The sequence below is a fragment of the Ensifer oleiphilus genome (assembly GCF_013371465.1).
Lineage (GTDB): Bacteria > Pseudomonadota > Alphaproteobacteria > Rhizobiales > Rhizobiaceae > Ensifer > Ensifer oleiphilus.
This window is the reverse complement of the sequence record NZ_JABWDU010000003.1, coordinates 690,050-746,740: the sequence shown is the minus strand read 5'-3', so window position 1 is coordinate 746,740 and position 56,691 is coordinate 690,050. Positions and strand designations below refer to the sequence as shown.

Below are 56,691 nucleotides of genomic sequence, written 5' to 3'. Positions count from 1 at the left end.
ACTTCACCAAGCCCGACGGCACGCTCGACGGCTATGAGATCGAGCTCAGCAAGTATCTCTGCGCCCACATGAAGGTGGAATGCGAGATCAATGTCCAGAACTTCGACGGCATGATCCCGGCGTTGAACGCCGGCAAGTTCGACGCGATCATTTCCGGCATGTCGGCAACGGCCAAGCGCGAGCAGGTCATCGACTTCAGCGACTCCTACGGCTCGACGGGCCAGGCTTTTGCGACCTCGAAATCAGGCCCGCTTGCATCGCTGCCCGAAGAGGGCGTGGTGTTTTCGCTTGCTTCGAACGAGGCAGGCGCTGTCGCCGAGATCGAGAAGCTGAAGCCGTTGCTTGAAGGCAAGACAATCGGCGTCCAGATCGCCTCGACCGGCGCCGCCTTCGTCGACAAGTATCTGAAGGGCGTCGTCGAGGTGCGCGAGTACAAGACCACCGAAGAACACGACCTCGATCTGGCTGCCGGCCGCGTCGACCTAGTCATGGCCTCGATGGCCTATCTGACCACGGCTTCCGAAAAGCCAGGCAACGAGGACATGACCACGACCGGGCCCCGCTTCCAGGGCGGCTTTCTCGGTCGCGGCAGTTCGGTTGGCCTGCGCAAGACGGATCCGGAGTTGAAGGCGCTGTTCAACGAGGCAATCGCAGCCGCCAAGGCGGATGGAACGATCAAGACGCTTTCGGAAAAGTGGTTCGGCTTCGACGTTACGCCGCGATAGGTCAATCGTCTCGATAAGATACGGTTGTTCGCTTTTTCACCGGACGTCGTCGCGCAAGATCGCGGCGGCGTCCAGCTTGCGTGGCGGGCGAACGACCGCGCCCCCCACGCACCGAGCGGAAGAACGCCCGGCTGGAAGCCGCGTCGATCAGGCCTGCATTTTTGCAATCGTGTTGGTCGCCAGTCCGAGCAGCGACGCGGGGCCGCCGAATGGCCAGCTTGGCAGGCCCACGGGAACCACACCCCCCGACACGACCACCGGAAGCATCGGCCACAGCGCGCTATTTTCCAGTTCTGCGGGCGCTTCTTCGGCAAGCAGGATAAGCTTGGATTTTCCATCGAGCGCAGCGAGGCCCTCGAGGCCGATGGTGCTAAAGCCGAACGGTTCAGCCGGCAGGTCGAGTGCCGCAGTAAAGCCGGCCCGGACGAATATCTGCATCACCGCCGAATTCGATGTGAAAATGCGCAGCCGCGGCACGCCCGGCAGTGGTTGGGCAACGATCACCGCCTGGCCGCCAAGCTTGCTACCGGCGATATCGGTCGCGATGTCGGCAAGCTTCGTGTCGAAATCCGCAAGCAGCGCGTCCGCTGCTTCGCTCCGGCCGAGCGCTTCGCCTGCGGCTTTCGTTGCGGTGTAGACCGCGGTCAGCAGGTCGCCGTCTTGCGGCTCGTCATCGAGGAGCTTCGTTGGGGCGACCTCCGAGAGCCGCTGTTCGAGAGCCCGGTGACGCAGCGTAGAAGACAGAATGAGGTCCGGCCGAAGACGGTTCAGAGCCTCCATGCTCGGTTGTTGGCGCCCGCCGACATCGACAGCACCGGCAAGCCCGTCATTGTCGACCGACACCCAGCGGCGATAGCCGTCGAGATCGGCAACGCCGACGGGATGTTCGCCTAGCAACAGGGCGATTTCGGTCGCCAGCCATTCGAGCGTGACGAGCCTGCGCGGCTCGCCGGCATGAAGACGCGGTGCGGCCAGAAGCGACAGGGCGCCGCAGAGGAAACCCCGTCGTGTCTGCCTGATCACCATTTGATGCTCGCTGTTGCGACGACGGACCGGCCCTGGCCGTAGTAGCACTGGGTGGTGGTGTTGCAGCCGGCGACATAGGTCCTGTCGCCGAGGTTGTAGCCATTGAATTGCAGCCGGTAGCGATCATGCTCGTAACGCACGAAGGCATCGACCAGCGTGTATCCGGGCACGAAGAACGAGTTGGCAGTATCGCCGGCTGTCTTGCCGATGTGGCGCACGCCGCCGCCGACCACCAGTTCGCCTTCCCATGCATCCGGCAGGGGCATGTCGTAGCTGACGAACAACGACTGCTGCTGCTTGGGAACGGTATAGGGCATCTTGCCCACCTGCGACGCGGTCTGGCTTTCCGTCACCTCCGGGTCCTGGAAGCTGGCGGCAGCCGTCAGGTTGAGGCCGTCCCAGAGGCTGGCATTGGCTTCGATCTCGACGCCGCGCACCCGGACTTCGTCGGTCTGGTAATAGATGGTGGCGATGCGGTTGACCACGTTCTGCTGCGTCGCCTCGAAGGCCGACAGAGTCACGTCGAAGTCGGCTCCGTCAGGCGCATATTTGACGCCCACTTCCTTCAGCGTGCCGGTGGTCGGCTTCAGCGGCGTACTGGCCAGTGTCAGTACCGGCAGGAACGAGGTCGAGTAAAGCGCGTAGGGCACGACGCCGTTGTCGAACACGTAGGCCGCGCCCACCCGGCCGGTAAACTGGCTGGGATCCTGCGCATAAGGCGTCGTCACGCCTGTTGCGAGCGCCTTGGACTGAGAGGAGATGTTGACGAAATCCTGGCGCCCGCTCGCGGTCAGACGCAGGCCCCCAAGTTCGATCTGGTCCTGGACATAGATGCCGACCTGCCGCTGGATCTGGTCCAGACGGGTCGTCACCGCCGCCGGCGTGAACGGCGTGTCATAAGTGGGATCGAACAGGTCCTGGGTGGGTCCAACCTTGGAGCCTGTGTTGTTGATCAGTCGCTGCCACTGAAAGTCGACGCCGGCCAGCATTGTGTGCTGCATCGGGCCGGTATCGAACTTGTATTCCAGATTGGTGTCGAGCGCGTAGGCGTCAAGCAGCGGCTGCGCATTGTAGACCGTGCGGGTGATCGTCCGGTTGTCGGGCAAAAGGCCGCTGGTGAAGAGGTTCTGGTAGTTGGCGTCGAGACGGGAGTAGCGGAAGTTCTGCCGCAGCGTCAGGTCGTCGCTGAGCGCATGCTCCAGGCGATAACCCACATAGGCGGTTTCCTTCTCATAGGTGTCGTAGCGCGGGTCGCCGTCGGTGAATTCCCGCGGGATCGTCAGCCCCAGGCCGTTGGGCAGCACACTGCCACGCGCGGGAATGATTGCGCCTGCCTGCCCGGCATCATCCTTCATGTAGGCGCCGTAGACGGTGAGGCTGGTATCCTCGTCCGGCGTCCAGGAGATCGTCGGGCTGATGGCGAAGCGATCGTTCTTGCCGAGCTGGATGCCCGTTTCGCTGTCGCGGTAGATGCCCGTCAGGCGATAGGCGAGATCGCCGTCCTTGCCGAGCGGGCCGGTAAGGTCGAAGCCGGTTTCCTTCTGGCTGAAGCTGCCGTAGCGCGCATAGACTTCGCCGCTTGCCGTATCGGACGGGTCCTTGCTGATCATGTTGACGACACCGCCGACATTGGTCTGGCCGAAGAGCGCCGAGCTCGGGCCGCGAAGGATTTCGACGCGGTTGAGGAAATAGGGCTCCACACGAAAGCCGGCATAACCGCCCGTCTGGTTGGCGATCTGCGGAATGCGCAGGCCGTCGAGATAAAGGTCTGCCGGGAAGCCGCGCACGGTGAAGTAGTCGGAGCGCGTGTCGTTGCCGTAGCGCTGTCCGTTGACGTTGGCACTGTAGACCAGGCTGTCGGCGACGGATTGCACTGCGCGGTCCGTCATGCTGGCCCGCGTGATGACCGATATGGATTGCGGCGTCTCGGCAATCGGTGTCGGCGTCTTGGTCGACGATGCGCTGTCCCTGGCGACATAACCTTCTCCGGCCGAGCGCGACGTCTTCGTCGTCGCACGGTTGCCCTCGACGGTAATCGTTTCGAGCGCCGTTGCGGGCTGGGCGTTTTGTGCATGGACTGGCGTCTGCGCCAGGATCGCCAAACCAGCGACGCTCGAGATCAGCAGGCCATAGGTCGTCGAGCGGGCTTTTTGCGTGGAACGCATCGGCAAGTCGCCGTTGGAAGAGCGCGCGGAACTCGAATGCCTATGTACCATTGCCAATTTCCTGACCTTGCATGTCCAGTGCGGCGAACCTGCCTGATGGTGCAGAAAGGTCGATGCCTGTCGTCTTCTTGCGGGTCTGTCGAACCGCTTTCGGCGACTAACTAGACTTTTGAAGTCAACATTGTCAGGTCAAAAATGAGCGTGATCGGGCCAATATATGGCCCGTTGAAGCGCAATGTTATTGAAGTGGGAAAATGGGCCAAATTTTGCTTTGAAAATACCTGGGGGCGTGTCTATTGCTCACCGAAATATCGGCAGGAAGTGCAATTCCGTGGGGCATGGGCGAGAGGCGCAACGCAAGGTCGCGCCCAGCGGATAGCAATCAATGAGGACGAAGTGAAGCGCCCGCAGCAAGCCATCGATCTTCAGACGGTTCCGCGGCCTGTCGCGGCGATGACGCGTCTCTACGAGACGAGTGTCGATTTCGGCTGGCACAGCCACCGGCGCGGGCAATTGCTACAGAGCGTCGAAGGGTTCATGACGGCGCGAACGCTCGATGCATCGTTCATCGTGCCGAGCGGGCATGGCCTGCTGATTGCGCCGAACCTGCCGCATGCGGTGACCAGCCATGGCCGGGTAAGGATGCAGTCGCTTTACATCGAGCCCGTCACCGATCCAGTTCTGGGTTGGGATCCGGTCCGTGTCATCCCGACATCGCCGTTGCTGTCGGCGACCGTTTCGGCCCTGCTCGAGGAGCCCGTGCTCTATGACGAGCATGGCCGGGGTGGGCATCTCGTTGCCTTGATCCTGCAGGAGATCACGCGCGCCAAGGAGGGCCCTTTCGCCCTGCCGATGCCGCAGGACAAGCGGTTGCAGAAACTCTGCATGGATCTCTCCGACAAGCCCTCCATCGACCTCGATATCGACAGTTGGTCGGACATGCTGGGTATGAGCCGCCGGACCATGACCCGCAAATTCAGGACGCAGACCGGCATGAGCTTTGCCGAGTGGCGGCGTCGCCTGCGCATCGCCCATGTCATGCGTCGTCGGGCCGAAGGCGCAAGGTTGGAGGAGGCGGCTGTCGACGTCGGATACCGCTCCGTTTCGGCCCTGCGCAATGCACTGCGCGAGGTGCTGTCGTGACCGTGGCCGCGATTGCGCCCGCTTCTGCCGCCGTCAAGCCGGCAATCATCGAGGCCAAGGCTGTCAGCGTCGTCTTCAATGGCTCGGCCGCCGTCGATCGGGCCTCCGTGGCAATCCATCCAGGTCGCATCACCGCGATTTGCGGTGCCAACGGCTCGGGCAAGAGCACGCTTCTGAAATGCCTTTCAGGGCTCGAAGCGCCGACCCGCGGCGCTATCCAGCTCGCCGGTCAGTCCCTCAGCGGCCTGAGCCGGCGCCAGATCGCAAGACAGGTTGCCGTGCTCGGGCAAAACCCGGAAACGCCTGCGGGATTGAACGTCGAGGAACTGGTCGAGCAGGGACGATATCCGCATCGGCCGTGGCTGACGCGCCTGAGGGGCAATGACCGGGACGCGATCGAGCGGGCGATCGCTGCCGTCGATCTGAAGGACATGCGCCAGCGCCAGCTCGCCTCGCTGTCCGGCGGCGAACGCCAGCGTGCCTGGGTGGCGATGGCGCTCGCCCAGGAGCCGCAGATCCTGTTTCTCGACGAGCCCACGAGCTTCCTCGACGTGCGCCATCAGGCGGAATTGCTGACGTTGTTGCGTCGGCTCAATCGCGAGGAGGGGCTGACGATCATTGCGGTGTTGCACGATCTCAATCAGGTGATCGAGTTTGCCGACGACGTCATCCTGATGAAGAAGGGGCAGGTGCTTTCGACCGGCGCGCCGGCCGATATCCTCACGCCGCGGAGCCTCAGCGATGCCTTCGGGTGTAAGGTCGATGTGATCCCGCACCCCCACACCGGCCGCCCCTTTTGCCTGATCGACTGGGTTGGACACGACGGCGGCAGCGACCGCGCCGGGGATCACTGACAGTGCGCAGCGCAAGGATGCAGGCATCGAGGGCGGTCTCGCTGAAGCTGCTGTTCTCGTCGGGCCTGGGGCTTTTGGTTCTGCTTTCGATCCTGGCGTTGATGCAGGGCGGCAGTCTCGTTGCCTGGAGTGATATCGTCGCCGCACCCTCGCGCCCCGAGACACTGGCGCAGGCCATTATCGAAACCATCCGGGCGCCCCGGCTTTCGGCGGCGATCCTCGTCGGCGTCTGTCTGGCGGTTGCCGGAGCCATCATGCAGACGGTCCTGCGCAATCCGCTTGCGGCACCCGATATCCTCGCGGTGACGACGGGCGCGCAGCTTGCGCTGGTTATCGCCACACTGCTTGTGCCGTTCTATGTGCCGAGCCTGGCGGCGACGGTTTTCGGCGGTGTGCTCGGTGGGCTCTCATGCCTGACGCTCGGGGGTGGGCTCCGTGCGCCGCCGGTTCGTCTGGCGCTGGCCGGCATTGCCCTTTCACTGTCGTTTGCGGCGATTTCGTCGGCGATCGTGCTGATGGCCGACGATCGAGCCTCCGGCATCGTCCTCTGGTCAGCCGGCATTCTCGACCAGACGGGCTGGACGAAGGTCGCAACCGTTGGGCCGGCCGTAGCCGTCGGGCTCTTCGTGGTCAGCCTGATGGCACCGTCTCTCGATCTGCTGGGGCTCGGCGAGGATTCGGCCAGGGGCCTTGGCATGACCCGGGCGGTGACGCTGCTTGCCCTTGGTGTCAGCGTGGTTCTGGCCGGATCGGCGGTGACGCTCGGCGGTCCCATCGGCTTTGTCGGTCTTGCCGTTCCCAATCTGCTCCGTGGAATCGGCATCACCCGACATCGCCAGGTCATTCCCCTCTCGGCAATCTGGGGCGCGGTGGCGGTTCTGATTGCCGATGTCGCTGCACAATGGCTGAGCGCCGAAGGCTCGTCGATCCCGACCGGCGCGATCGTTGCCTGCCTTGGAGCCCCGGCAATGCTGATCCTGCTCAGATTTGCCAGGATCGGCCAGGAACAGCGGCCGCGGGCGGTTTCCATATCCTCTCGGCTGCCGGCCGGCCTCCTCATTGCTGTTCTGCTGGTCGCATCGGCGGTTGCCGTCGCGTCGGCACTCGCCGTCGGCGACGGTATCGCCAAGACAGTGCCGGAGTTGGTCGCCGTTTTCGATTTGCGGGCGCCGCGTCTTCTGGTGGCAATGGGCGCCGGCATGCTTCTGGCGGGTGCCGGCGTCTTCCTTCAGGCGGCCACCCGCAATCCGCTGTGCGGGCCGGAAACGCTGGGTCTGGCGCAGGGGGCTGCACTTTTCAGTCTTGTGGCGCTTCTCGGCGGGTTGCCGCCGGGATCGCCCGGCTTCCAGCTGGTGGCGGCCGCAGGTTCCTTTGCCGCGCTGTTTTGCCTCTTTGCCTTCGGCGTTCACCGGACACCGGAAAGGCTGGTGCTTTACGGCATTGCCTTGGCGGCGAGCCTTGGCGCCTGCGGCACCATCATTGTTGTCGAGGCACGGCTGCAGACCATGCAGGCTTTGTCGTGGCTGGCGGGGTCCACGCATGCCCGCGGCATGGACGACGCAGCAACCCTCCTACCCTGGCTCCTGTTGCTCCTCGTCGCGGCCATGTCATTTTGCTCGCGGCTCGATGTGCTGGTCCTCGGTGACGACACTGCACGGTCGCTTGGGCTCTCGACCAGCGGAACTCGCCTTGCTGCGGCCGCATTCGCTGCCGCCTTCGTCGCCGGCGCGGTATCGTCCATCGGCGCTATCGGCTTCGTCGGTCTGCTCGCGCCGCATGCCGGAAGGCTTCTCGCCGGTCCGAAACATGCGCGCCTTCTGCCTGTTTCGCTGGTACTCGGCGCCATCCTCGTCGTCGTCGCCGATATGGTGGGACGCAGTGTCATTGCGCCACGCGAGTTGCCGGCGGGCATCGTGACCGCATTGGTCGGGGCGCCGGTGTTCGCTCTGCTGCTCAACCGTCGTCGTTCATGAGGAGGATCGTCCTGGCCGGCGGCGATAACCTTCGCCGTTGCTCACGCCTTCGCCTTGAAGCCTTTTCCAAGACGGCTCGGGATTTCGGTCCCCTGGGCGCCCGGTTCATCTGCGCAGCCGATCGCCGCTGTTAGTTGCGGAATATACCCTTGTAGTAGGCTCCGTTCCTCGGCGGAGGGTGGTTGACGACGACGGCAGGGCTCTTGCTCCTTGCGGGTGTGGCCGACGGCTTTCCCGCTTCTTCGGGATTGCGCGTTGAGCGGTCCTGCGGTTTGTTTTGGGATGCTGCGGGGTGCATGCCGCCGGTGCCGATCGCAAAGGCCAGGACTGCAATGACCGACAGTCCGCTGAGCATTCTGCGCATTGTTCCATCCTCCTGTTGCTGGGTCGCGGTAGACGATCGCATGAGCCTGCGTCGATGCTGTGACGCTTGCAGCGCGCTCCGCATCGGCCGGGGCCGCGCCAACCTGTCCGTCAGGCCCAATCCCCGCCCGGAAAGGCTGCGCTTTGCAACCCAGCATGCGGTTGCGGCGGGCCTTATTCTATCTGGGATCGGCTGAATGCGCGCCGATCAAGTGTTAAGATCGCGGCTCCAAGGCGACGAGGGCGAGTGACATGCTGAGCGCGGACCGCAGTGACCGAGGGCCGTTCTGGACACGGCCGATGCCAGTGGGGCAGGCGGAGCTCAGCCCGTGCGTTCTCGATGAGATTGACGCGAACGGCGGACGAACCGGTTTTCGAGGTTACATTCTGCAGATCTTTGATACGCCGGATGCCCGGCCTTCTGGCGTTCTCGAAATCGCGCTCAACCGAAAACAACACCGCGCCTGCGGCATTTACGAAAGCGAAGCATCGGGCCCTGCCGCCCGGCGGGATCGTGTCGTCCTGATGACCGATCCGGTCTGGTTTGCCGCCTCGACCCCGCAGGAGGCCGCAAACGTCCTGTACCAGACGCTCGTCGACCGAGCACCTGATCTTTAAGCGCACGCGAACCCGCCGCATGTGTTGCGGCGGCTATGCGGAAACGCATTCACGTCAAGATACCAGCCGGCGTCTTGTCGGCGGGCGTTATCGTCCCGCTGGGGAAAGCCAATCCGGCATCCGCGCAGGCACGCGGCCCGTCAGCGCCGCCGTCACGCAATCAGCAAGGTTGCCGAGGCGAACCGCACGGCCGGACAGGCCGGGGCCGTAGTGGGCATATTTGCCGGAATTGGTCATCAGTGCGCGGGTTTGTGTCGGGAACACCGGTTCCGAGATCGAGCACCAACAGAGGTCGGGCAGGACCTGCACGCCGCTCGCCTCAAGGGCGGAAAGAACGCCCTCGGCGCGCGCGGCGGCAATCACCTCGCGGCCGGCCGTTACGATCACGGCGACATCCCTGTGCCGTGTGCGGCCGGCAAGCGTCGTGGCCAGGGCCCGGCATTCGTTGAGCGACGCATGAGGGCTGCCGATGGCTACCAGTTCCACGTCCTCCGGGCCGTCGTTCAAAACTGTCCATGCGGCCGCCATTTCGGCGCGCGTGATCGTTACAGTGTCAGCGTCGCTCGTCGCGGCATCTTCGGCCTCCGGCGTGACGCCTTCGATGTGCAGCATTGGCGAAGCGGACGTGGTGCCGAAGGCGGCGCAGAGTGCCTTCAGGTCGTCGGGCGAGGGTTTTGCAGCGGCAAGGCCGCGCAGAAGCGGGATACGATCCGGCGCGGCGCGCCCGGCGAGATAGCCGATCAGTGGCCAGAACGCATCGTCCACGGCGTCGGGCAGATCCACGTCGATGACGCGGCTGGCCTTGCGGTGTTCGTCGAGATAGACGCCCGAGAGCGGCGCGCGGCCGGTCAGCGCAATGCACAGGTCGAGGAAGTCAGGGTGTTTTGCCGTCCGCGCGCCGAGCACGGTATTGGCGTATATAACGGCGTTGGATTCCGCCCATGCAATCGCTTCGCCGGCCTCAGGCGCGCTATCGAGCAGATAAGGCGAACAGGTAAAGGTCGGGCGGCATCCCATGCGGACATAGGCGTCGGCAAGGCGCGCGGCCGGGTCGCCGAAAGACGACGGCACGCCCTGCGCCTGCCAGTTGGCTCGGTCGACTGAGATGGCGTTCATCGTCGTCGGCAATCGGACCCGTGCACCCATGTCAGCCATTTTCTCGGCGAAGGTGAGGTTGGCGGGGCTCGCATAGATGCAGCCGTCGATATGCCCCTGGGTGACGCTGACAAGGCGTGTCGCGCCCTGCTGCGCCGCCATGGCGCAGATGATGCGCATGGCTGCCTCGACCGCCACGCCGTCGCGCCCGTCCAGCATGGCGCGGTCTGCGTCTTCAAGGTCGAGTTTTGCGGTCGCAGGCGGTGCAATCTCGATCGTCAGCCCCTCGGCCACGATCGCCTTTTCGGTGATGCGCGCAGACTTTGCCTTGGCGAGGGCAGCGAACGCATCGCGTGAGAGGCGCAGGACGGGCAACTGCTTGTCGAACATTTCGGCGGCAATCAGCGCGCCCAGCGTCAGCACGTCCTCGGCCTCGGAAAAGACGAGTGCTGCCGGCGCGCGGCCGGTCAACGCGAGATCGAGCAGCACGCCCGAGCCGGTGCAGGAGCCCCGGCTCGACGGCATCATCAAGATACTGCCGGTAAGACAGATCCCGTGCAGCGGATGGTGAACATCGATCACCGCTCCGGTCGCCGGATCGACGCCACCCCAGAAGCTCAGCGCTTCCGGTGCGGCAACGACGGGGCCTTCGGCGGTGCCGCCAAGGATGCTGTGAGCGGCGATCGAATGTGTCATTTGACGACGAAGCCGTGTGCGAAGGGGTCGCGATCGTCGATGAAGATCGTGTTGATGCCGGTCATGCGCGCCCATCCGGCGATGGAGGGGATGATCGCATCGCGGTCGGCAACCTTGGTCGCTGCTTCGACCCGACCCTTGAACAGCGAGCCGATGATCGATTCATGAACGAATTCGTCGCCGACCTTCAGCTTGCCCTTGGCCGCGAGCTGCGCCATGCGCGCCGAAGTGCCGGTGCCGCAGGGCGAGCGGTCGATCGCCTTTTCGCCGTAGAACACGGCGTTGCGGGCATGCGCTTCGGCCTGCGTCGGCTTGCCCGTCCACTGGATGTGGCTGAGCCCCTTGATCTCCGGATGCTCGGGATGGACGAACTCGTACTTCGCGTTCAAGGCGGCGCGCAGTTTCGGGCTCCAGCCAATCAGTTCGCCGGCCGTGTGATCGGCCATATCGCGAAAATTCTTCTGCGGCTCGACGATGGCGTAAAAATTGCCGCCATAGGCGACGTCGACGACGATCTCGCCGAGACCCTCGACTTCGGCAGTCAGTCCCTCGGCATAGAGGAAGCCAGGCACGTTGGTCAGGCGCACTTCCTCGACGAAGCGGCCCTCCTGGCGATAGCTGATGTCGACCTTGCCGGCCGGCGCATCGATCGACAGCTTGCCCGGTTCACGCGGCGTAATCAGTCCGTTCTCGATCGCCATGGTGATCGTGCCGATGGTGCCGTGGCCGCACATCGGCAGGCAGCCGGAGGTTTCGATGAACAGGACGGCGACGTCGCAGTCGGGGCGCGTCGGCGGATAGAGGATCGAGCCGGACATCATGTCGTGGCCGCGCGGCTCGAACATCAGGCCGGTGCGGATCCAGTCGAATTCCCGCAGGAAATGGGCGCGCTTTTCCAGCATGTTGGCGCCTTCGAGACGAGGGCCGCCGCCGGAAACGAGACGGACGGGATTGCCACAGGTGTGCCCGTCGATGCAGGAGAAAGTGTAGGTGGCCATGGTCGAAACCTCTGTCAGAACCGTTGCGGCGAGAAGGGAGCGATGTCAATCGTCGGGGACTGGCTGGTCAGCAGATCCGCGACCAGCCGGGCGGTGCCCGCCGATTGGGTTAGGCCGAGATGGCCGTGACCGAAAGCATAGACGACCCGCGCCGTGGCGCGGGCGCGGCCGATGGCCGGAAGGCTGTCGGGCAGCGACGGGCGGAAGCCCATCCACTGCACGCCGCCCGTCGACTTGAGGCCCGGCAGGAAGGTTTGGGCCTTCTGCAGCATGGCCTCGGATCGGCGATAATTCGGCGGCAGCGTCAATCCGCCGAGTTCGACCGCGCCGCCGACACGGATGCCGGTCGACAGGCGGGTGACGACGAAGCCATGGCCGCCGAAGGTGACCTGTGTGCGCAGGTCGAAGGCATCTGCCGGCAGCGTGGTGTTGTAGCCGCGCTCGGTTTCGAGCGGAATGCTCTCGCCCAAGGATTTGGCGATCCGGTGCGAGAAGGCGCCGGCCGCAAGCACGACCTGTGCCGCCCGCCGCGTGTTGCCGTTCGTCGTGCGGATTTCGACGCCGTCGTCGATCGTCGCAAGCGCCGTAACCTCGGCGCGCTCGATGGCGCCGCCTCTGGAGCGGAAATGCTCCGCGAGCGCCAGCGTATAGAGCTTGGGGTCGGCGATCGAGTACCATCCCGGCGTAAACGTGCCATGGGTGAAGCGGGGTGCGAGACCCGGCTGGATCCCGGCCATCTCGGCGGCACCCATATGGCGGAACTCGATGCCGTGCTTAGACCGCGCGTCCCACCCGGGCTGCGAAGCCTTGAGCTCGGCGTCGCTTTCATAGACCTGAAGATTGCCTTCCTTGCGCAGCATCGGCAGCGTGCCGGTGGCGGCAAGGAACGGTTCCAGCTCCGCCTTGGACAGATCCATCATCGCCGTCTGGGCGGCGGTCGAATGGGCCACCCGCTTCGGCGAGCAGGCGCGCCAGAAGCGGAACATCCACGGCGCTATCTGCGCGGCGTAGGCGGGCGGGACACTCAGCGGCCCCAGCGGGTCGAGCAGCCACTTCGGCGCCTTCTTCAAAATGCCGGGCGAGGCGAGCGGCAGGATGTCGGTGAAGGCAAAGGCTCCGGCATTACCAGCCGAAGCCCCGGCCGCGGGGCCCTCCCGGTCGAGCACGGTGACCGAAAGCCCCCGTGCCTGGGCCGCAATTGCGGCGGAAAGGCCGACAACGCCGGCGCCGATGACGATGACGTCAGGCTGAGCTGCATCCTTCATGATCGGCTCAGTGTGTCGCAGCCAGGAACTTTTGCAGTTCTGGATCCTTCGGCGCACCGAACAGCGCCTCCGGCGGGGCGATCTCGGCCATCACGCCCTTGTGGAAGAAGGCCACTCGGTCGGACACCTCGCGGGCGAACTTCATTTCGTGCGTGACGCAGATCATCGTCATGCCCTCGGAGGCAAGCATGCGCAGCGTGTCGAGCACTTCGCCGACGAGCTGTGGGTCGAGCGCCGAGGTCACTTCGTCGAACAGCATGTATTCCGGCGACATGGCAAGGGCGCGGGCAATCGCCATGCGCTGCTGCTGGCCGCCGGACATACGGTTCGGGTAGACCTGGAGCTTCTCACCGAGGCCGACATGGGTCAGCTGCTTGACGGCCATTTCCTCTGCCGCCTGCTTGGACTGGCCGAGCACCTTGCGCGGGGCGAGCATGACGTTTTCAAGCACGGTCAGGTGCGGAAATGCATTCCATTGCTGGAAGACGATGCCGATCTTGCTGCGTAGCTTGTTGAGATCCGTGCTCTTGGCATGAACTTCGGTGCCGTCGACCTTGATCCGACCGGCATCGATCGGCTCGAGGCCGTTGATGCAGGTGAGCAGGGTCGATTTTCCGGAGCCGGAACCACCGATGACCGTGACGACTTCACCCTTCTGGACGGTGAGGTCGATGCCCTTCAGAACTTCCAGCGTGCCGAAGGATTTGCGGACGTTTTCAATCTCAATCATTGGGGGACCACCGTTTTTCGAGATACCCACCAAGCCGGGCGATGGGGAAGCTGATGAGGAAGTAGATTGCACCGCAGATCAGAAGAATGAACAGCGGTTCCTGCAGGCGCGTAACGAGGATCTGCGAGGCGCGCAGAAGCTCGATCAGGCCGAGCCAGAGCACGAGCGCAGAGTCCTTCATGACGCCGAGCGTGAGACCGATCCAGGATGGCAGCGAAACGCGGGTGGCAAGCGGCGCCACGATGTAACGCATGTCCTGCCACCAGGTCATGCCGAGCGAGCGAGCCGCGCGGCGAGTGGTTGGCGGCACGGAGGAAATGCCGCCGCGCACGATCTCGGTGCAATAGGCGGCCGTATAGAGCGACAGCACCACGCAGGAGGTGGTGAACGGACCCCAGCCCAATTTGGCGATGGACTGGAAGGCATTGGCGAGCACCAGCTGGATCAGCAGCGGCACGGAGCGAAACACATCGAGCACGAAGGTCAGCGGCAAGGACCAGTATGGTCCGGCCTGAACGCGGATCACCCCGAACAAAATGCCGAGCAGCGTACCAGCGGTGACCGAGACGGCGGTGACGGCGAGCGTCATCGCCGCACCCTGTGCCAGGAAGGCGAGGTCACTCCAGGTGAGGGCGGTATTGAACATCTCTCACCTCTCTCAGTAGCGGAACATGCGCGAGGCAATTGCTCGGGCAGCGAGGGTAACGGCCTTGGCGATGACGTAGTAGATCACCGCCGCAAGCGCGAAAAATTCGAAGGTGCGGAACGACCGGGCGTTCAGTTCCTGGGTGACGCCGGCAAGGTCGGTGTTCATGCCGACGGTAACGCCGAGCGAGGTCATCAGGATCGCCCAAACCATCTGGTTCGTGGTCGGCAGGAAGGCGATGCGCAGCATTTGCGGCAGCACGATGTAGCGGAAGGCCTGTATCGCCGACATGCCGAGCGAACGGCCGGCCCGGGTCTGGGTATCCGGTATCGCTTTGAGGGCGCCGCGGAAGTTTTCCGCCAGATAACCCGCATTGTTGAAGGCGATGCCGACCAAAAGGGCCGTGTAGGGGCTTAGATGGATGCCGAAATTGCCGAGTCCGAAATGGGCCATGTAGATCTGGAACAGCGCGGGCGTGTTGCGCGCGATCTCGATCCAGGTTGTGGCAAAGCCGCTGAGGACGCGGTTGCCGGACAGGCGGAACCCCGTCAGCGCGAGCGCGCAGACCACGCCGATCAGCATCGACAGCAGCGCGATCTGCAGCGTGATCAGCGCGCCGTCAAGCATTTGCGGCAATGCTTTCAGCGCCTGGTTCCAGTGGAAGGTGTAATTGAACATCGCCGTCTCACCTTTTCGAAAAATGAGCGATACCAATATGCGCTGATATTGGCGGATTGCGCCGGAGGGCCCGGCTTTTCGGGGCGCCGCCTGAAGGCCCCACGCAATCGGTCAATATCAACGCATCTTGGCATGACGGCGCGAGGCGTTTGCCTCGCGCCGCCAGAGAAACGGACAGATTAGCGGTAGACGCCGTTTACTGCCAGCGAAGGCAGCTCGCCGCCGACCCACTTTTCGTAGAGTTCGGCATAGCGGCCGGTGCGGACCTGCTGGTTGATGAACAGGTTGAGATAGTTGATGAGGCCGTATTCTTCGCGGTTGGTGAAGAGAGCGACGTAGTCGGTATCGAACGGCGCCTTGCCGACGACGGCGATGCCCGGGAACTTGCCGGTCTTCACGTTGGCCTGCGCAACCGTCGAGGTCGACACGGTAGCGTCGATCTGGCCCTGGCTCAGCGCGAGGAAGACGTCAGCCTGGGTCTGGTAAGGACGGAATTCGCCTGCACCCCATTCCTTGACCTGCTTTTCGAGCGCGATGGCTTCGAAGGTGCCGGCGGTGGCGCCGACAACCTTGCCCTTCATGTCTTCGAAGGACTTGATGCCGGTCTTCTCATTGGCGGTGACGGCCATTTCGAAGGCGAAGTAGGGAACGGTCATGCCAACGGTCTTGGCGCGCTCGAGCGTGTCGGAGGTCGAAGCGACGCCGACGTCGACGCGTCCGGACATCAGCGCGGGAATGCGCTCGGGGAAGGGAGTTTCGACGATCTCGGCGGTGACGCCAAGCGCCTTTGCCAGGTCGTTGCAATAGTCGACGTCGAAGCCGATCGGGTTGTTGTTCTCGTCGCGAGAACCCATCGGCGGGAAGTCAAGCACCACTGCGCAACGCAGCGTACCCGAGCCGATGATGTCATCCAGCTTGTCGGCATGGGCCGGGCTGGTCAGAGCAGTGGCGGCAACGAGGCCGAAGGCTAGGACCGAGGTCTTCATTTTTCTCTCTCCCTGAATTGGTGTGCCGTTTGACGGCGACCGCAATATTCCGCTTTGGAGAGCGTAAATCAACCTAAAAATACAAACAGTATACAAAAAGTATATGATCCTAACGCCGGCCGCGTGCGGGGATCCCATTTATTTCGTAAAATGGGATCCCAACGCAGCGATCGGTCGCGTGTCAGTTGCCGAAGTCTTCGGGCAGCAAGGCCTCCGGCATGTTCTGGTAGGCGACGGGACGCAGGAACCGACGGATCGACATGGTCCCGACGCTGGTTGCCCCAAAGTTCGTCGAGGCCGGATAAGGCCCACCGTGTACCATGGAATCTACCACCTCGACCCCGGTCGGAAAACCGTTGACCAGGAGGCGGCCAGCTTTCCGCTCGAGAATGGGGCGCAGACGCAGAGCCGACTGCGTGTCGCCGGCATCCATGTGCACGGTGACCGTCAGCTGTCCCTGGAGACCGCGCGCGAGCTGCTCCATTTCATCCTCGGAATTCACGCGGACGACGAGGCCGAGCGGACCGAAGACTTCCTCGCCGAGGGCGTGGTCGGCCAGAAACTGCGCGCCCGTGGTCTCGAACAGATTGGGCGATGCGGCGCGGTCCGTCGAGCTGGTCACGAGCAGCGGCTTGACGCTGTTGCGGGTGGTGAAGCGCTCCTGCCCGTCGCGATAGGCCTTGGCGATCCCGTCGGTCAGCATCGTCTGCGGCGCCACCTTGCCGAGCGCTTCAGTCGCTGCCGCCGTGAAGCGGTCGGCGTCGGCGCCTTCGATCACCACCGCAATGCCCGGATTGGTGCAGAACTGGCCGGCGCCCATCGTCAGCGATCCTGCCCAGCCCTGTCCGAGTGCCTCGCCACGGGCCTTCAACGCCTCCGGCAGCAGGAACATCGGGTTGACCGAGCCGAGTTCGCCGAAGAACGGGATCGGCTCCGGCCGTGCGGCGCAGAGATTGAAGAGCGCACGGCCACCGGCGAGCGAACCGGTGAAGCCGACTGCCTTGATCAACGGATGCTGCACCAGTGCTTCGCCGACCTGTCGGTTACCGCCCTGGATCAGCGAGAAGACGCCCGGATGAACGCCGGTCTTGCGGATGGCGGCTTCGACAGCCTCGGCGACGATCTCGCCGGTGCCGGGATGAGCCGAATGGCCCTTGACCACAACAGGGCAGCCGGCGGCAAGTGCTGCTGCTGTGTCGCCGCCAGCGGTCGAGAAGGCGAGCGGGAAGTTGGAGGCACCGAAGACGGCGACAGGTCCGATCGGCCGCTGGATCAGCCGGATCTCCGGGCGGGGCGCCGGCTGGCGCTCGGGCAGGGCAGCATCGACGCGTCGGTCGAGGTAGGCACCCGCCTCTATGTGGTCGGCGAACAGCCGCAACTGTCCGGTGGTGCGGCCGCGTTCGCCCTGCAGCCGCGCTTCCGGCAGGCCGGTTTCCTGGCTGCCGATCGCGGTAATGGCCTCGGCGCGGGCCTCGATCTCGTCGGCGATGGCGCGCAGGAAGGTTGCACGCTCCGCCCGCGACGAATTGCCGTAAGTCCAGAACGCTTCCTCGGCAGCTTCGCATGCGCGGTTCACCAGCTCCACGGTGCCCACGGCGAAGTCGTGCGACGATCCATGGGCCGGCGTCGAGGCAAAGGTGCCTGCGCCGTCAAGCCACTCGCCGGCGACGAGATGTTTTCCTTTAGGGGTGAAGACCATCTGCGGATCCTTTCTTGAGAACACCGGTGTCTTTCGGCATGAATAGCTCGCAGCCGATTTGCACTTGTCGGATCTTTGTATACTCTATGTATGCAGAACTTCAACCGCCCGTAACAGGGTCATACGCAGCCAGAAAGGTACAAGATGAGTGAGACCACCACCCTGACGATCTCCGCAGTTCAGGAGCGGGTCGAGGCGATCTTCCGCAAAGGCGGGCTCAACGCCGTCCAGGCCGGAGCCCTTGCCCGGGTGATCGTGGCGGGCGAACGTGACGCCTGCAAGTCGCACGGCATCTACCGTATCGAAGGTGCGCTGCGCACCGTCAAGGCCGGCAAGGTGAAGCCGGACGCGGTCCCCGAACTGCTGGCGCAGGAAGGCTCGGCCATCGTCAAGGTCGATGCCAAAGGCGGATTTGCCAACCCGGCCTTCGAACTTGGCCTGCCAGTGCTCGCCGAACGTGCCCGGACGCTGGGCATCGCCGCACTCGTCATCAACGACTGCACCCATTTCTCGGCGCTCTGGCCTGAAGTGGAAGGCTTGACCGGGGAAGGGCTTGCCGGCCTCGTCATGTGCCCGAGCTATGCGACCGTCGCGCCGACCGGCGGCAACAAGCCGCTTTTGGGCACCAACCCCTTCGCCTTCGGTTGGCCGCGCCAGAACCAGCCGCCCTACGTCTTCGACTTTGCGACCTCGGTTGCCGCACGCGGCGAGATCGAGTTGCACCGCCGTGCGGGCAAGGCACTGCCGGAGGGCTGGGCGATCGATGCTGAAGGCAATCCGACGACCGACCCGGAAGCTGCTCTCGCCGGCGCCATGCTGCCCTTCGGCGGCCACAAGGGTTCGGCCATCGGCACGATGGTCGAGCTTCTCGCCGGCATCATGATTGGCGACCTCACGAGCCCTGAAGTGCTCGATTATCTCGGCACCACGACCTTGGCGCCGTTCCATGGCGAGCTGATCATCGCCTTCTCGCCGGAAAAATTCGCGGCGGGACGGCCGGGCAATCCGTTCGACCGCGCGGAAATGCTGTTCGAGGCGATCGTCGGCCAGGGCGCCCGTCTTCCTTCGCAGCGCCGCTTCGTTGCGCGCGCCAAGTCTGAAGCCGAAGGCATTGTCCTCAACAAGGCGGAGACGGAGCAGCTCGACCGACTGCTCGCACTCGGGCTCGACGCCGTCGCATAAGCGACGGCATACCCGCCGCAATCCCTGCGGCGCACAGTGGATCGGCAAACGAAAAAAGGCCCACCGATTGGCGGGCCTTTCTTCTGTGACGTGATGCGGACGATCAGGCCTTGTACTTCTGGACCGCGCCCGGGAGCTTGCTCCACTCGCCGTACCAGCTGTTGAACAGCTTGAACTGGGCTTCGACATAACCGCGCTGGCTGTCCGAGAGCGCATCGCTCTCGTTGAAGTGCAGCGTGTATTCCTTGTCGCCCTTCAGCACCATCATGTGCTTGAAGTATAGAACCAGGTCCGGGCCTTCGTCGAAGGAGGAGAGAACGGCGAGTGCCTGTTCCAGTTCCAGCGCGCGAAGGCGTGCATCGACGTCGCCTTTGGCGGCTGCCCGCGACAGGTTGCACATGTGGATGACTTCCTTCGGCAGCACGCAGCCGATGCCGGTGATCGCGCCGGTTGCGCCGCAGTTGACGAAGCCGTGGAAAACGGCCGTGTCGACGCCGATCATCAGCGAGACGCCATCGTCACGGCTGGTGATGTTTTCGGCCGCATAACGCATGTCGGCGGCGCCGCCGAATTCCTTGAAGCCGACAAGGTTCGGATGTTCGGCGCGCAATGCGAAGAACAGGTCGGCGCGGGTGGCAAAGCCGTAGTAGGGGCTGTTGTAGATGACCGCCGGCAGGTCCGGAGCGGCCGTAAGAATGGCCTTGAAGTGGTTCTTCTGGGCGGCGACGACCGAGCCGCGCGAAAGCACGCGCGGAATGACCATCAGGCCCTGGGCGCCGACCTTCTGGGCGTGGGCCGCATGGGCGACGGCAGACGCGGTGTTGACGGCGCCGGTGCCGACGATCACGGGGATGCCGGCCTTGACCAGGCGCTCGACGCCTTCCATGCGCTGCGCGTCGGTCAGAAGCGGCCAATCCCCCATCGAGCCGCAATAAACCACTGCGGACATGCCTTGGGCAATCAGGTCCTTGCCCTTGCGCACGAGTGCGTCGAAATCGGGGGTGCGGTCATCCTTGCAGGGGGTCATCAGCGCCGGAATGACGCCGGTGAAAATCTGTGCCTTCATCTGAAACTCCTCTCGGCTTTGTCACTTTGGGCAAGGACGTCGGCGCCATCCATGGCGCACGTCTTCGTGCCTCTGGTGATCAGATATATCTGTTTGTATTTTACTTGTCGACAAGAAAAATACAAAGCCGCTAAAGAGCGATGTCGAGCTGGTTTTTCCGGGCGAAAAGCTTTTGCACCTGCTGGACGATCTGCTCGGCATGTGCCTTGCCGAGACGGTCGGCCGCCTCGAGATCGCGGGCGGTGATCGCGGCAATGATTTCCGCATGCTCGTCGACGAAGCGCTGCGGGAATTGCTCCTCGTAGGACTGGTAGTAGAGGCGCAGCATCCGCCGTCCTTCATCCAGCAGTCGACGGAAGAGGCCGGTGAAATAGGGGTTGCGGCCGGCTTCTGCTATCGCCGCGTGGAAGGCGGCGTTGGTGGCGATCATCGCCAGCGCGTCGCCTGACTTAATGGCCGCGGCATAGTCTTCATGGAAACCCCGAATGATCGGCAGATCTTCCGGGCGATGGTTCTGCGCTGCCAGGCGCGTGGTGACGCGGTACATCAGCACGAGAGCGTCGAAGAAAGTGTGCATGTTGAGGAAGTCGATGCTCGAGACCATCGTCGATCGGTTCGGCAGCGTGTCGATCAGGCCTTCGCCCGCCAACCGCACCAGCGCTTCACGGATCGGCGTGCGCGACATCTTGAACCGTTCCGCAAGCTGCACCTCGTCGATCGGGCTGCCCGGCGCCAGCTCAAGATCGAGGATTTCGTCGCGCAACAGGTCGTAGACCATCTTCACGCCGGAGCCGCGCTTGCGCTCGAGTGTTGGGCTGGAATCGGTGTCGGTCATGTCAAGAATCCTTATGTCGACACGATAAATACTTCTCCCCGCCCTTCGGATCAACTCTGCGTGGTCACTCGATGTTCACTTGAGCAATCGGGTGCGATCCTGTTGCCGGCGCGCGTGATCGTCGCGGCATCGTCATGCCCCGCAAAAGCCGGTCAAAATCGAAACAGACGCGGCTGCCGCCAGGTCCGCGAAAATAACCCTGGCTCTGACGGCAATGATCAAGAGGTGCCGACCGTCACAGGGCCGGCATGTTCGTTCTCGAGAAGCTCGCAAACGCTGCCGCCGGAAGCGGACCTGCGGTCAGCAGGGTAAAATCGAAGGATGCGCGAACGTCTGGGCCGAGGACATACTGACGATGCACGCGCAGGAAAGTGCGTCTGATCTTACGGTAGCGGTCGGCCGACAGCATGTGCTTGACCTTGATATAGGCGATGGAGGGCTGCTTTTCCTGGGGGTGCCCGGTCAGAGTGGCGACACGCGTCTTGTAGAAGTTGACCACATCCGTCAGGCACTGCACCTCGAACCAGAAGACTTCCTTGGCGCGGGCGATGGCCCCGACGCGAGCGCGAAGGGCCTCTGCCGGTCGCATCAGCGCGCATTGCAGGATGGCGCCGCCAAGCGTTGCGAACACCACCCGCTTGCCTGCCAGAATATCCGGGTGCCGCTCGATCAACATGCCGATGACATGCGCGGCGACGCTTGCACCCATGCTGTGCGCGCTGATCAGATACTCGTCGGCCCCTTCGCTGAACGCTTCGCGGGCGCCGTCCACGCAGGTTTCGAGCCATCGATTGAAATCGGGCCGATCCAATCTCGCCAAGGCAACGGCCATTTCCCAGTCGGCAAACAGGTGCAGCGTGTGGAACTTCGCCGCGACCGGCAGCAGGACCTGCCGGACCAGAAGCGCTGCCAGCGGCACGCTCCAAAGGAGATTCCAGGAGGAGAGGTCCAACGCGCGCGGTAAGAATGCGACGACAAGGGCGGCGACCGTCATCAGGCCGGCCAGCAGGAAGGGGAACAGGAAGAACAGGCCGAAGCGCCAGGCATGACGAAAGTAACTGCAAAGCCCGCCGCTGAACGCCACATGCAGCGCGCTGGCAAATCCCCCTGCCAGCCGGCGCACCAACGGTCGACGGTTCAAGGCGCCGACGAGCACATCGTGATCGAAAACATGGATACGGCTCGACGTCTGCCAGTCCGACCCGGCGCAATCGACATCGAAATGCGCCGCCTGCCTCGTTCTGACCAAGGGTCCCACATCGGATTTGAACTCCCACGCCGTGGCGCTTTGTCGTGCCGAACGCTGATAGCGCAGGCGGTGTGCTTCCGCATCGAAGGGCTCAAAGCCCGGAAAATGCAGGACGACCCTTTTCGTAACACGGGGCATGGGAGGCATCTGTGAACTTGGTTTCGAGAGGCGTCGCCGACCGCTGCGGCGGCGGTCCCGCTTGGGTAACCGCTGGCGATCTGGCGACGTGAGGCAAGGGAGGGCAGTGAGTGGAATCAGCTTGAAATTGACCGGCACCGTATCGACGCGAACTGCGGCGCAATCGTGATCGGTTAAACGGCCCGACCCTGGTTGATGAAATAAATACAAGGCGAGGTATGGGCCTCTCCCCGGCGCCTGACGGCGGTCGTCGCAGACCAGATATCGACCGTGGCAAGCGCAAAGCAACTTGGCCTTGGTCGCGCAACGGTCTATCGAGGGACGCGGTTCGGCCGGCTGGAGATTTCCGAGCGTTCGCCCCAAGATGGGTGGACGAGGCAAGATCATTCCGGTCGGAGAACTCGCGCTGCCATTGAACTCGTGCCGTGAAGAGTGAGCTTATGAACACCAATCCAGACACCGATTTCCCTGAACTCAATGCGATCGAAGCGCGCGTTCTTGGCTGTCTGATCGAGAAGAAGGAAACCACGCCTGACGTCTATCCGCTGACGCTCAACTCCCTCCATTCCGCCGCCAACCAGAAGACGGCGCGCGATCCGGTGATGGCGCTGGAACAGGCGGACGTGCATCGCGCGCTCAACTCGCTCTCCCAGAAGGGACTGGTCCGTCAGGCCTTCGCTTCGCGCGTCGAGCGCTACGAACATCTGGCCGCCAACCGGTTTTCGCTGACGTCGCCGCAAATCGTCGTGCTCGGGCTGTTGTTGCTGCGCGGTCCGCAGACGGCCTATGAGCTTTGGTCCCGCAGCGAGCGCATGGCACGCTTCCAGTCCGTTGAAGATCTCAAGGACAATCTCGATCTAATGATTGGGCGCCGGCCCCCGCTCATCGTGCAGCTGAACCGCGGCGCCGGCCAGCGTGAGGACCGGTTTGCACATCTCCTGTGCGGCGAGGTCGATCAGGCGGCCACCGCCGCGCCGGGCGCAACCTCGTTTGGCGGTACCGGTCTTTCCGAACTGGAGCAGCGCCTGCGGACTCTTGAAGAGACAGTTGCGATCCTCCAGGCGGAAGTTGCCGCTCTCAAGGGAAATTGATTGCAGGCAACACGCAATTGCTGCCTTGCTAAGGTCGGCGGTCAATGAAAATTCCGGGCGCCATGACGCCCGGAATTTTCATCACTTTCCGGCGGAAGCGGCCGACTGTCTTGCGGTTTCCGCTTCGCCGATGGCGGCGGCGCATTCCTCGCAACAGACTTCCACCGTCTTGCCACCAAGCTTGACCTTGATGCTGTTCTGGTCGAGTTCGCAGTCGCAGGCTGCACAGGTTTTCTGGGTCATCGTCTTCGTTTCCTCTTTTTGATTTCGACCACAGGAGAAAATCACTTGCGCTGCAGCGGCGCTGTTAGATTCTTTAGCGATCTGACGGGGCAAGGACGCTGGCAACGGGACAGGTCAGTTCCGGTAAACACAGGCCGCGCGGCCATGGGCAACGGAGAGATATTCGCCCAAGCGCGCGGCGCCCCCAGGCCGGTGACGGCCAGGGCGCAAATCCAGCGAACCGGTCCAGCGGACCAGCCGCCCATCGCGGACTATGAAAAATTACCCCATAAAAGTTGATTGATTTTCATCGGAGAGATCGCCACAGTAGCGAGGTAAAGCACAGCTCGTCCGCCTCAAGACTAAAATGAGCAAAGCGGCGAACGAGGCAGTATTTCGGTGCTTCAAAACGATATCAATTAAGAATTTTCCATACGAAAACAACAAACAAAAAATGGGCCCGGGCATATACAGCCAGGGCCATTTTTTTGTCGGGTGCATCGGCCAGAGTCGATGATCCCCCGTTCGATCACAAAAAGTTGACTGTGCGTCGAACGGGCTCGCGTCCCTCGATCACACGACGCACCTGTCGGCGGTCGCGTCGAAGAATGTCGAGGCAATCATTGCCGAACCATTCCAGCGATGCATCGACCTGTCCGTCCTCCTCGATCTCCAGGAGAAAATCGACATAGTTGAGCGTACCTTCGAACAATGGGGTCATGCCGTCGCGGCGGCCGGCAGCGGCGTAGACGTTGGCCGGCTCGAAAACCGGGAGGTCCGATCGGTCGCAAACGTTCTTCAGATGGTAGTGGCGGATATGCGGTTTCATCTGCCGATGGATGACGATGGGGTCGTCGCCGCCTTCCCAGACGTGGAGCGTATCGAAATTGATCGCGAAGGCGGGGTGATCGACCTCCTCGATGAGGCGTAATGTCGAGGCTGCAGTGTCAGCCAGCGTCTTCGGATGCGTCTCCGCCAGCAGTTGAATGCCGTAGCCGGCAGTGATCGCGCATATCTCTCTCAGCCGCTGCGCGATCAGCTGCCGCTCCTCACTGGAGACGCAGAGACTGCCGCGGCTGCCGGCGAAGGTGCGGATCTTGCGGGTCCGCCAGCGGCGGGCGAGCCTGCAGAGCTCAACGGTCTTGTGCCTGAGCGTTTCCGGGTCGGCGTCGAGCGGCAGATAGTCGCTGATCATCGGCACCTTCAGCCCGAAGGTGTCGAGCCAGTCGGCGTTGCGGTCGGGCTGTTGCGCCAGATTGCGCGCATGCGCCCCCCAGAGCTCGATGCCCTGGAAATCGTTGGATTGTGCCCAGGCGGCGATTTCGCCGAGCGACATCAGATGATGACGGAACGTGATCGTGCACAAGGAGATGTTCATCGCGCAACCCTCTTCAGCATGGACTTATTCAGCAGGGAGATATCGGCAGCAACGTTCTGGTCGCACCAGAGATCGAAGATTTCTGCCAGCTTGCCTTTCAGCTTCGTCTCGATCCGGTCTGCTTCCGCCAGCCGCTCGAAAACCGGAGCGGCCAATGCGCGCTCGCCGGTCTGGCTCAGCTTCATGCAGTCGTAGTGCAGCGTTTTCAGCGCCTGGACCAGGGCCTCGATCTCTTCGCACCAGCCTTCGAATTCACGCGCCGGCAGCTTCAAAGCCCGCCAGAAAAAGGCAAAGCCATGCTCGTAAGCGTATTTGCGGATGGTGATGATGGGCAGTTCGCGCACGGCCGCAGTCAGATCGGCGAGGGTAACGCCGCCGCGTCCCTCCAGATGCGCTGTGACGATCTCGCGCACCGCGTCGGCAAGCGGATTGCTGCTCTTGACGAAGCAAGCGTCGAAATAGGCCTTGAGGTCTTTGGCCGCTGGGGCTCGGGTCTCGGCATTGTCAAAGACATAGCCGCCGCCGACTGTTGGCTGCATGACCGCATGGATCACTTTGTCCCGGGCGATCTCGCCTTCCCAGCGGTAATCGGGATCGTGCACGAACCATGTGTCGGGATCGGCAGTTTCCTGCAGCATGAGGTAGTGCGGGAAGGGGTTCTGGTTGAACTTGTTCTCGCGCTCCGGCAGGTGGAACATGTCGAGCATGACCATGACTGACCCGGTGTATGTGCGCCGACGGACGAGATCGAGCATCACGGCGAGATTTTCGCTCTTGCTGATGTCAGGGTCGTACCATTCGCGGACGGCAACGCCGTAGAGCCGCTGAAACCACGCACGGAAGAATTCCTGGGTGATGTCGGGTGCGTGATAAAGCAACTGGAAGCGGTCGCTGAGCGCGAATTTCGCGTCCCAGACGCCGAAGTAGAACGGCCGGTGATCGAGGCCCTGCCGCTTCAGCCCGTCGCAGACGCAGCTGACGAAGCAATGCACCTTGATGTCGTAATAGGCCTCGCCATGCACGCCCTCGTCGGTCGTGCCGCCGGTCAGCGGAAACGACGGGACGACGGTCGCCACAGCCTTCGGCTGGTAGAGGGCGACGAGGTCGGCGACGGTCTGGACATCCTGGCGGGCGATCGCCGCTTCGGGAACGCTCAACCCGTATTCCAGCTCCAGATTGAGGAAGATCTGCAGGATCAGGACGGAATCCAGATAGAGGTCTTCGTTAAGCCGTGCCTCCGGGCCGAAGCCGTCGAGATGCGGATGCATCATCTGCTCGCTGAGGACCGTGTGGATTGCTTGCAGGGTTTCGTCGCTGGTCATAACGCTGCTCCGGAGATCGGTTTCACGAACTCGCCGGCGGCGTGGCGCGCTGCCACCTCGCGGCGGCTTATCTTGCCGTTCGCTTGCCGCGGGATGGCATCGACCTGGCGGATGTCCATCGGCAGTTGATGGCTGGCGAGGTGCTGGATGCACCATTCGCGGATCGCCCGCGGCGCAACCGTTTCGTCGCTGCTGAACAACAGCGCGACCCGCTCGCCGGCGAAACGGTCGCCCATGCGGAAGGCAACGGCATCGCTGACGCCTGGCATCGCCATCACCGCATCCTCGACGTCGCGGGGGTAGACGTTGAGGCCAGAGACATTGATCATGTCGTCCATGCGCGACACGAAGACCAGCATGCCGTCATCGCGGCGATAGCCGAGATCGCGGGTGTGGATGGCGATGCCATCGTCCTTCGTCACGACGATCTCACCGGCACGCTCGGCACTGCTGCCTGTCTGCGGCAGAAGATGCGGCAGCACGAAGCCTATCTCGCCGGCGGCGGTAACGTCAGGATTGATGGCGATGCATCCAGCTTCCGAGCAACCATATTGCTGGAACATGTGCCGGCTCTTCGCCCTGATCTGGGCGAACCAGGGGTCCGGCAGAAGGGTGCCTGATGTCATCGTCGCGTGGATCCGTTCGCCCTCCGGCAGAAGCCGGGCAAGCGTGTGAAGGATGGCTGGCGAGGAGTAGAGCAGTGGCCTCTCGGTTTCGCGCAGGATCTTCAGGAGGTATTTCGGATTGGCGGTGTTGACCACAACAGGTGTCTGGCCGCGCTTGAGCGCCACCAGGATACCGCAGATCAGACCGTAAGAATGGGTGGTCGGGCAGGCGACGACCGGCGTCATGTCCGCCGGCTCGCGGAAGGTGGCGATGTAGCTTCCGATCTCGGCGTCGATATCTTCCCAGCTTCGCGCCACACATTTTGGCGCGCCCGTCGTGCCGGAACTCATCTGCAGAAGTGTGCCGACGGGCGAGATATTCGCCGGCCGTTCCAGCGCTTCCGCCGTCAGGCTGTTATAGAACAGCCAGTCGCAGCCGGCGCCGATCGCAAGCTTGCGCGCTGCGGCATAGGGTGTAGCCGGGTGGATCGGCAACACACTCGCGCCTGCCTTGCGGATGGCGAAGAATAATGCCAGCCAGTCGACGGTTTCTGTAAAGCAGACCGCGTAGCGTCCGTCGTCGCGGTCTTTCAGGCCGATTCGCCCAGCCAGGCGGGCGGATGTCTCGTTGAAATAGGCGCGGTCATAGAGCCTGTCGTCGATGCGGATCATGGCTTTCTCTTTCGTTGAAGCTTGTCCGCGGCGAGCGCATTGAGCACCACGTGGTGGTACTCCGGCTTGCGCGCGAAAAGCTTCCTCGTCATCAGGGATTCGGTGAGGATTTCGGGCTTGTCGTGGCCGAGTTGTGCCTGCCTGCCAACCATGCCGTGCCTGTGCGGGTAGGATGCCAGCAGGCTGTCGACCCGCTGCCAGAACAGCGGTTCGCCAAGGGCGTAACAATGGGCGAGAAGGTGGCTGATTTCGCTCAAGTTGTACACGAACAGCGTGTCCATCACCAGTTCGCGCAGCTGATCCAGATTATCCGTCCAGTAGAACTGGTCCGGCTCGGCATCGCGGTAGGACGGATGCAGAGACAGAAAATCGGGCGCCTTCTCCGGTTCGCGCAGGAACGCGAGTGAGAACTCGATACTCTCGTGAAAATCTCGCAGGATCAACCGCACCGGCCAACCGTCGCGGTGGACGAGCAGCATGTTCTGGCCATGGGCCTCGACGGCGATGCCGTGATAAACGAGCAGATGCCAGACGGGCAGGACGACGACCTCGAGCAGCCGGTTAATCCACGGCATCAGGCCGAACCGCCTGATCCAGTGGTCGGCAAAGGGCCGCCCGTCCGTCTCCATCATCATCAACGCGGTGAAGGGAATGACGGCTTCTCCGGCCGAAAGCTTTGCCTCGGCACTCTCTCGCCATATCGCACCCACTTGTCCCGCCAGCGGCTCGTCGGCATCGGCGATGATGCCGGCATATTCCTGCAGGACGGTCAGGGGATAATCTTCGTCAAACACCGGGTCAGACACGACGATCTCGCCGATCCAGCGGGAGATGACCGGCGCCGTGCAGACCGAGTGCGGCTCGAGGATGCGCCGCGAGGACGTGTTGACGATGTTGAGTGGCAGCTTGATGCTGGCTGCCAGCGGTCGGTCCCGGTTGAGCAAGGAGCGCACCGATTGCGTGGCCGTGTAGTGGTCGCCGGCAGGGCCGAGGCAATGGACGTCACCGGCTGCGATCCAGCCGGAGGCGAGCGTCTCGCTCAGATTGCGCCATTGCCAGGGATGCATCGGCACCAGCCCGAAATCCTCAGTGGAGGCGCCGAGCTTTTCTCGCATGCGCTGAAGATGAGCCCAGGTTTCAGCGCCGATCTCGGCCCGCCAGAACGCTTCTTCGGCCGCGGGCAGTGACTGGCGCAGATGGCGGCGGGCGACGAGCAGCCAGACGAGCTGAAACGACTGGCCGGCCTCCGGGCCGAAGAGCGCATGGTCGGCGGGGGAAAAGCCGGTGCGCGCCTTGTAGCAGGGATGGTAGGGATGCCCCTCGTCGATGGCGCCTTCCAGCTCGGCGAAATCCATCTTCCGGCGGGGGCGGGTGGCTAGATGGCGGTCGTTCCACTCTGAAAAGGCAATCGTCTGCTTCATCTCGTTCAAGAGCTTGGCTCGGGCAATGCCGGTGCCGGGCAGGCTCGAAACCACAAGCGGGAGCGACGCCTCGTTCCAGTTTCCGTCGCTCGTCTGCATTTGCACCGATCCCGGCAGCGGCCGAATTCGCCCGAATGCACCGAGGATTGCGTCGCACCGGAAGTCGCGGTCGGCGAGCGTCCAGCGAAAATGCGCGGTGCCGTCGCTGTCGCTTCGGCGCGCCTCGACCACGCCTTCGAACAAGAGGGCGGCGACGAGCTGGCGAAGCACCCGATCGTCAGGGCGTCCCTTGATATCAAGAGGCAATGGCATGGCTTGTCCTTGCTGCCGTCAGCGCCGCCGGTGCCCGCAACGGGTTTTGAACTGGGCGATAAAGGATCGGTGCGTGGTCGGATTGCAGTTCGTCGACATTCAACAGCCGGGTGGTCAGATTGGCCTTCGACGCGATCGTCGGCAGGTCGAGCACGTGCCGGGCAAAGTCGCGTCCGGCGCCGGTCATCGCGCGGCTGCATTGCTCCAGGTGGTTTCTCAGCACGCGCAGAAGCGTGACCTCGTCGCACAGTCCGTCGTGGCCCATGCGGCTGATGACGGAAAAGACCTGATTGACGATGAGGTAATAGGCGAAGCGGTCGCGGATTTCGCTTTCGGGAAAATAGAGCGACGGGATCGTCCCGGTTTCGGGGACGTAGCTGGAAAGCAGGCTGCGATAGCGTTCGGAGAGATAAAAACCCTGGTTGTCGCGATAGTAGCTGACCGAGGGGTAACCCGCGCCGACATCGAGCAGGCTGTTCTGCTGGTGCGCTTCGAGCGCAATGCCATAGTCGTCGTAAAGCCGGATCAACGGTTCGACGGCGCAATCGAGATAGCGCTGGAACCAGGCGATGCAGACGTCGGCCAGAGGCTCAGCCTCCCGCGTGGCCAGCGTGCGCAGCAGTTTTTCGAGCCTCGATGGCGTTTGCGGAAGCGGGTCGGCCGTCAGTGCAGCCACGGTTATGACGCCTTGCCCCCGGTCGCGCGAGAAAGGGTTTTCGCGCAGGATGACCTCGAAGCCGCTCTCGCTCTCACCCGGTAGATCGAGCGTGATATAGGCCGGGTCCTGGATGATCCGGAAGTTTGCCGAGCGCTTGGAAAAGCCGATCCTGTCGATCAGCCTGGCCATGGCGACACCGGCCTCCAGCTCCTGCCTTCGGTTCAGGCGGACGGAGTTGGTGATACGCACCGGCAGCGAAAACTTCAGCATCCAGTCTTCGTCGGCTCCGTAGACCGTGCGGACGGAGGATGTGGCGCTGAAGAGCGAGCCCGCCGGGCCGAGGTGACGCAGGATGCCGGACTGCTGCATCGCCCGGATACGCGGAACGAGAAGCAGGGCTTCCGCCTGCAGCGGGTGCATTGGCAGCAGGAATTCGTCGTCGCCAAGACCCAAGCCTTCCGGGTTGTGCCCCAGGAGAGAACGAACGATGTCCGGCGCCTGTGCCGGGCGGGAGGATGCGTGACTGACATGGTCCATCTTCGCTGCGAAGTAATGCAGCTGGAACCGGCCACGCAGTTCCGGCGCATAGCTCTCCTGTTGCCAGTAGGTCATGCCCTGCCGGCTTTTCGGCGTCGGGTGCAGCCAGTGCCCGAAGACAAGAGACTGCTCGGCCTCGAGAAATTCACCGGGGTCCTTTGGACCCGGTAGTGCCTTGTCGATGTAGAGCGCGGTCTGTTGGTAGCTTTCGAGCACCCGGATCAGAAGTTCGAGCTCGAAGCCGCGCAACGCGTCTGTCTGGCCTGCATCATCCTGGCGATAGGCGGCCTGAACCAGCATATGGAGCGCGGACATCAGTTCCATCGGCCGCCAGGATGGATCGGAGACGTTTCGCCCCCAGGCTCTGCCGAAGTGAAGCGGGCCACAAATAGACGATGAGGTGACCTCCACGCGAAGGATCATCTGCTGGCGGGGAAGCGACCATTCGATGCTGTCGCAGGTGCCGCCAGCGCTCCGATGCATCACCGGCGTGCCGGGATTCACCTCCCGGAGGTAGCAGTTGGCGAAGCTTTGAAAGGTCGCAGTTTCTGCGATTTGCCTAGACGATGTCATGTCTGTCGATCCTCGGCACGCGACGTGCAAAGTCGCGCAATCGCGTCGCGTGGGAGGGGCAACGCATTGAATTTTCTTACTGAACGGATTTAGATTGGCGCGACTTGCGTCACGCACGGTCTGCCGGCCGCCCGTGGAGGCGGATGGGCTTGGCGAAGGATCGGGCCGGTTATGAACCGGGTGCCACATGAGGGCGATCCGGACGGGCACAATGGGCGGCGTCCGCCGCAGTGGTTGCTGCGGACGGACGCAGTGCGCGTCGGCGCCATTGCCCGCAAGGCGGTGAAGATAGACGCGCCAGTCGCCAGGCCCCTGGGAAGAAACGGACCGGTGCGGCCGCGTTCCGCTTCCAAAGGCAGGCGTCCGTTACGGCATTCCGGTGCGCTCATCTTCCACCCGTCTCAGCTTTCGGCGCGGTGCTTCAGCATGCGCTTTCAAACAAAGACGACCGGCTCCGGATTTTTTTTCACCGATCCTGGATTTTTTATGATTTTTTTTGTCCACTTAAATTTCGCCGTGAACAGCCACGTGGCCGTTGCCGGCGCCGTGTGACGACGGCGCTGAAGCCTAGCGAAGATGGAGGGCGCGTTGGAATTCCGCCGGTGTGCGTCCGTAGGCATGCTTGAAGGAGGCGCTGAAATGGCTGTGACTGGAAAAGCCGAGGTCGAGGCCAAGGGCCGTCAAGTCACGGCAGGAGCCGAGCAGATCCAGCGCCCGTGCAAGCCGCAGCCGTAGCTGGTAGCGGTAGAGCGGCATGGCTTCGACCTGCTGGAACGTCTGGGTGAGGTAGACCGGCGACACGCCGACCTCTGTTGCCACCTCGGCCAAGGTCCAGCGGCGGGCGAGATCGCCCGACAGAACCAGCTTGGCCCGATCGACCAACTTTGCCCGCCCATAGGTGGTGGCAGCGCCGTGCGACGTGCGCTCGCCGAGCGAACGTCGGATCAATGTCAGCGTCAGGGTCTCGGCTTCGAGCGTTTCGGCGACCCCGCGATGAAGGCTATAGCGCAACAGGGCGACCAGCGCCTGCGCCCGTGGATCGATGCGCCGGCGCGGTCTTTTGAACAAGGCAAGCGCGCCAGAGCGAAATTGCTCCTTCGGGGCGAGTTCGCTGAGGATGGCTTCGTCCACCTGCACCTCGAGACAGGCGTCGCCGCCTTCGATCGGGTGGCTGACGCGGTAGTCTTCGCCGTGGTTGAAGAAGATCACCTGATTGGATTCAGCCACCGTATCGGCTTTGCCGACGTGCCGTATGAAGACGCCGCGATAGGGATAAACGAGGCTTGTTCGATGCGCACATTCCTCGCCGCTCTTCCCACGGCACGAACCATCGCACACCACGTCGCGAAGCGAGGCGATCGACGTGTCGAGAAGCGTGAGGCACGAAAACTGGGACATTGCCGTCCTATTCGTCGCGTTGGTAGAAATCGTTATAGGCCGCCGCACGCGACAGGCCAATATCCTTCAATTGATGATCGGAAAGCGCAAGCAGATCCAGGCGTCCCCGCCGGGTGTCCATCCAGCGCGAAACGCGCCGAAACAGCCGCCAGGGGAAGCCATGCGCTCCGAGTTCGGCCGGAGCCGCAAATCGTTGCCGCGGCGCGATCATTCGGGCGGAAACATAGATCAGATTGGCGTGGGATGAAGCTGTGTCAGACATCGGGTCATCTCCCTTCATTTCGTTTCCGATGATGGCAGAATGACGCGTTGTGGCAGCGGTGGCTGTCAGATTGTTTAGCGATCGGTGAGAGCTTGCCGGCGTGCCCGACAAGGGGCACCCCCGAATACCAAAGTCGCTGCAAAAGTACGACTTTAGTCGCTTTGCAGGTCCCTGCCGCGGGACTATTCTTTATCCGGGAGGATCGCTCATGACCAAGATTGCCGTACCGCTGGTCAGCCACGGACATCCGGATCGTGAGCCGGATTGCGAATGCGCGGTTGAAGATGCCTTCCTGGATCTGGTCGAGCGTGCGGAGGCAGCGGGCTGGACGTCGGACGAAGTGGCGGATTGCCTCGTCAACCTGTCGCACAAGCATCGCACGACACTTAACGAGGACATCCACATGCTTGAGGAGATCACCTGCTCACTGCTGATCTCAAGAAAGCTGCACTAGGATCCGCCGTCGTCTTGACCCGGTTGACGTTTCGCTCCTGAACATAAGCACCTTGTCCGCTGGTCGATGCCGCGAACGTGCGTAGGCAGACCTCGTTTTCCCACTTCAACGATCACGGCTTCAGGCCGGCACGAACTTTCCGTCGTATCGCACGCGAAAATTCCGGCGCTGGGCGTCTTCCTGGAAGCAAAGGAACACCAGTTCGAGATCGTTGGCGCTGCTACGCCGCCCAAGCAGGCTGAGCGTGATCACGATCACGCCGCCATAGGCACGCGTGAGATCTATTGCAGCCCTGCGAATTTCATTGGTGCCGGCGTCGTCTCTATCTTCCCGCCGCTCGTACACCTGAAAGAAACGTGCCGTCTCCCAGGCCGATCGCAATGCCTCGGTTACCTGGTCCTTGAACTCGTCCGCCGACCTGCCCTTGCTCCATGAAATGGTCTGCTCGGTGTGATCGCTAAAGATGTCGAGATAACCGTCATAGTCGTCCGGATCGGAAAAACACCGCTCGATCATCCCGAACGCTACGTCATCGGAAATCGCTGCCTTGAAGAATATCGTCATCGAATCGCCAACCCTGCCTTGAGCGCCTATGTTGTCAAAGCGTCGGCGACGTATCTAGTCCCCAGTGCGCCCGATCAATGAAGTATGAGCGTTTATCCTTTCGCAGCAGGGGCTTGGCCCCGGTTGGGTGTAACGGTCGGGTGGACAAATGGGCACGCTTCGCTAGGCCCGAATCCTCGACGTGCCGGCAACGGCTTCGATGATCGCGCCAGGGATCTCGTCTGTTGCTGCTTATATGAGTGTTGCCTTATATTTGTGGTCCGTGCTATCCTCGATTTCATTCCCCATGGGTGCAACCCGTATTCTCATTTCGCATTCCGACGCAGAATCTTCGTGGCCGCATCGGATGCGCTGGTCGTTTCGATACTCATATTTGCAGCATGGAAATCTGTTTCGTCCGGCAATGCATCGGCGATGCAAGCGACCGGAAGAGTGCACCGTTTCGAACGCCGAAGGAGAAACAGGCGGGGAGCGGAAACAGGCGGGAGGAGGTGTGCTTCTTTGTTCGTCAGGGCATGTCCACGCGATTTATTTCAGCGTTCAGTGGCCATAGGCTGCCTGTCGGTTGGGCTGATGCTCTCCGCCGCAACGGGTCGCGCATCGCCGCCGGAGGGCGCGGACATGCAGTTCTTCGTGGTGCGCAGCGGCCAGCCCGGGTGCGAGCCGACCTGCCCGGAGTGGGTATCGGCGGAAGGCACCATCGTTGACGAAAGCCCGGCCCGCTTCAAGAAGCTGCTCAAGTCGCTCGGCGATCGTCGCCTGCCGATCGTGGTGACGTCGCCCGGCGGAGACGTCGACGCTGCGTTGGCGATCGGGCGCATGATCAGGGCGCGAAAGCTTGACGTGGCGGTCGGCAAGACCCGCTTCGTCGGCTGCCAGCCGGAGGAGCGGGACTGCAGGGCCAACGACGACAAGGGCGCGCGCCACGTCGGCATCGCCTATTCCGGGGAAGCTTATTGCAACTCGGCCTGTCCGCTGATGTTTGCCGGGGGCACGCGGCGCGTGGTCGGCGAATGGGCGTTCCTGGGCGTGCACCAGATCACCACGACCTACGTTCAGATGGAAACGCAGTATCGGATGAAATACCGCGTCGTGAACGGCAAGAAGAAAGTCACCAGCAAGAAAGTCGTCGGCCGAAGGAATGTCGGCGGTTACAAGACCTATGAGATGAGCAAGGCTACCGAGCGCAAGCTGGAAGCGTACCTCACGGACATGGGCGTCGATCGTGCCGTCGTCAATCTGATGAAGGTCACGCCCGCGACCGATATCCGCAAGATCGAGCCTGTCGCGATGCTGGAGATGAAGCTGACGACCAAACTGGGGGGCGTCGAATTGCTGACGTCGATCGAAGTCTGCCGAACGGTGCCGGCGGCCGGCAACTGCCGGGTGTTTACCTCGGTGGATCTGGAGTAGAGGCCGGTTTGCTCGCTACGGACGCGACTGCCAGCCCGCCTTCACCGCGTTCAATTTCGAAGCCCCTCACTGGGCGACGCGGAGCGGCCCGCCAAAGCACGACCCGCGAACGCAATGGCGATAGCCAGAAGAATGAGCCCCGCCGCGACGGCAAAGGTGACGCGCATGGCTGATGCGGCGGCCTCGGGCGGTGCCGTGGCGATGTCGGAGGTCGCCGACGCCAGGGAAAAAACCGCACCCATGACCGAGGCGCCGGTGACGAGCCCCAAGTTGCGCGACAAGTTGAGCACGCCTGAAATGACGCCGCGGCGATCCGGTGGCACGTCTGCCATGACGGCGGTGTTGTTGGCCGCCTGGAAGAAGGCGTAACCGGCGGTAACGATGACGATGGGCGCAAGGTAGCCTGGGATGCCGAGCGTTGCCGGCAGAGTGGACAATCCGACAGCGCCGGCCGCGACTGCCGTCAGTCCGGTCAGTATCACCAGCCCTGCGCCAAAGCGATCGACGAGGCGTCCAGCCGGTACGCCGCTGATCGCAGCAACGATCGGGCCGACCGACATGACCAGGCCGATCACGGCCGCATCGAGCCCCAGAGCGCGCGTGAGATAAAAGGGACCGACAACCAAGGTCGTCATCATCACCGTCGAGACCAGCCCATTGGTGATCAGGTTCGCGCTCAAGGCCGGATCGCGAAATGTTGCCAGGCGTATCAGTGGGAATGCGACCTTTGTTTCGACCATGGCAAAAGCCCCGACGCCAAGGACCGCCGCCAAGAGAAGAATGACATTGAGCAGGCCGAAGTGGCCGCGTCCGATGGTCATGGCAAGCGCGTAGGCGGCCAGCACCGATGCCAGCACGAGGGTGCCGAGCACATCGAAGCGAGCGGGAGAGCGCGTCGTGGCCTTGCGGTCGGCCGGCAGATGGCGATGCGCGAGAACATATGTGAGGATACCGAGCGGTACGTTGACGAGGAAAAGTGCGCGCCAGCCGAAGCCGGCAATCAGCGCCCCGCCGAGGGGCGGCCCGAGTGCGGTGCCGATGGCGGACATCGTTCCGAGCAAACCCATGGCGCTGCCGGTGCGTGCCTTCGGTACTGTTTCCGCAACGAAGGCCATGGTAAGCGCCATCATGATCGCCGCGCCGAGCCCCTGTAGCGCGCGGGCGACAATCAGCAGCCAAAGCGTCGGGGCAAGGCCGCTCAAGCCGGAGGCCAGCGTGAAGACCGCGATGCCACCGAGGAGCAGCCGTCGCCGCCCGACAATGTCGCCGAGCCGACCGACGCCGACGATCAGTGTGGTGATTGCGAGCAGATAGGCGAGCACCACCCATTGCACGTCCTGGAATGGCGCCTCGAAAACATGGGCGAGCGTCGGCAGGCCGACATTGGCGATGCTGGTGCCGAGTGCGGACAACAACATGGCGAACGACAGGCTGGCGAGCGCCCAACGGACGGAATGCGTCCGTTCGCCGCCTTCGAAATCTGGCCCGGTGGGCGCTGAAACATCTCTCGTCAAGACAAACTCCATCTGCTGGCAATCTCCGAATTGGAGCGGTCAGAAGCCTAGGTCTTTCCGTGGCGTGGCGGAACGCGCATGATTTGCACTTTATTCATGCACGTGACGCCACATCCCGATCACGCTGCGCTATACTGAGCGGATGGCGAAACCCGATCTCAATCTGCTGGTCCAACTTGACGTTCTGCTTGCGGAAAGCAGCGTTGCGCGTGCGGCCGAACGGCTGAGGCTCAGCCCTTCGGCCATGAGCCGGGCGCTGGCGCGGCTGCGAGAGGTGACGGGAGATCCGCTTCTGGTGCGTGCGGGGCGCGGCCTTGTTCCGACCCCGCGGGCGCTGGAACTGCGCGAGCGCGTCGGCCAACTCGTCGACGATGCCGAGGCGGTCCTGCGCCCGGTGGAAATGCTGGAGCTCAGCCGGCTTGTGCGGACCTTCACCTTGCGGACGAGCGAAGGGTTCGTGGAGAACTTCGGCCCAGACCTGCTTCGCCGCATCTCCGCTGAAGCGCCAGGTGTCCGCCTGCGCTTCCTGCCGAAGCCGAACAAGGAAAGCACGGCTCTGCGCGACGGCAGCGTCGATCTGGAAACCGGCGTGATCGGGCTTTCGACCGGCCCGGAAGTGCGCACGCAGGCCCTGTTCCGCGACCGCTTCGTCGGTGCCGTCAGCAAGGAGCATCCCTTGAGCCAAGGCCCGGTGACGACTGCCGGCTATGCCGGCGGCCGGCACGTGCTCGTCTCCCGGCGCGGTCTCGACCGGGGTCCGATCGACGACGCCCTGGAAACGCTCGGGCTCGCCCGGCAGATCGTCACCACGGTGGGAGGCTTTTCGGCGGCGCTGGCGCTGGCGCGCGGATCGGACCTGATCGCCAGCGTGCCGGAACGCCATACCGGAAACCTGCGCGCCGGCATGCATAGTTTTGCACTGCCGGTCCCGGTGCCCGAGGTTACGGTTTCGATGCTCTGGCACCCCCGGCTCGATGCCGATCCGGCGCATCGTTGGCTGCGCGGCTGCGTTCGGGCGGTTTGCCTGGTGCAGCTTGCCGATCACTGAACGGATGCGCCGTTCGGGCTGGGCGCGACGGCATGACCGGGGCGCCCGGGTGACCGATCTGCAAGCCATGCTGGCCCAGCATTCACCCGCCTTGAATCGGCCTTTGACATTGCAAAGCCAGGTGACGAGACAACATATACCGCTGCGGCACCTCGCGATTGCCCTTCTGACATTGTTTCTGGAGATTTGATGACCAAACCCATCCACTCACCGCTTCCCACGACTGCCGAAGATCCGTTCCTTTGGTTGGAAGACAGGACGTCCAAACCAGCGCTCGACTGGGTGCATGGTCAGAACGCGCGGACGAAGGAGAGGCTGCAGGGTGATGCTTCGTATCAGCCGCGATATGAAACGGCGCTGGAACTGATGACCGCAGAGGACAACATCGCTGTCGGCTATGAATTGCGCGGCCATGTCTACAACTTCTGGCAGGACAAGGTGAACACCCTCGGCCTCTGGCGTCGCACCACTGTCGCCTCCTACAAGACCGACAAGCCGGAGTGGCAAACGATCATCGACTTCGACGCGCTTTCGGCAAAGGAAGGCGTCAGATGGGTGTTCAGCGGCGCGCGCCGTCTCTATCCGGCTTTCAACCGTTGCCTCCTGAACCTGTCGCCGGACGGCGGCGATGCCAGTGAAATGCGCGAGTTCGACATCGAAACCGGGACCTTCGTCGACGGCGGATTTCAGGCGCCCGTTTCAAAATCGAGTTTCAGCTGGCTCGATATCGATACGGTCATCGTCGCGGCCGCCTTCGAGGCGGAAGAGAGGACGCAATCCGGCTATCCTCGCGTGGTCAAATTGTGGAAACGCGGAACAAGTCTTGCCGAGGCGGTGCCGATCTTCGAGGGAGAGGTCGAGGATCTTGCCGTTGGCGGCGCACTCGAATTCGACGGCGACACGCAATACCTGCTGCTGACGCGATCGATCGATTTCTATTCCGGCCATCATTTTGTCAGGCTCGCTTCGGGCGAAAACCGGCGGCTGCCGTTGCCCGACGATGTCTGCGAGATTGCCCTTCTGAAGGGTCAGATCGTCTTCAGCGTGCGTAGCCCCTGGTCCGCTCCGGGCGGCGCCACATGCCTGCCCGACGGGCTCTACGCCTTCGATTTCAAGCGCTGGCTGGAAATGGGCGACATCGGTGCCATCGAGACGGTGCTGCCGCCGGCAGAGCGCGTTTCGATCGCGCATGTCGCAAACACGCGTGATCGCCTGTTCATCAGCCTCATGGACAATGTCCGCGGTCGCGTCGTCTATGCGGAGCGCAGCGGGCACGGGTGGTCACTCACTCCCGTCTCCTTGCCCGAAAACGGCAATGTCGGCATCAGCCATATCAATCAGTTCGGCTCCAGCGTTTCGTTCTCCTTCACCGACTTCCTGACGCCGAGCTCGATCATCTGGTCCGATGATGACGGCGAGACGCTGGCGACGGTCAAGGCGCAGCCCGCCCGTTTCGATGCGTCCGACCTGGTCTCGGAACAGTTCGAGGCCCGTTCGAAGGACGGCACGCTCATTCCTTATTTTGTCGTTCGGCGTCGCGACCAGAAGGAGCCTGTGCCGGCCTTGCTCTACGGCTACGGCGGCTTTGAAGTTCCGCTTTTGCCCGCCTATGCCGGCCTGCGCGGTAAGCTCTGGCTCGAAAAGGGCTATGCCTATGTCCAGGCCAACATCCGCGGTGGAGGCGAGTTTGGACCACGGTGGCACCAGGCGGCCCTCAGGGACAAGCGGCAAAACGCGTTCGACGACTTTGCCGCTGTTGCGCAAGATCTGGTGCGGCGAGGGATCTCGACTCCTTCAATGCTCGGCATTCAGGGCGGGTCGAACGGCGGCCTGCTCACCGGCGTTTCCTTGGTGCAGCGACCCGAGCTTTTCGGGGCTGTCCTCATCGAGGTGCCGTTGCTTGACATGCTTCGTTACACGGAATTGCCGCCGGGCGCGTCCTGGATGGCCGAATACGGCGATCCCACGAAGCCCGAAGAGGCGGCGTGGCTGGCAACCTATTCTCCCTACCAGCACGTCGCTGATGATGCCGATTATCCGCCGGTACTGCTGACGACGTCGACCGCCGACGACCGGGTGCATCCCGGCCATGCGCGCAAGATGGCCGCACGCCTGCAGGCCGCAGGTCACGCGAATGCGCTGTTTTTCGAGGAAACGGAAGGCGGCCATGGTGGGCGGGGCGACCGCCGGATACAGGCAGCGCAGACGGCGATGAAGTATGTCTTCCTGGAGCAGGCGCTGAAGGGCGCGACGAAGTGACCGCAGGGTCAGCTGATAACGGCTCCTATCCGATGGCCGGGCGTTTCGACGCCCGGCCACGCAGCGCCTGGTGGCTGATGGCGACGAGATAGGTGGTCAGGAACAGGATGCCGACGAGTTTGAAACCCTCTTCGACGAAGGTGGCCCCGCCGACATGGATCGGGGCCATATCGGCGGCGAAGGACAGCCCCATCGCCAGGACCGAACCGACAAGCAGCAATCGCGGCGTTTCTGCCCGAACGATGTAGGCGCAGCAGCAGAGCGCAGCAAGCAGGATCATGTGCGGCACGAGTACGACTTCTTCCGGGATGCCTGTGGTTGCGACTGCCTCATGCAGCATAAGGAAGTCGTCGATACCCATCAGAGTTGAAAAGAGCCCGCCGGTAAGCAACGTTCGCCTGAGAGCCGGGGGCTCTTCGGCGGCCGTTGCCGCAAAGGCCTGAAGTGCCGCGGCTGCGCCAACGATCCAGAAGATGATCCCGATATTCGAGACGATGCCGAAATAGCCGGGGTTGCGAGCGATCGCGTTCGGGTCGCGAACGAGATCGTAGTAATCGATGCCGAAGCCCTTGTCGGCAATAACGAGCGATGCGAGCATGATGACGGAAACGAGGATGACGGCGATGATCGTGCCGGCCTCCGATCGATGCCATTTGCCGGTTCGTGCCGGGGGCGAATGCGTCTGTGCCTTGGCACTCATGGCGTCTCGTCCTCGCGTTGTCATGGCCAATCGGAACTGAACGCGAGCGATCCCGCCCATATTTTGTGACAGTTTTGTGACTTGGGCGGTGTTGAGGGCACTTTGGCGCGCTTTGTTGCATCGGTCCAACCGCCCTTTTGCGCCCTTTTCGAGACTCCCCCGGTCAACCCTGCTTTTCGCTCAAGACGTCGATCAGTGCGCGTGACGCGGCGGAAAGCCGGCGATTGGGGGCGTAGACGATCGAGATCGGTCGGGTTCGTCCGTTCATGCCGATGAGGAGCTCGACCAGTCTCCCCTGCAGGACGGCACGCTCGACGACAAAATCATACGTTTGGCAAATACCGGCGCCTTGCTCGGCCATCGACATGACGCCGAGAACGTCGTCGCTGACCACCAGTCCGCCGGAGGAGGGCGCCCATTCGAAATCCCGGCCGTTGTCGCGGAACATCCATGGCGCGAACCTGCCGGTGCTCGGCATGACGAACGGCACGCAGTCGTGGTGATCGAGATCGGCAATGCTCTGAGGAGCGCCGTGACGGGCGACATAGTCGGGTGAGGCGACAAGGCACATCACCCCGTCCTCGATCTTGCGCGCAATGAGGCCGCTGTCCGGCAACGGACCCATGCGGATGGCGAGATCGAAGCCTTCTGCGACGAGATCAACGTTGCGATTGGTGATGTTGAGCTCGACTTCGACCTTCGGATGAAGAGCTCGGAACCGACTGAGCTGAGGCGGCAGCCGGAAGTGGCCATATGTCGTCGGTACGCTGAGGCGGACGCGCCCGGCGACCTGACCGCTGCCGCCTTGAATGGCCCGTTCGGCGTCGTCGATGGTCGAGAAGGCGGAACGCGCCTGGTCGAGAAAATGCTGTCCGTCGTGGGTGAGGCCGATACGCCTCGTCGTGCGGCGCAAGAGCTGGCTGCCTAGCCGCGCTTCAAGCCTCGAGATGGCGCGGCTGACGACGGAGGGTGTCGTTCCCAAGGCGATGGCGCCGGCCGTCAACGATCCATGCTCGGCCACCGCGACGAACACTTCGACATCGGCGAGATAATCGAAACGACGGGCCATTTTTGTCTCCGGAGAACAGATGATTTGAATTGGAGATCATTTATCGCCTTCGATGGCGATAATAAAGTTCCGCCAGTCCAGCGAAACCAAAAGGTGATCTGACGCCGGCTTCGGAATGAGGGCTGATAAGGCCCTGCTGTTTGCACCGACGGACGACGCCACCCATCCCTGAAAGTAAAAACCATGACCCATCCGATGAAATGGCTGCGTGGCGTTGCCGCCGCGCTCGCCCTGACCTTTGCCTCAGCCGACGCGCATGCCGCCAAGGTGCTTGTCGTCCTTTCCGGCTCCGATCATCTCGATCTCAAGGACGGCAAGGTGTTCCGCACCGGATTCTACCTCAACGAGTTGATGCAGCCGGTGAAGCTGCTGCTCGATGCCGGCCACGAGATCACCTTCGCCACGCCTGGGGGCCAGGCACCGGCCGTCGACCAGACATCCGTGGACCCGGCTTATTTCGGCGGCAGCGCCGATCAGATGAAAGTGTACCAGGACCTGCTCGATGAACTCGCCATCACATCGCCCGAGAAGTCGCCGGTGATCGGCCTCGCTCGCGTCGCGCAGATCGGCTATGCGACCTTTGATGCGGTCTACATACCCGGCGGTCACGCACCGATGCAGGATCTGCTGCATGACCGGCAGCTTGGGCAATTGCTCGCCTACTTCCACGAGAACGGCAAGGTCACCGCTCTGGTCTGCCACGGCCCGATCGCGCTGCTTTCGACATTGGCGGATACAAAAGCACTCACGGATCAGCTCGAAGCCTGGCAACAGCCTGAACGGCCGACGTGGATCTATTCGGGCTACCGGATGACCGTCATCAGCAACCAGGAGGAGGAACAGGCCAAGGGCCTGCTCAATGGCGGCGCGATGAAATTCTATCCGCAGACGGCGCTCGAGGCGGCAGGCGGAAACTACGAGAGCAACGCCGCGCCCTGGCAGGCAAATGTGGTGATTGATCGCGAATTGATCACCGGGCAGAATCCGGCCTCTGCCTTGCAGGTCGGGGAAATCCTCCTCGAACGGCTAAAATGACGACGGCAACGTCGTGATTGCAAAATTGACCTCGCCATCTGAGGAAATGGCGAGGTTTTTCAGTGCCGCCGCGGTCACGTTCCTCAGCAAAAACCCGCTCCAGTTCAAGGGCCGTTTGGCGCTCTCGCCGGTTGTGGGAAAAAAATGCAGCGCCTTGTCGGCTGGCGAGGGTTCTGCTCGTCTTATTGTCAGCGTTGGTGAAGACGCTTGAAACCGCGAGGAAAGAGATATGTTTCGTACTGCCCTTATCGCCGTAGCCCTCATCATTGCCGGGCCGGCACTTGCTGACAGCCAGCCGGTCGGTGAGCGGGTCGAAGTCAACGGCATGAAGATGTATTATGAGGTGTCCGGTGAGGGCGAACCGCTGATCGTCCTGCACGGCGCCTATATGAACATTCCGTCGATGGGCGCAATCATTCCCAAGCTTGCCGAGACCAACAAGGTCTATGCGCTAGAGTTCCAGGGACACGGCCGCACGACCGACATCGACCGACCGATCACCTATGCAAATCTCGCCGACGACGTGGCGGCATTCATGGATGCCGTCGGCGTCAAGAAGGCCGATGTCTTCGGCTACTCGATGGGGGCGGCAGCCGGGCTGCAGCTCGCCATCCGCCATCCCGACAAGGTCAACAAGTTGGCGGCGGCTTCGGTCGGTTACGACGCCGAGGGCTGGCAGCCGGAGTTCAAGGCCTTCATCCCGCAAATGACGGTGGAGATGTTCGTCGGCATGCCGTTTGCCGAGGACTACCGCAAGCTCGCCGCCGATCCGGACGGGTTCCCCGCGCTCGTCGCCAAGCTGATCGCGCTCGAGAAGGAGCCGATGGCCTGGGAAAAGGACGTCAAGGCGATGAAGACCCCGGTGCTGCTCATTGCCGGCGATGCCGATGTCGCGACCCTGGAACATTCCGTGGCGATGTTCCGGCTGCTCGGCGGCGGTGGCATGGGTGATATGGGCAAGCCGTTGCCGGCCTCGCGTCTCGCCATCCTGCCGGCAACCTCGCACACGGCGGTCATCAACCAGCCGGAGATGCTGGAAGCCTTGGTCGTGCCCTTCTTCAAGGGAGAGACCCCAAAGGGGATGTTCCAATAGCAATTGCCAGTGCGCCCCGTCCTGCCAGGCGGGGCGCACACGTCATGTGCGTCGTGCGACTGTCTTCAAGAAGCTCGATCTATGCCCGCTTCTGCGCGTCTGCCATGATCCAGCGTGCGGCCTTCTCCGCGATCATCATGGTCGGCGCGCTGGTGTTGCCGCTGGTAATGGTCGGCATCACGCTGGCATCGACGACGCGCAGACCCTCGATGCCGCGAACCCGAAGCCGGCTGTCGACGACCGCCATGGCGTCGTCCTCGGCCCCCATCCTTGCAGTGCCGACCGGGTGAAAGATGGTGTTGGCGATATCGCCGGCCAGCTTTGCCAGTTCCCCATCGCTCTGGAATTCGATCCCCGGCTTCCATTCGACCGGCTCATACCTTGAGAGCGCGGGTTGGCCGACGATCGAACGGATTTGCCGTATGCTGTCGGCGGCGATCTTGCGGTCTTCGTCGGTGCTGAGATAGTTCGGGGCGATGGCCGGCGCGTCACCGCGATGGCGCGAACGGATCCGCACATGGCCGCGGCTCGTCGGATTGAGGTTGCAGACACTGGCGGTGAAAGCCGGGAAGTTGTGCAGAGGCTCACCGAAGGCATCGAGGCTGAGCGGCTGCACGTGATACTCCAGATTGGCATGGGCGCGGTCGGGGTCGGAGCGGGTGAAGGCGCCGAGCTGCGATGGCGACATGCTCATCGGTCCGCTGCGTTTCAGCACATATTCGAGCCCGATCCGGGCCTTGCCGGCAAGATTGCTCGCCAGCGTGTTCAGCGTCTTGGCGTTTTTCACCTTAAAGACCGCGCGGATCTGTAGATGGTCCTGCAGGTTCTCGCCGACCCCGGGGACGTCCTTTTCGACGGCGATGTCCATGGCATGCGACAGCGCGGCCGGCCCTATGCCCGAGAGTTGCAGGATCTGCGGCGAACCGATGGCACCTGCCGAAAGAATGACTTCGGCCTTCGCTCGCACGCTCACCCTGTCGTTGCCACGGTAGAGCGATACGCCCGAACAGCGCTTGGCGCCATCGGCTGACGTTTCGATCAGCAACTTGTCGACCTCGGCCTCCGTCCACACGACCAGATTGCGGCGATGGCGCACAGGCCGCAGGAAAGCCTTGGAGGTGTTCAAACGCCAACCCGCCTTCTGGTTGACCTCGAAATAACCGACGCCCTCGTTGTCGCCGCTGTTGAAGTCGGTCGATCGCGGAATGCCCGCCTGGACGGCGGCTTCCGCGAAGGATTCCAGGATATCCCACTTCAGCCGCTGTTTTTCGATGCGCCATTCACCGCCGCGGCCATGCATGTCGGAAAAGCGGCTGTTGTCGCCGGTTGCGGGATCGGCGCCATCGTCGAGCCGGTAGTGATCCTCATGTGCTTTGAAATCTTCAAGAGAGTTCTCCCAGGACCATTCGCGATCATTGGTCTGGGCCGCCCAGCTCTGATAGTCGCGCGATTGCCCGCGCATATAGATCATGCCGTTGATCGAGGAGCAGCCGCCGAGCGTCTTGCCGCGCGGATAGCGCAGCGACCTGCCGTTCAAGCCCGCTTCCGGTTCGGTCTTGTAGAGCCAGTCGGTGCGCGGATTGCCGATGCAATAGAGATAGCCGACGGGAATATGAATCCAGGGATAGTTGTCGCGCCGGCCTGCCTCGATCAACAGCACCCGCTTGCCGGGATCGCGGCTGAGGCGGTTGGCAAGCAGGCAGCCTGCCGAGCCGGCGCCGACGATAACATAGTCGAAAACGGCGGCGTCAGCAGTCGAGGTCTCGGGCTTCATCGTAAGCATTTCCCAAATCGGCAAAAGGGGATGAACGAGGCGCTGCTTGCAACGTGCAGCGGACCAAGATCATCCAGCCTTTATAACGTCCATCAGCGATCGCGGCATTGCGATCCTCCCAAGAACGAGTAAACGGCTACCGCACGCGGAAATCCAATGATAAATCGAGCTCAGCATTATAAAAGGAATTTATATGGCTGACCATCTGGATCTGCGATTGCTACGGGCTTTCGTCACGGTGGCGCGGGAAGGCAACGTCACCCGTGCGTCTGAGCTTCTGCATCTCACCCAGCCTGCCGTCAGCCTGCAGGTGAAGCGCCTGTCACAGGAACTCGGCCTCACACTGTTTCATCGAACAGCCAGCGGGCTTGAATTAACCCGCGACGGCGCGCTCCTGGCCGTCAAGGGCGAGCAGGTGCTGGCGTCAGTCACCGAGTTCCGGCAGACGGCGATGCATCTGACGGCGCAGCTTCGCGGTACGCTGCGGATCGGCACGATCATCGACCCGGAATTCACCCGGCTCGGTGCCTTCCTCCAGGCGCTGGTCGAAAGTGGTCCGGGCATCGAAACCACGTTGCGCCAGGGCATGAGCGGTGAAGTCGCGATCGGTTTGAAGCGAAACGAACTGGATGTCGGGTTCTTTCTCGGCGATCTCGATGATTTCGGCACGAGCACGAACGCCTTGGCCGGCGAGCCCGATGCGCAGTTCTTCGTCAAGTCGCTGTCGCGATTGACCTATCGCGTCGTCGCACCGCCGGCTTTTGCCGGCATCGTCGCGGGTAAAGATTGGAGCGAGCTTGCGGCTCTGCCCTGGATCGGAACGCCGCCGGCCTCCGTTCATCACCGGTTGCTTGCGCGGAAACTCGGCGGCCTGAACCTCAGGCAGAACGTGGTCGCTCTCGTCGATCAGGAAACGTCGATGCTGGCGATGGTGCGCACGGGGCTCGGTCTCAGCCTCTGCCGGGAGTCGATCGCGCTTAGCGAGCAACAGGCAAATGGTCTCGTCATTGCCGACCGGGTCAAGCTTGAAACCTCGCTCGGTTTCGTTTGTCTCAAGCCCCGGCGCACCGATCCCAACGTCGCGCTGGCGTTTGACGTCATCGACAGAATATGGCGAACCGACCGTAGAGACACCGCCTGACGGTCGTCGCAGGTCCGCCTGCACCGTGCGTTTGCAGCCCGGTGCAGGCGGACGCTCTAAGGGGCTGGCTTCGCCGGCTTACTTCTTCAGTTTGGAGTAGTCGAGTTTCGGCGCCTTGGTCAGGTCGTCCTTGGTTGTGTCGACATAGGCCTTCCAGGTGCCGTCTTCTTCGGCAAGGGCGATCGACGCGGGGTCGAGAACGACGTAGCTCTCGCCGACACCAAGAAAGCCGCCGACGCTGGCAACGATGCCGATCACGGATTTTCCGCCGCCGATGACGACGTCGGAGATTTCGCCGATCGTTTCGTCATTCTTGTTGTAGAGATCGACGCCGATCAGCTTGGACACGACCAGGTCGCTGTCCTGGATGTTGACGTATTTCAGCGGCATCGTCGCGGCCTTGCCCATGGTCAGGCCCGGGCCGGCCAACGTCGCGTCGGCGCCCGTAGCGGCGGCTTCCTGTGCCAGGGCTGCGGACGCAGACAGGGAGAAAACGGTCGCGGCAACGATGGGAAACAACTTCATTTGAAACTCCTGCATGATACCGGCAGTTGATCTGCCGTGACAGGGCGATAACGGTCTTCTGTCCGAAGTGTTCCGCTACCCGTTTGAAAAATATCGCTTTTCGTTCAAGCTGTTTACAAGGTGCGTCATTCTGACGATCGCTCACGGCCGGGGAACGCTGGCTTTCGATGGTGGTTCGAAATATCGCGACGGGGCCTTGAACTTCGACCGAAAACGGACATTTAACGTAGCTTCTTGCCCGCAAGGCCCTTCGGGCCAACCACCGCTTTCACGCCTCGTTGCACTCTCAACTGCCTGCAGACCCCGTCGCGGCGCTACGAAATGAACCATGGACACCACGCTCACGCCGCCGCTTGTTTTCGTCAGTTCGGAAAATGTCATTTCCGGCTGGAGCGATGGGGCCGAACGCCTGCTCGGGTGGTCCCGCGATGACGTGGTCGGACAACCGCTGTCGGCAATCTTCGATGAACGGGGTTTTTTCATCGGTTCGACGGGCCCCCAGGATCTCGATGCGGAAAAAGTACCGTCTCCGGATGGCGGCTCGGTATGGGCGCTGAGGGGCAACGGCCGGCAACTGCTGGAGGAACAGCTTGAGCTGACCTTTGGCAACGCCGATGTCATCGGCGCCTGGGACTGGGACATTGACGCCGACCGTGTGGTTGCCGACACGCGCTTCGCACAGGCGTTTGGCGTAAATCCCGAGAGCGCCAGAGAAGGTTTGCCGCTTGCGCACTTTGCCGCCGGCATCCATCCGGACGATCGCGCTCGGGTGACCCGGGAGATCGAGGCGGCGATTGCCGGCGGTCCCGCATTCAACAGTGAATACCGCATCCTTCGGCCGGATGGATCGCTGTCCCATGTGCTTGCGCGGGGTCGCCTTGTGCAGGCAAAGGGACACCGGCCGGCGCGTTTCCCCGGCGTCCTGTTCGACATCACCGCCCGCAGAGTGGCCGAGAGCGATGCCCAGGCGAACCGCCAGCGCTATCGATCGCTGTTCGAAATGCTTCCCGACGGCTTCTGTGTCATCAAGATGATCTGGGATGCGGATGGGGTGCCGGTCGACTACGAATTCCTTGAGGTCAATTCCGCGTTCGAGAAACACACGGGCATCACCTCGGCCGTCGGCAAGCGCGTCCGTCGCGATATCGCCGCCGATCATGAACAGTACTGGTTCGATATCTACGGCAAAGTGGCCCGCACCGGTGAGCCGGTCAGCTTCGAGAACTCAGCCGAGGCGCTTGGCCGGTGGTATCAGGTTCAGGCCTTTCCGATCGACGGGGTCGGATCAGAACATGTTGCCGTTCTCTTCAGCGACGTCACCGACAGACGACGCACAGAACTGGCGCTGAAGGCAAGCGAGGCGGAGTTCAGGACACTGTCGCAATCGATGCTCAATCATGTCTGGACGGCGAGGCCGGATGGCCAGCTCGACTGGTTCAACGACCGCGTGCTTGCGTTCAGCGGCAAGAGCGCCGGGGAGCTCGCGGGCAACGGTTGGGCCTCGATCGTGCACCCGGACGATCTGGAGACGGCGGCGGCAACCTGGTCGGCGGCACTGGGGGCAAATGAGGTCTATCAGACCGAGTTTCGCATTCGCCGGGCCGACGGTCGTTATCGCTGGCACCTGGTCAGGGCCGTTCCGGTCAAGGGAGATGGCGGCGAGGTGTGGCGCTGGGTGGGCACCAACACCGACATCGACCACGCAAAGAAGAACGAGGCGGCGCTGGCGGATCTGAACGCGACGCTCGAAGAGCGGATCGCGGAGCGCAGTGAGCAGCTGCTTCTATCGCAAAAGGCTTTGCAGCAATCGCAGAAGATGGAGACCATCGGCAAGCTGACGGGCGGGGTGGCGCACGACTTCAACAACCTGCTGCAGGTGGTTGCCGGAAATCTTCAGCTTCTTTCGAGGGACGTCTCAGGCAACGAGCGGGCGGCGAGCCGAGTCGACAATGCCCTGGCAGGTGTCGCTCGCGGCGCGAAACTCGCGAGCCAGTTGCTGGCTTTCGGCCGGCGACAGGCACTGGAACCCAAGGTCATCAATGTCGGCCGCTTCGTCAAAGGCATGGACGATCTGCTGCGTCGTTCGATCGGTGAGGGCGTCGATATCGAGGTGGTCGTTGCCGGTGGGCTCTGGAATACGCTTGCAGATCCGACCCAGGTGGAAAACGCATTGCTCAACCTGGCGATCAATGCGCGCGACGCCATGGATGGTGCCGGCAAGCTGACCATCGAAGTCGGCAATGCCTTCCTTGATGACCACTATGCGGCAACACACGCCGATGTCAGCGCCGGTCAATATGTCATTCTGGCGGTATCGGATACAGGGTCCGGCATGTCGCCCGAGATCCTCGAGCAGGTCTTCGAACCGTTCTTCTCCACCAAGCCGGAAGGCAAGGGGACCGGTCTCGGGCTCTCCATGGTCTATGGCTTTGCCAAGCAGTCCAACGGCCACGTGAAGATCTACAGCGAAAAGGGCCACGGTACGACGGTCAAGCTGTACCTGCCGAGGGAGATTGCCGAGGAGGCGCGCGAAACGGTCGCCCACACCGCCGGCCCTGCCGTTGGCGGAACGGAAACCGTGCTGGTGGTCGAGGATGACGACGGTGTCCGCAACACCGTCGTCGAGACGCTGAGCGACCTTGGCTACCGCGTGCTGACGGCGCGCGACGCGCAGAGCGGATTGTCGGTGGTGGAAAGCGGTGTCGCCATCGATGTTCTCTTTACCGATGTGGTGATGCCGGGAACACTGAAAAGTCCGGAAATGGCAAAGCTCGCCAAGGCGCGCCTTCCAAATCTCGTGGTGTTGTTTACCTCGGGCTATACCGAGAATTCGATCGTGCACGGCGGAAAGCTTGACCATGGCGTCGAGCTTTTGTCGAAGCCCTATACCCGTGAGGCGCTGGACCGGCGCATTCGCCACCTGCTGGCCAACAGCCGTCAGGCGACGCAGCGCGAGCGCGGTGCGGCCACGAATGCGCCTGCGCCTCAAGAGGAACGCCTGCCGCTGAAGCTGCTTCTCGTCGAGGATGATTTTCTCATTCGCATGAATACGGCCGAGGTGCTGCGTGACCTCGGCCACGATGTGATCGAGGCGGGGAACGCGGCGCAGGCGATCTCGGCGGCAGAAACGACCAGCATCGACATCCTGCTGACCGATATCGGCCTGCCGGATATGCCGGGCGGCGATCTGGCCGTGGCGGTGCGCGAGATTCGTCCCGGCATTGGAATTGTCTTTGCCACGGGCGAAACGTCGATGCCACCGGGCGCTGATCCGTCCGCTGTGCTGTTGGTAAAGCCCTACACCGAGCGAAGCTTGAAACTGGCGGTAGACAGCGCCAGCGGGCGCGAGACCGGAGCGGCACGCTCCTGATCTTGCATGCTGCAGTCCCCTTGGAAACATCGATCCATGCGCGGCTTGCAGGGGTGGGCTGAAGTCTTGGCGCTACTGCTCGCGAGGGCCGTCGACTATATTCCCCTCATCGAAGCGAACGAAGCGCCAAGGACTGGCAGCTAGGCTTCGAAAGCCCAAGGAAAGGGGATCATCATGAACGTAGCACGCTCTTTCAACAACTGGCTCAAGTACCGGCAGACGGTCTCCGAACTGGGCCGCATGTCCACGCGCGAATTGCGCGACCTCGGCATCGACCGCTCGGACATTCCGGCGATCGCACGGACTGCCTACGGCCGCTAATCGCGCCTGAGACCATTGACCAATTCGTGAAGCGCCTGCTCGGCAACGAGCGGGCGCTTTTGTTTTGTCCGTCCATCTGCTGCGAAGCGAGGTCGACGGGTGGCTATGGCGTGGCCGAAACCGACCGCGTTACATCGCGTCCATGCCCTTGACCGCGTTGCCCATATGGGACTTGCATTTTTCCATGTCGTTCGCAGCCATGGCCTCCTTGGCCATGCTGATTTCCTTGGTGGCTTCGATCTTCTTTGCGCCGTCCGAGATTGAACTGGCGTCCGTTTCCAGCTTCGTCAATGACGCAGTGTCGCAAACGATGTCGGCCTGCGAAAACGCAGGCGTCGTCAGACCGAAAACCATGGCTGCTGCACATAAATACTTGCCGTACATTGGGAAATCCTCCTTGGTGGGCCGACGGAATTGTCAGCTTGGTCGCGTCAATCAACGCGCGAGCTATGGCTCTGTTCCCGACGAGCGGCGTGATCAGTAGGTAAGCAGTGACTTACGGTACGGTTTCCGGCTGATGTGGTGAAGCAGTAGAAGCACCCTGCCGCCCGAGACAAACTGCGATCGGTTAGCCATGCCCTGGTGACGCTGCACGTCATTGTGCGTGCTGCGGCACCAGCCGTCGCCGTGCCTTGGTCCTGCCTGGCGGGGCAAGTGGAAGCGATGGTCGTTTCGTCAGCGCCTCGATCGCGGCCGAAGTCATGTCCGATGCAACGAAGTCGGCACCCGGAACTTGTTCCTTGCTCGTATCGGGCTTGCGCTGGCCCGCCGCGTCGTCGGCTGAGCTGTCCCAGATGACGATACCCACCCTTGCCCGGGTGTTGACACGCTTGAGCCGGCGCACGACGAAGCGGGCGTGCTTGATCGAATCCTGATTGAGAAAACAGACGATGATCGCATCGACGGCATCGGTCTGGAGTTTGCGGATATTGGCCGGTTCGATCTCCTGAAAATTCAGCGTCGTCGCGGACGCCCCTTCAGCGCGCAGCACCTGGGCGAGCATGGCGGCCGAGACGTCGTCGATCTCGCCTCTCCCGCCGACGCAAAGGATGGTCATGCCTTCGCCGTCCGGAATGGGCTGGCTTGCAGCTTCGCCCTTCTCATCCTCGTTTTCGAGCTCGTCGTCCTGACTTTCCTCGATCGCAATGTCTTCGAGGTTGGACACCAGCGCCAGGCCGCTCGCTGCCACACGCAATCGCTGCTCGTCGCTCATGACGCCGCGGGCGCGGTCCTGTTCCGCCAGCGCCAAAGCGGGGATCGCCACTGCGCGGTAGTAGTCGACGAGATACTCGTCCTCGAGGATCTCTTCGGCCTGATCGGTCGCTTCATCGGGATCGCCGGCCAAAAGCCGCTGGTAGAGGCGTGCGTGCGGCGCCAGCACCGGATCGCTGCCGAAGAGCACCTGCAGAAACTCGAACTGCGGTACATACTTGCCGAGCACCACAAGGCAGACCGTCAGCGGCGTTGACAGGATCAGGCCGACAGGCCCCCAGATCCAGGCCCAGAAGATCGCTGACACGATGATCGCCAGCGGCGAGAGCCCGGTCTTGGAGCCGTAGAGCATCGGCTCGACCACATTGTTGATCACCAACTCCATCGCCACGAACAGCCCGGCCGTCCACAGCAGCATCGACCAACCGCTGTCGACCGCGACCGACAGGAACAACGGCAGCACCATGGCAATGATAGGCCCAATATAGGGAACGAAGCGCAGGACGATCGCCAGCAGACCCCAGAGCACAGCATTGGGTATGCCGATGAACCAGAGGCCGACGGCGACCGGCAGGCCATAGGCGGTGTTCACGATCAATTGCATCAGCAGGTAGTGACCGACGCGCGTGCCGGCGTCCTGCAGGCCCTCGGTGGTTCGATGCAGGTCGCCGAATCCGGCGAGCCGTATGAACCTGTCTCTCAGATCCTCCCGCTCCAGCAGCATGAAGATCACGACGACAACGACCAGACCGGCCATCGCCACCGGTCCGACGAGCGGTGCGATGATGTTGGTCAGGACCTGGATCGGATTGTCGCGCGAATAGATTTCTACCAGCAGGGGATCTCTCTTCGGAGCTTCGACGCCGGTTGGCGTCTCCGTCGTCGGTCGGTCTATTTCGCGGTTGATGCGTTCGATGACATTGCCAATGCGATCGATGATGCCGTTTTCGGCGCCGGCCTCCTTCAACTCCTTCACCTTGGTGACGATGTTGGACTGATAGGCGGGCAGGTTTTTCGCCAGTTCTGCGACCTGCAAGGCGACCACGAGGCTGAAAATGCCGATTATTGTAAAGGTGATCAACGCAGTCGAGATCACCGCAAACGCTCGGGGCAGGCCGATGCGGCGCAGGGCGGCGACGACGGGGGCAAGCGCGAAGGTCAGCAGGAGCGCGACCGCAATCGGCAGAAAGACGTCGCGGGCCAGATAGAGAATGACAGCGGCGACGACGAGGGTCAGCGACGTCGGCATGGCCGGGCGCACGCCTTGCATCGAGGGCACACCGAGATCGCGGATCTGATCGATTGCCTTGCCCAAGTCTATTCCCCCTCGGATTTGTCAGAAGCTACCACGAATGACGCTCCCGTAAACGCTGCGCTCGTCCGCAGGCCCGCCGTTAGACGAATGGAAACAGTGAAGCGTCCGGGTCGGCATGTCCCAAGATGCTCGATGCGACGATCTCGGCGGCGATCTGGCTGAAGGTAATGCCATTGCCGCCGTAACCCATGGTCGCGAAGGTATTCCGCATGCCCGGAACGCGCCCGATCATCGGCAGACCCTGCGCAGTCACGCCGAAGGCGGCGGCCCATCGATAGTCGGGTTCGCCGATCTTTATTCCGAGGAGGTCGGAAAGCTTCTGCCGTAGGATGTCGGACTTTGCCTTTAGCTTTGCCGGGTCCCGGAACGCGTCATCGCTCTTCTCGTCCTCGCCGCCGACAATGATGCGCCCGTCTTTGGTCGAGCGGAAGTAGAGATAGGGGTCGGCACCTTCCCAGACGAGATATTCGTCGAGCCACTCCGGGCGTGGATGACGAGGCTTGGTCGCCAGTGCCCAGGTCGAGACGATGTCATGGTTCTTGTGTGCCACAGTCTCCAGAAACTCGTAGCCGGTGCAAAAGACCACGTGGGTCGCGGTGATGATCTGGCCATCGGACGTTGCAACCGCATTTCGGCCCTCGATCTCCCGGATGTCGGTGATCTCGACGTTTTCGACGATGGGGATGTCATTGGCCTGGGCGTGCCGGAGAAAGCCTGACGTCAACTGGGCCGGGTTGGCCGATGCCGAGATCCGGGTTTCGATGGCCGCCGTGCGGTCGATGGCGAACCTGGCGCGCAGCTCTGTCTGAGGCAGAAGCGTCGCTTCGAGCTTTGCCTCCTCCCGCGCTTTCACTTCCGCCTGAAGTGCGCGTGCTCCATAGCTTTCGCCCGAGAGGAAAAGCGTATTCTTCCGCTCGAACTGGCAGGGGATCTGCAAGGCGTCGACAAGTGATGCGAGGTGTTCGACGGCTTTTGCCGAGCGTTGCCAGATGCGCGCGGCGTCGGCCGCGCCAAGCACCCGGTTCAATTGGTGTAGCGGCACGTCGATTTCGTGCTGGATCATCGCGGTGCTGGCCATGCTGCTGCCGCTGATCGGTTTTCGACGGTCGACCATCAGCACACGCAGCTTGTGGCCGATGAGGGCGTTGGCCATCAGCGCGCCGCTGATCCCGGCGCCGACGATCAGCACGTCCACATCGTGAGCGGGGATCCGTTTTTGCGTGCGCACCGTATGGCGCGGCGTATGGGCCCACAGAGGCTCTGCCTTCCGAAGGTCCCGTTTGCGGGTCAATGTGTGCAAGTGTTCCTCCAGGTCCGCGCATTCGTGCCAGATCTGCGCATTCGGGAATGCGCGGACGCCGATTAAGTTCCGCCTCGATGTCCTCAGGCTGTCGACGCCGAAACACGGCGCAATGCCAGGTATTCCCACAGGGCGACGATGAACAGCACCGAGGTCGCCACCGCCTGAACGATGTAGTTGGGGGCAACGGGCACGATGAGGATTGCGACCGCCAGAAGCACGAGCCCGGCGATGTGAGAGACTGGGAACTGTCGCGTGGCGACGGCCTTGATCCAGATGTTTCCCCCTAGGAAGAGTGCCGGGCCTCCGAGCATGGCAACGGCGTGCTTCAGCGAGCTGGGTTCCTGGGCATGCGACAGGCTGAAATCCTCTCCGACTGCAGTCAGGATGATCCCGGCGACTACAGGCAGGTGGCCATAGGTGAAGAGATTGAGTGCCACGGTTTCTGGCCTCGATGTCGCCTCTGCCTTCGATGCGGCCTTTTCCTGGCCGTGGTGGAAATAGATCCACCACATGAAGCCGGTACTGAGGAACGCGCTGCAAAACACCGCGAAGGTCATGTCATCGGTCATATGCTCTGTTGCATTGCGGCCGGTCGTCAGGATGGTCTCGCCCAGGCAGATGATGACGAACAGCGCGCAGCGCTCCGCCATGTGAGCGCCGGACACATCCAGGGTTTCATCAGGCGATCTGCCGAGAAACGGCACGTAATACCTGAGCGCCGGGGAGGCGTATTCTACCAGCAGGGCCATCGTCCAGAGGACCAGGCGCCCTTCGAGCTCCATCAGTCCGCCCAAAAGCCAGAGGGCGCTGGAGAGCAGCATCCACAAGGTAATGCGCAGAAATGTCAGGAACGATGGCTGATCCGCGTCGCGAAAAGCATACAGCGTGAAAACCGACCGGCAGATCTGCATGCCGCTATAGATTGCCGCAAACACCAATCCTTGATCGCCGAACGCCTCGGGTAGCGCGATCGCCAACAGGACGCCCCCAAACATCAGGCCGAACAGCAGCAGACGGACAGGCTCCTTCTCGGTATCGAGCAGGTTGGTCACCCAGGTCGTGTGGATCCAAACCCACCACACGGCCAGGATCAGCAGAACCGCCTCGATGATGGCCGTTGCACTGAAATCGGACGCGAGTTTGTGGGCGAGCTGAATGAGCGCGAAGACGAAGACGAGGTCGAAGAACAGCTCAGGAAAACTCGCCCGCGTCTGGTCGACATCCGCTTTCCTGATCCAGTCACTTTTCTGATTGCTCGCCATTCATGTCGCCGATGCTGATCCGATCAAAACTCGGACGGGAACTAGGGCGTTGTCGAAATTGAACAACGGCAGTTGCTTGGTGAGGCGAAGAAACATCGTAGCCGTTATCATCTGAACCTTCGTGCGCGACAGGCGTTTGGGTTGGCGCTGTCGTGAGACCGGCGGGCTTTGTCACGCCCGTAGGAAACGGTTATGCGCGTCTGTAACGTATTCAGTTGATTGGGTAATTTTCAATTTCTTCTGAGATTGAACAGGAACCATCGCCAATCACTCGCGTTGTCCCAGCATCGATCAATGACGGACCAAGGAGACAACGATGAAAAGAATGATCGCCGCGACGGCCTTTCTGGTGGTAGGCACCTTGAGTGCTTACGCCCAAACACCGACGCCTTCGCCCGAGGCCGAAACCCCCGCTGTAGCGACGCCCGATACCACAAATCCGACTGCGCCCGTTGCCGGCGCCAATAGCTTCACCGAAGAGCAGGCGCGCGCGCGGCTTCAGGAAGGCGGCTACACCGCCGTCAGCGGATTGAAGCTGGACGACAAGGGTATCTGGCAGGCGGCTGCCACCAAGGACGGGAAGCCCGTGAACGTCGCACTCGACTACCAGGGCAACATCGTCGCCAACTGAGGTTGGCGGAAAGATTAGCAAACTCATTCAAGGAAAATCGATATGAAAACTGTTTCAGGACTGTTCGACACCTATGACCAGGCTTCGGAAGCCGTGCGTGCGCTGAA

The 56,691-nt window shown here is 62.5% G+C and carries 51 protein-coding genes (2 of these 51 only partly in view); 19 read left to right on the top strand and 32 right to left on the bottom strand.

Annotated elements, in window-relative coordinates:
• Positions 1-725, top strand: partial view of a transporter substrate-binding domain-containing protein gene (locus HT585_RS15970; protein WP_176353846.1) — the 3' portion only. The gene continues 133 nt to the left of window position 1, outside the view; 725 of the gene's 858 nt are visible here — the last part of the coding sequence; its start codon lies beyond the left edge, outside the window; the stop codon is at positions 723-725.
• A 147-nt stretch (positions 726-872) separates the two neighbouring features.
• On the opposite strand, the gene HT585_RS15965 is transcribed toward HT585_RS15970, so the two are convergent.
• Entirely contained in the window at positions 873-1,751 is an 879-nt protein-coding gene (locus HT585_RS15965) for an ABC transporter substrate-binding protein (protein WP_176353845.1), read from the bottom strand.
• Positions 1,745-3,916 (bottom strand): TonB-dependent siderophore receptor, encoded by a 2,172-nt coding sequence (locus HT585_RS15960; protein ID WP_176353844.1) that lies wholly within the window; start codon positions 3,914-3,916, stop codon positions 1,745-1,747. The genes HT585_RS15965 and HT585_RS15960 overlap by 7 nt, the downstream gene beginning before the upstream one ends.
• A 396-nt stretch (positions 3,917-4,312) precedes the next feature.
• Here HT585_RS15960 and HT585_RS15955 point away from each other — a divergent pair, with 396 nt between their 5' ends.
• Genes HT585_RS15955 through HT585_RS15945 form a run of 3 tightly spaced genes read left to right on the top strand, consistent with a single transcriptional unit; the run spans position 4,313 to position 7,886 of the window.
• Entirely contained in the window at positions 4,313-5,059 is a 747-nt protein-coding gene (locus HT585_RS15955) for a helix-turn-helix domain-containing protein (RefSeq protein WP_176353843.1), read from the top strand.
• Entirely contained in the window at positions 5,056-5,913 is an 858-nt protein-coding gene (locus HT585_RS15950) for an ABC transporter ATP-binding protein (RefSeq protein WP_343213999.1), read from the top strand. Before HT585_RS15955 ends, HT585_RS15950 begins: the two co-directional genes overlap by 4 nt.
• A 2-nt stretch (positions 5,914-5,915) precedes the next feature.
• Entirely contained in the window at positions 5,916-7,886 is a 1,971-nt protein-coding gene (locus tag HT585_RS15945; protein WP_343213998.1) for an iron ABC transporter permease, read from the top strand.
• 130 nt (positions 7,887-8,016) lie between these two features.
• Here the strand turns inward: HT585_RS15945 and HT585_RS15940 are convergent, their stop codons facing one another.
• Positions 8,017-8,250, bottom strand: coding sequence for a hypothetical protein (locus HT585_RS15940; protein WP_176353842.1), 234 nt, complete (start codon positions 8,248-8,250; stop codon positions 8,017-8,019).
• Between the two features lie 251 nt (positions 8,251-8,501).
• On the opposite strand from HT585_RS15940, the gene HT585_RS15935 reads away from it, so the two are divergent.
• Entirely contained in the window at positions 8,502-8,867 is a 366-nt protein-coding gene (locus tag HT585_RS15935; RefSeq protein WP_176353841.1) for a hypothetical protein, read from the top strand.
• A gap of 87 nt (positions 8,868-8,954) precedes the next feature.
• Here HT585_RS15935 and lhpI read toward each other — a convergent pair whose 3' ends face one another.
• From lhpI to HT585_RS15895, 8 genes are all read right to left on the bottom strand, one after another.
• Positions 8,955-10,658 (bottom strand): cis-3-hydroxy-L-proline dehydratase, encoded by a 1,704-nt coding sequence (lhpI, locus tag HT585_RS15930; protein ID WP_176353840.1) that lies wholly within the window; start codon positions 10,656-10,658, stop codon positions 8,955-8,957.
• Positions 10,655-11,656, bottom strand: coding sequence for a 4-hydroxyproline epimerase (locus HT585_RS15925; protein ID WP_025429445.1), 1,002 nt, complete (start codon positions 11,654-11,656; stop codon positions 10,655-10,657). The genes lhpI and HT585_RS15925 overlap by 4 nt, the downstream gene beginning before the upstream one ends.
• Positions 11,657-11,670: 14 nt before the next feature.
• Positions 11,671-12,921: an NAD(P)/FAD-dependent oxidoreductase gene (locus HT585_RS15920; RefSeq protein WP_176353839.1), complete on the bottom strand. Its 1,251-nt coding sequence runs from the start codon at positions 12,919-12,921 to the stop codon at positions 11,671-11,673.
• Positions 12,922-12,928: 7 nt separating this feature from the next.
• Complete coding sequence (locus HT585_RS15915; RefSeq protein ID WP_173421485.1) at positions 12,929-13,651, bottom strand: amino acid ABC transporter ATP-binding protein; 723 nt, start codon at positions 13,649-13,651, stop codon at positions 12,929-12,931.
• Entirely contained in the window at positions 13,644-14,297 is a 654-nt protein-coding gene (locus tag HT585_RS15910; RefSeq protein ID WP_176353838.1) for an amino acid ABC transporter permease, read from the bottom strand. The genes HT585_RS15915 and HT585_RS15910 overlap by 8 nt, the downstream gene beginning before the upstream one ends.
• A gap of 12 nt (positions 14,298-14,309) precedes the next feature.
• Positions 14,310-14,975, bottom strand: coding sequence for an amino acid ABC transporter permease (locus HT585_RS15905; protein WP_176353837.1), 666 nt, complete (start codon positions 14,973-14,975; stop codon positions 14,310-14,312).
• A gap of 179 nt (positions 14,976-15,154) precedes the next feature.
• Positions 15,155-15,961, bottom strand: coding sequence for an ABC transporter substrate-binding protein (locus tag HT585_RS15900; protein ID WP_176353836.1), 807 nt, complete (start codon positions 15,959-15,961; stop codon positions 15,155-15,157).
• A 181-nt stretch (positions 15,962-16,142) separates the two neighbouring features.
• Positions 16,143-17,660, bottom strand: a complete 1,518-nt coding sequence (locus HT585_RS15895) for an aldehyde dehydrogenase (NADP(+)) (protein ID WP_176353835.1) — start codon at positions 17,658-17,660, stop codon at positions 16,143-16,145.
• 144 nt (positions 17,661-17,804) lie between these two features.
• Between HT585_RS15895 and HT585_RS15890 the strand changes: the two genes are divergently transcribed.
• Positions 17,805-18,842 carry an Ldh family oxidoreductase gene (locus HT585_RS15890; RefSeq protein WP_176353834.1) on the top strand — a complete coding sequence of 346 codons (1,038 nt, stop codon included), beginning with the start codon at positions 17,805-17,807 and terminating at the stop codon, positions 18,840-18,842.
• A 103-nt stretch (positions 18,843-18,945) separates the two neighbouring features.
• On the opposite strand, the gene HT585_RS15885 is transcribed toward HT585_RS15890, so the two are convergent.
• The 3 genes from HT585_RS15885 to HT585_RS15875 all read right to left on the bottom strand — a co-directional run bounded on the left by HT585_RS15885 (position 18,946) and on the right by HT585_RS15875 (position 22,130).
• A complete protein-coding gene (locus HT585_RS15885; RefSeq protein ID WP_176353833.1) occupies positions 18,946-19,908 on the bottom strand; it encodes a dihydrodipicolinate synthase family protein in 963 nt (320 codons plus the stop codon).
• A 130-nt stretch (positions 19,909-20,038) separates the two neighbouring features.
• Positions 20,039-20,743, bottom strand: coding sequence for a GntR family transcriptional regulator (locus HT585_RS15880; protein WP_176353832.1), 705 nt, complete (start codon positions 20,741-20,743; stop codon positions 20,039-20,041).
• A gap of 235 nt (positions 20,744-20,978) precedes the next feature.
• Positions 20,979-22,130, bottom strand: a complete 1,152-nt coding sequence (locus HT585_RS15875; protein WP_176354205.1) for a hypothetical protein — start codon at positions 22,128-22,130, stop codon at positions 20,979-20,981.
• A 440-nt stretch (positions 22,131-22,570) separates the two neighbouring features.
• Between HT585_RS15875 and HT585_RS15870 the strand changes: the two genes are divergently transcribed.
• Complete coding sequence (locus HT585_RS15870) at positions 22,571-23,221, top strand: YceH family protein (protein WP_176353831.1); 651 nt, start codon at positions 22,571-22,573, stop codon at positions 23,219-23,221.
• 81 nt (positions 23,222-23,302) lie between these two features.
• Here the strand turns inward: HT585_RS15870 and HT585_RS15865 are convergent, their stop codons facing one another.
• The 6 genes from HT585_RS15865 to HT585_RS15840 form a co-directional block, all read right to left on the bottom strand.
• Positions 23,303-23,464 carry a hypothetical protein gene (locus HT585_RS15865; protein WP_176353830.1) on the bottom strand — a complete coding sequence of 54 codons (162 nt, stop codon included), beginning with the start codon at positions 23,462-23,464 and terminating at the stop codon, positions 23,303-23,305.
• Between the two features lie 508 nt (positions 23,465-23,972).
• Complete coding sequence (locus HT585_RS15860; RefSeq protein ID WP_176353829.1) at positions 23,973-24,821, bottom strand: sugar phosphate isomerase/epimerase family protein; 849 nt, start codon at positions 24,819-24,821, stop codon at positions 23,973-23,975.
• Complete coding sequence (locus HT585_RS15855; RefSeq protein WP_176353828.1) at positions 24,818-26,143, bottom strand: DUF6005 family protein; 1,326 nt, start codon at positions 26,141-26,143, stop codon at positions 24,818-24,820. Before HT585_RS15855 ends, HT585_RS15860 begins: the two co-directional genes overlap by 4 nt.
• Complete coding sequence (locus HT585_RS15850; RefSeq protein ID WP_176353827.1) at positions 26,140-27,420, bottom strand: AMP-binding protein; 1,281 nt, start codon at positions 27,418-27,420, stop codon at positions 26,140-26,142. Before HT585_RS15850 ends, HT585_RS15855 begins: the two co-directional genes overlap by 4 nt.
• Positions 27,417-29,153 carry an IucA/IucC family protein gene (locus HT585_RS15845; RefSeq protein ID WP_176353826.1) on the bottom strand — a complete coding sequence of 579 codons (1,737 nt, stop codon included), beginning with the start codon at positions 29,151-29,153 and terminating at the stop codon, positions 27,417-27,419. Before HT585_RS15845 ends, HT585_RS15850 begins: the two co-directional genes overlap by 4 nt.
• A complete protein-coding gene (locus HT585_RS15840; RefSeq protein ID WP_176353825.1) occupies positions 29,137-30,921 on the bottom strand; it encodes an IucA/IucC family protein in 1,785 nt (594 codons plus the stop codon). Before HT585_RS15840 ends, HT585_RS15845 begins: the two co-directional genes overlap by 17 nt.
• 171 nt (positions 30,922-31,092) lie before the next feature.
• On the opposite strand from HT585_RS15840, the gene HT585_RS15835 reads away from it, so the two are divergent.
• On the top strand, positions 31,093-31,473 hold the full coding sequence (locus tag HT585_RS15835) for a hypothetical protein (RefSeq protein ID WP_176353824.1): 381 nt from the start codon (positions 31,093-31,095) through the stop codon (positions 31,471-31,473).
• A 15-nt stretch (positions 31,474-31,488) separates the two neighbouring features.
• Here the strand turns inward: HT585_RS15835 and HT585_RS15830 are convergent, their stop codons facing one another.
• The gene (locus tag HT585_RS15830; protein ID WP_176353823.1) at positions 31,489-32,319 is read right to left on the bottom strand and encodes a helix-turn-helix transcriptional regulator; all 831 of its coding nucleotides are present in this window, start codon (positions 32,317-32,319) and stop codon (positions 31,489-31,491) included.
• Between the two features lie 7 nt (positions 32,320-32,326).
• On the bottom strand, positions 32,327-32,581 hold the full coding sequence (locus HT585_RS15825) for a DUF1127 domain-containing protein (protein ID WP_246707700.1): 255 nt from the start codon (positions 32,579-32,581) through the stop codon (positions 32,327-32,329).
• Positions 32,582-32,789: 208 nt separating this feature from the next.
• Between HT585_RS15825 and HT585_RS15820 the strand changes: the two genes are divergently transcribed.
• Positions 32,790-33,035: a hypothetical protein gene (locus tag HT585_RS15820; protein WP_176353822.1), complete on the top strand. Its 246-nt coding sequence runs from the start codon at positions 32,790-32,792 to the stop codon at positions 33,033-33,035.
• 120 nt (positions 33,036-33,155) lie between these two features.
• On the opposite strand, the gene HT585_RS15815 is transcribed toward HT585_RS15820, so the two are convergent.
• Positions 33,156-33,599, bottom strand: a complete 444-nt coding sequence (locus tag HT585_RS15815) for a hypothetical protein (protein ID WP_176353821.1) — start codon at positions 33,597-33,599, stop codon at positions 33,156-33,158.
• A gap of 621 nt (positions 33,600-34,220) precedes the next feature.
• Here HT585_RS15815 and HT585_RS15810 point away from each other — a divergent pair.
• Positions 34,221-35,012 (top strand): COG3904 family protein, encoded by a 792-nt coding sequence (locus tag HT585_RS15810; protein ID WP_176353820.1) that lies wholly within the window; start codon positions 34,221-34,223, stop codon positions 35,010-35,012.
• A gap of 50 nt (positions 35,013-35,062) precedes the next feature.
• On the opposite strand, the gene HT585_RS15805 is transcribed toward HT585_RS15810, so the two are convergent.
• Positions 35,063-36,526 carry an MFS transporter gene (locus HT585_RS15805; protein WP_246707699.1) on the bottom strand — a complete coding sequence of 488 codons (1,464 nt, stop codon included), beginning with the start codon at positions 36,524-36,526 and terminating at the stop codon, positions 35,063-35,065.
• Positions 36,527-36,668: 142 nt separating this feature from the next.
• On the opposite strand from HT585_RS15805, the gene HT585_RS15800 reads away from it, so the two are divergent.
• A complete protein-coding gene (locus HT585_RS15800) occupies positions 36,669-37,574 on the top strand; it encodes a LysR family transcriptional regulator (protein WP_176353818.1) in 906 nt (301 codons plus the stop codon).
• Between the two features lie 189 nt (positions 37,575-37,763).
• Positions 37,764-39,833: a prolyl oligopeptidase family serine peptidase gene (locus HT585_RS15795; RefSeq protein WP_176353817.1), complete on the top strand. Its 2,070-nt coding sequence runs from the start codon at positions 37,764-37,766 to the stop codon at positions 39,831-39,833.
• Between the two features lie 25 nt (positions 39,834-39,858).
• Here the strand turns inward: HT585_RS15795 and HT585_RS15790 are convergent, their stop codons facing one another.
• Together HT585_RS15790 and HT585_RS15785 are read right to left on the bottom strand one after the other, a co-directional pair.
• Positions 39,859-40,533: a hypothetical protein gene (locus HT585_RS15790; protein WP_176353816.1), complete on the bottom strand. Its 675-nt coding sequence runs from the start codon at positions 40,531-40,533 to the stop codon at positions 39,859-39,861.
• Between the two features lie 163 nt (positions 40,534-40,696).
• Positions 40,697-41,602: a LysR family transcriptional regulator gene (locus HT585_RS15785; RefSeq protein ID WP_176353815.1), complete on the bottom strand. Its 906-nt coding sequence runs from the start codon at positions 41,600-41,602 to the stop codon at positions 40,697-40,699.
• Between the two features lie 195 nt (positions 41,603-41,797).
• Here HT585_RS15785 and HT585_RS15780 point away from each other — a divergent pair, with 195 nt between their 5' ends.
• Positions 41,798-42,637, top strand: coding sequence for a type 1 glutamine amidotransferase domain-containing protein (locus tag HT585_RS15780; RefSeq protein WP_176354203.1), 840 nt, complete (start codon positions 41,798-41,800; stop codon positions 42,635-42,637).
• 229 nt (positions 42,638-42,866) lie between these two features.
• Complete coding sequence (locus HT585_RS15775; protein WP_176353814.1) at positions 42,867-43,730, top strand: alpha/beta fold hydrolase; 864 nt, start codon at positions 42,867-42,869, stop codon at positions 43,728-43,730.
• A 79-nt stretch (positions 43,731-43,809) separates the two neighbouring features.
• Here HT585_RS15775 and HT585_RS15770 read toward each other — a convergent pair whose 3' ends face one another.
• Positions 43,810-45,504: a GMC family oxidoreductase gene (locus HT585_RS15770; RefSeq protein ID WP_176353813.1), complete on the bottom strand. Its 1,695-nt coding sequence runs from the start codon at positions 45,502-45,504 to the stop codon at positions 43,810-43,812.
• Positions 45,505-45,697: 193 nt separating this feature from the next.
• Between HT585_RS15770 and HT585_RS15765 the strand changes: the two genes are divergently transcribed.
• Positions 45,698-46,645: a LysR family transcriptional regulator gene (locus tag HT585_RS15765; RefSeq protein WP_176353812.1), complete on the top strand. Its 948-nt coding sequence runs from the start codon at positions 45,698-45,700 to the stop codon at positions 46,643-46,645.
• A 78-nt stretch (positions 46,646-46,723) separates the two neighbouring features.
• Here the strand turns inward: HT585_RS15765 and HT585_RS15760 are convergent, their stop codons facing one another.
• A complete protein-coding gene (locus HT585_RS15760) occupies positions 46,724-47,170 on the bottom strand; it encodes a PRC-barrel domain-containing protein (protein WP_077501097.1) in 447 nt (148 codons plus the stop codon).
• 328 nt (positions 47,171-47,498) lie between these two features.
• On the opposite strand from HT585_RS15760, the gene HT585_RS15755 reads away from it, so the two are divergent.
• Positions 47,499-50,540, top strand: a complete 3,042-nt coding sequence (locus HT585_RS15755) for a PAS domain-containing protein (protein WP_176353811.1) — start codon at positions 47,499-47,501, stop codon at positions 50,538-50,540.
• Positions 50,541-50,714: 174 nt separating this feature from the next.
• The gene (locus tag HT585_RS15750; protein ID WP_077501099.1) at positions 50,715-50,861 is read left to right on the top strand and encodes a DUF1127 domain-containing protein; all 147 of its coding nucleotides are present in this window, start codon (positions 50,715-50,717) and stop codon (positions 50,859-50,861) included.
• Between the two features lie 129 nt (positions 50,862-50,990).
• Here the strand turns inward: HT585_RS15750 and HT585_RS15745 are convergent, their stop codons facing one another.
• The 4 genes from HT585_RS15745 to HT585_RS15730 form a co-directional block, all read right to left on the bottom strand.
• Positions 50,991-51,245, bottom strand: a complete 255-nt coding sequence (locus tag HT585_RS15745; protein WP_176353810.1) for a hypothetical protein — start codon at positions 51,243-51,245, stop codon at positions 50,991-50,993.
• Positions 51,246-51,456: 211 nt separating this feature from the next.
• Positions 51,457-53,388: an AI-2E family transporter gene (locus tag HT585_RS15740; protein ID WP_425513748.1), complete on the bottom strand. Its 1,932-nt coding sequence runs from the start codon at positions 53,386-53,388 to the stop codon at positions 51,457-51,459.
• A gap of 79 nt (positions 53,389-53,467) precedes the next feature.
• Positions 53,468-54,688: an NAD(P)/FAD-dependent oxidoreductase gene (locus HT585_RS15735; RefSeq protein WP_176353809.1), complete on the bottom strand. Its 1,221-nt coding sequence runs from the start codon at positions 54,686-54,688 to the stop codon at positions 53,468-53,470.
• Between the two features lie 83 nt (positions 54,689-54,771).
• Positions 54,772-55,953, bottom strand: a complete 1,182-nt coding sequence (locus tag HT585_RS15730; RefSeq protein ID WP_176353808.1) for a low temperature requirement protein A — start codon at positions 55,951-55,953, stop codon at positions 54,772-54,774.
• 316 nt (positions 55,954-56,269) lie between these two features.
• On the opposite strand from HT585_RS15730, the gene HT585_RS15725 reads away from it, so the two are divergent.
• Both HT585_RS15725 and HT585_RS15720 read left to right on the top strand, forming a co-directional pair.
• Positions 56,270-56,584 carry a PepSY domain-containing protein gene (locus tag HT585_RS15725; RefSeq protein WP_176353807.1) on the top strand — a complete coding sequence of 105 codons (315 nt, stop codon included), beginning with the start codon at positions 56,270-56,272 and terminating at the stop codon, positions 56,582-56,584.
• A 42-nt stretch (positions 56,585-56,626) separates the two neighbouring features.
• A protein-coding gene (locus HT585_RS15720) for a hypothetical protein (RefSeq protein ID WP_176353806.1) crosses the window boundary here: on the top strand, positions 56,627-56,691 show its 5' portion. It continues 538 nt past the right edge of the window; the window shows 65 of its 603 coding nt (coding positions 1-65); it begins with the start codon at positions 56,627-56,629; its stop codon lies beyond the right edge, outside the window.

Bases quoted from the DNA above. Each gene is read 5' to 3' on its own strand.
- HT585_RS15850 (WP_176353827.1), bottom strand. From the start codon at position 27,420: ATGATCCGCATCGACGACAGGCTCTATGACCGCGCCTATTTCAACGAG.
- HT585_RS15815 (WP_176353821.1), bottom strand. From the start codon at position 33,599: ATGACGATATTCTTCAAGGCAGCGATTTCCGATGACGTAGCGTTCGGG.
- HT585_RS15900 (WP_176353836.1), bottom strand. From the start codon at position 15,961: ATGAAGACCTCGGTCCTAGCCTTCGGCCTCGTTGCCGCCACTGCTCTG.
- HT585_RS15890 (WP_176353834.1), top strand. From the start codon at position 17,805: ATGAGTGAGACCACCACCCTGACGATCTCCGCAGTTCAGGAGCGGGTC.
- HT585_RS15940 (WP_176353842.1), bottom strand. From the start codon at position 8,250: ATGCGCAGAATGCTCAGCGGACTGTCGGTCATTGCAGTCCTGGCCTTT.
- HT585_RS15760 (WP_077501097.1), bottom strand. From the start codon at position 47,170: ATGAAGTTGTTTCCCATCGTTGCCGCGACCGTTTTCTCCCTGTCTGCG.
- HT585_RS15895 (WP_176353835.1), bottom strand. From the start codon at position 17,660: ATGGTCTTCACCCCTAAAGGAAAACATCTCGTCGCCGGCGAGTGGCTT.
- HT585_RS15960 (WP_176353844.1), bottom strand. From the start codon at position 3,916: ATGCGTTCCACGCAAAAAGCCCGCTCGACGACCTATGGCCTGCTGATC.
- HT585_RS15905 (WP_176353837.1), bottom strand. From the start codon at position 14,975: ATGTTCAATTACACCTTCCACTGGAACCAGGCGCTGAAAGCATTGCCG.
- HT585_RS15795 (WP_176353817.1), top strand. From the start codon at position 37,764: ATGACCAAACCCATCCACTCACCGCTTCCCACGACTGCCGAAGATCCG.
- HT585_RS15725 (WP_176353807.1), top strand. From the start codon at position 56,270: ATGAAAAGAATGATCGCCGCGACGGCCTTTCTGGTGGTAGGCACCTTG.
- lhpI (WP_176353840.1), bottom strand. From the start codon at position 10,658: ATGACACATTCGATCGCCGCTCACAGCATCCTTGGCGGCACCGCCGAA.
- HT585_RS15785 (WP_176353815.1), bottom strand. From the start codon at position 41,602: ATGGCCCGTCGTTTCGATTATCTCGCCGATGTCGAAGTGTTCGTCGCG.
- HT585_RS15810 (WP_176353820.1), top strand. From the start codon at position 34,221: ATGCAGTTCTTCGTGGTGCGCAGCGGCCAGCCCGGGTGCGAGCCGACC.
- HT585_RS15860 (WP_176353829.1), bottom strand. From the start codon at position 24,821: ATGAACATCTCCTTGTGCACGATCACGTTCCGTCATCATCTGATGTCG.
- HT585_RS15770 (WP_176353813.1), bottom strand. From the start codon at position 45,504: ATGAAGCCCGAGACCTCGACTGCTGACGCCGCCGTTTTCGACTATGTT.
- HT585_RS15750 (WP_077501099.1), top strand. From the start codon at position 50,715: ATGAACGTAGCACGCTCTTTCAACAACTGGCTCAAGTACCGGCAGACG.
- HT585_RS15925 (WP_025429445.1), bottom strand. From the start codon at position 11,656: ATGGCCACCTACACTTTCTCCTGCATCGACGGGCACACCTGTGGCAAT.
- HT585_RS15755 (WP_176353811.1), top strand. From the start codon at position 47,499: ATGGACACCACGCTCACGCCGCCGCTTGTTTTCGTCAGTTCGGAAAAT.
- HT585_RS15830 (WP_176353823.1), bottom strand. From the start codon at position 32,319: ATGTCCCAGTTTTCGTGCCTCACGCTTCTCGACACGTCGATCGCCTCG.
- HT585_RS15910 (WP_176353838.1), bottom strand. From the start codon at position 14,297: ATGTTCAATACCGCCCTCACCTGGAGTGACCTCGCCTTCCTGGCACAG.
- HT585_RS15835 (WP_176353824.1), top strand. From the start codon at position 31,093: ATGAACCGGGTGCCACATGAGGGCGATCCGGACGGGCACAATGGGCGG.
- HT585_RS15825 (WP_246707700.1), bottom strand. From the start codon at position 32,581: ATGTCTGACACAGCTTCATCCCACGCCAATCTGATCTATGTTTCCGCC.
- HT585_RS15800 (WP_176353818.1), top strand. From the start codon at position 36,669: ATGGCGAAACCCGATCTCAATCTGCTGGTCCAACTTGACGTTCTGCTT.
- HT585_RS15865 (WP_176353830.1), bottom strand. From the start codon at position 23,464: ATGACCCAGAAAACCTGTGCAGCCTGCGACTGCGAACTCGACCAGAAC.
- HT585_RS15790 (WP_176353816.1), bottom strand. From the start codon at position 40,533: ATGAGTGCCAAGGCACAGACGCATTCGCCCCCGGCACGAACCGGCAAA.
- HT585_RS15885 (WP_176353833.1), bottom strand. From the start codon at position 19,908: ATGAAGGCACAGATTTTCACCGGCGTCATTCCGGCGCTGATGACCCCC.
- HT585_RS15765 (WP_176353812.1), top strand. From the start codon at position 45,698: ATGGCTGACCATCTGGATCTGCGATTGCTACGGGCTTTCGTCACGGTG.
- HT585_RS15965 (WP_176353845.1), bottom strand. From the start codon at position 1,751: ATGGTGATCAGGCAGACACGACGGGGTTTCCTCTGCGGCGCCCTGTCG.
- HT585_RS15880 (WP_176353832.1), bottom strand. From the start codon at position 20,743: ATGACCGACACCGATTCCAGCCCAACACTCGAGCGCAAGCGCGGCTCC.
- HT585_RS15915 (WP_173421485.1), bottom strand. From the start codon at position 13,651: ATGATTGAGATTGAAAACGTCCGCAAATCCTTCGGCACGCTGGAAGTT.
- HT585_RS15840 (WP_176353825.1), bottom strand. From the start codon at position 30,921: ATGACATCGTCTAGGCAAATCGCAGAAACTGCGACCTTTCAAAGCTTC.
- HT585_RS15935 (WP_176353841.1), top strand. From the start codon at position 8,502: ATGCTGAGCGCGGACCGCAGTGACCGAGGGCCGTTCTGGACACGGCCG.
- HT585_RS15855 (WP_176353828.1), bottom strand. From the start codon at position 26,143: ATGACCAGCGACGAAACCCTGCAAGCAATCCACACGGTCCTCAGCGAG.
- HT585_RS15820 (WP_176353822.1), top strand. From the start codon at position 32,790: ATGACCAAGATTGCCGTACCGCTGGTCAGCCACGGACATCCGGATCGT.
- HT585_RS15775 (WP_176353814.1), top strand. From the start codon at position 42,867: ATGTTTCGTACTGCCCTTATCGCCGTAGCCCTCATCATTGCCGGGCCG.
- HT585_RS15920 (WP_176353839.1), bottom strand. From the start codon at position 12,921: ATGAAGGATGCAGCTCAGCCTGACGTCATCGTCATCGGCGCCGGCGTT.
- HT585_RS15875 (WP_176354205.1), bottom strand. From the start codon at position 22,130: ATGCCCCGTGTTACGAAAAGGGTCGTCCTGCATTTTCCGGGCTTTGAG.
- HT585_RS15780 (WP_176354203.1), top strand. From the start codon at position 41,798: ATGAAATGGCTGCGTGGCGTTGCCGCCGCGCTCGCCCTGACCTTTGCC.
- HT585_RS15845 (WP_176353826.1), bottom strand. From the start codon at position 29,153: ATGCCATTGCCTCTTGATATCAAGGGACGCCCTGACGATCGGGTGCTT.
- HT585_RS15870 (WP_176353831.1), top strand. From the start codon at position 22,571: ATGAACACCAATCCAGACACCGATTTCCCTGAACTCAATGCGATCGAA.
- HT585_RS15745 (WP_176353810.1), bottom strand. From the start codon at position 51,245: ATGTACGGCAAGTATTTATGTGCAGCAGCCATGGTTTTCGGTCTGACG.
- HT585_RS15730 (WP_176353808.1), bottom strand. From the start codon at position 55,953: ATGGCGAGCAATCAGAAAAGTGACTGGATCAGGAAAGCGGATGTCGAC.